Raw genomic sequence first — 57,671 nt, forward strand, 5'->3', positions numbered from 1 at the left:
AGTGTATTAAAACAATTAGTACACTATATACACATAGAAAATGCAGGAAAGGAGGACCTATGATCGTTTTAGACTATCAGGACAGGCGGCCGTTGTACGAACAGGTAACAGAGAAATTCCGGACGCTGATCTATCAGGGCGCACTGCCGGCTGATTCCAGACTTCCATCTGTACGGCAGCTGGCAATAGAACTGTCGATCAACCCAAACACGATCCAGAGAGCGTATATGACGCTGGAGCAGGAAGGACTGATTTATCCGGTGAAAGGCAAGGGGAATTTCGTGGCAGACACACAGAAGATACAGGAAAAATACAAAGAAGATTTTCACAGCGAATTTCTCGAACTGGTAAAGCGAGGCTGTCGAAGTGGATTTGAAGAAAAGGAACTGCTTACATTAGTACAGAGAGGGTACAAGGAGGAACAGAAATGATAGAGATCAGAGAGTGCAGCAAGGCATTTGGAGCACTTCAGGCGGTCAATAACGTTTCCATGGATATTGGAGAGAGGGAAGTGTTCGGACTGGTTGGAAGCAATGGCGCAGGAAAAAGTACCCTGCTTCGAATGGTAGCAGGAATCCTGAAGCCAGATAAAGGCAGCATCACCGTTGACGATATGGAAGTCTATGACAATGAAACTGCGAAAGAGCTGTTTTTTTACATATCTGATGACTGCTATTTTCCGACAAATTTTACACCGGCAGATATGGCGGCTTTTTACAGGCTTCATTATCCGAAGTTTGAGATCCAGCGTTTTTCCAAACTGATGCGGCAGTTCCGGCTTGATGAGAAACAGCGGATCAGCAGTTTTTCGAAAGGAATGAAGAAGCTGCTCATGGTACTTCTGGGAATCAGTGCAGGAACGAAATATCTTCTCTGCGATGAAACTTTTGACGGACTGGATCCGGTGGTGCGGCAGGGTGTCAAGAGCCTTTTTGCAGCAGAGATCCTGAGCCGGGAATTCACACCGGTCCTCGCATCACATAACTTGAGGGAACTCGAGGATATCTGTGACCATGTGGGGCTTTTGCATAAGGGCGGCATGATCCTCAGTAAAGATCTGGAAGACATGAAATTCCATATCCACAAGATCCAGTGTGTATTACAGGATAAGAAATTGGAAGACGCACTCAGGAAAGAACTGGATGTCCTCAAAATCGATCATCAGGGATCCCTCACGCTTATCACTGCAAGGGGGACAAGGACAGAGATCATGCACAGAATCCAGGAAAAAAATCCACTGTTCTGCGAGGTACTTCCACTGAGTCTGGAAGAAATTTTTATCAGTGAAACGGAGGTGGCTGGTTATGAGATCCAGAATCTTTTCTTCTAAATATATCAAAACGGTATCCAAAGGACAGGCATGGATACCGGCGTTTCTGACACTTGGATTTATCCTGGCATTTCCGGTGATAGGACTGGAGAAACTGGGATCCTGGAGAAATCTGGGATATACGCAGGATCAGATCACACTTTTGTATTATCGTTTGTGGAAGGATGGATTTGTCCTGACAGGAATGGCTGTTGCGATGGCGGCAGGATTTATGAATGCAGTAAATGGATTCCTGTATCTGTATTCCAGAAAGAAAACGGATTTTTATCACAGTCTTCCAATGAAACGGTCAGAACTTTTTGCAGAAAAGGCAGTAATGGGACTGATCTACTATCTGGTGCCATATATCGTTATAGAATTTCTGACAGTCTGTGTTGGGGCAGCGAGGGGGCTTTTCAGCCTGGAACTTATGGGAATGGCAGTAAAAATGCTGTGCCTTCACCTGCTCGTTTATCTGATGATCTACTTCAGCGTTGTACTGGTCTTATGTATAACGGGAAATATGCTGATGGGAATCCTGACTTTGGGTGGAATGTATCTGTACGGGATCGCACTGGAACTTGTCCTGGCGGCATGCGGACTTACTTTTCTGGATACTTTTATAGATAAGAGATATGGGATCATGGCATTTCTTTTGAAGGATGCTTCGCCTGCGGCATTTGCGTTCAGTCTGGCAGATGCCTACTCAGCCGGACACGCGGCGAAATATCTTGTGGCACTTGTGATCCTTATCGTTGTACTGGCAGTTTTTTCCTGGATCGCCTATGAAAAAAGACCTTCTGAGGCAGCAGGAAGATCCATGGTATACAGATGGGTAGCAGTACTGGTGAAATTCATGGTCGTGATCCCGACAGGACTGGCAGTGGGCTGGATCTTTTATCCGCAGGCAGATGGAGGGACAAAACTGATCTGGTGGGTGTTCGGCCTGATCCTGGGAACGGTACTTTCACATGGTATGATAGAAATTATCTACCATATGAGCTTCCAGAAATTTTTTGCAAAAAAAATGCAGCTTGTACTGGCAGGAGTGCTTGTGTTCGGATGTGCGATGATCTATCAGAAAGACCTTCTTTATTTTGACAGTTATCTTCCGAAACAGGAGGAGCTTGCATCTGTGAATATCAGTAACGGATATGATCAGGATTATTATGCTCATATAGAGAAAGCAGCAGATGGAGAATTTTATGATCTGACAGATAATTATAACTGGTACGATCCGGCAAATGCTCTGACAGGGGCAGACGGGATCGGAGACGAGACATACGAGGCTCTTGAAAATATCGTGAAAGACAGCCTGAATGTTGATAAAGCAAAAAAGAGATCTTATTTTATCTCTGTGAAATATACATTGAAATCCGGGCGTGTTGTATGCAGAGGTTACTGGGCTGATGTGAAGAATCTGAGAACTCTCATGAAAGGATTGTACGCAGAAGAAAATCTCAAAGAGAAAAAATACGAATTTCTGGATCTGGATGAAAAATATCTGACGACCATAGGAATGACAGATGCATGTGGAATGGGGTACAGTATCTTCCAGAATGATGACAGACAGAAACAGGAACTTCTCGATGCACTGAAAAAAGACATCGAGTCCGCATCAGCAGAAGATATGATGGAAGAAATAATAATCCAGCTTGGCTTTAATTATGCACTTCCGGTCAGAAGTAATATCAACAGTCTTGTGCCGGGCAAGAACAATGAAGAAGTTACGTATGTGGACTGGAACCTTGGAGTTCCACCTTCTTTCAAAAATACACTTGCAATTCTTAAGAAAACAGGATATCCTCTGACAATAGAAGAACTGGATATCAACAAGATCTCACTGACTTATTATGAAGAGGAAAACATTTCCGAACAGGAAGAGTTTTTTTATACGAAACCAGAGGAAATAAAAGCAATCCAGAATGCACTGGTCCTGGAACGGAACGCATATGCGGGCGGTGATACGGAGACAGTTTCCAATGTAGCTGTTGCCGTTTACATGGAACAGGGGGAGATGATGAATTCCCTGTTTCTAAAGAGAGCAGATGTACCAGATTTCGTACTGGACAAAATGCAGGAACTTGGAATCAGCCCGGAGTTTTCTGATAACAGTGACGATGACGGAGATACAATGACAACCTACCAGAAGACCATAAACAGTTCGGGCAGGTGGCTCGCCTGGTTTGGAAAGTGAGACAGAATGAGGAGTGATTATGGCAAAAGCAGTAAGACTGGATAAATTTCTTGCGGATGCAGGGAAGGGAACCAGAAGTGAAGTAAAGAAATTTATACAGAAAGGTCAGGTTCAGGTCAACGGAACACCGGCGAAGAAACCGGAGCTTAAAGTCGATCAGGACAAAGACGTAGTCGTGCTTGCAGGTGAGACGGTTGGTGCGGCACCGGAGTTTGTCTATTATCTTCTGAATAAGCCGGCGGGCTGCGTCAGTGCAACAGAAGACAGAAACGACAGAACTGTCATGGAATATGTACCATCTGACAGGAAGGGACTTTTTCCGGTAGGCCGTCTTGACAAGGATACAGAAGGACTTCTCCTGATCACCGACGACGGAATGCTGGCGCACGAACTGCTTGCCCCGGGAAAACATGTGGACAAGACCTATTTTGTCAGAGTAGAGGGGAATGTGACACCGGAAGCAGTCGCGAAACTTGAAGAAGGCGTGGATATCGGAGAAGCGAAACTGACCATGCCGGCAAAAGCAGAAATCGTAGGCGGAAGCTTTGAAGAGACAGACGGATCTTTCGGACAGACAGCACGTGTCCGCAGAGAAAATCTCCCGGAAGTCTACACAGAACTCCATCTGACGATCCACGAGGGCAAATTCCACCAGGTCAAACGGATGATGGAAGCAGTCGGAACACCGGTCATCTACCTCAAAAGGATCTCCATGGGAACTCTCACCCTCCCGGATGATCTCAAAAAAGGCGAATGCCGTCCGCTGACAGAGAAAGAAGTAACAGAACTGAAAGAAAGCGTAAAACGTTAAAGAATCAGTAAAATTCATAAGAAAAAGTGCGAAAACCCTCTTTACACGGAGGGTTTTCTTATGCTATACTCTAGAAGTTGCAATGTGCGTAAAGACGCACAAATAAAAAGTCACGTACAGAGATTCCGATGGATGGTGCCCTTACGGTGTGAGGTTGGGTCCGGATAGAAAGTGATCTGTGCGGAAGAATTTAACCAAAAAGGAGAAAAATCATGAGCGTTATTTCAATGAAACAGCTTTTGGAAGCAGGTGTTCATTTTGGACATCAGACAAGAAGATGGAACCCTAAAATGGCTCCGTACATCTACACAGAAAGAAATGGTATCTATATCATCGACCTTCAGCAGTCTGTAGGTATGGTTGACGATGCTTACAATGCAGTAGCTGATATCGTAGCTAACGGCGGAAACATCCTTTTCGTTGGTACTAAGAAACAGGCTCAGGACGCTATCAAAGTTGAAGCAGAGCGTTGCGGACAGTACTATGTAAACGAGAGATGGCTTGGTGGTATGCTTACAAACTTCAAGACAATCCAGAGCCGTATCGCAAGACTGAAACAGATCGAAGCTATGGAAGCTGACGGAACTTTCGAAGTACTTCCAAAGAAAGAAGTTATTGAATTAAGAAAAGAACTTGCTAAACTGCAGAAGAACCTTGGCGGTATCAAAGAGATGAAACGTCTCCCAGATGCAATCTTCATCGTTGACCCTAAGAAAGAGAGAATCTGCGTTCAGGAAGCTCATACATTAGGTATTCCGCTTATCGGTATCTGCGATACTAACTGTGATCCGGAAGAACTTGACTATGTAATCCCGGGTAACGATGATGCTATCCGTGCCGTAAAACTGATCGTTTCCAAAATGGCAGACGCTGTTATCGAAGCAAATCAGGGAACAACAGAAGCTGAAGAAGCAGAAGTTGAGGAAGCTACAGAGGAATAATTAATTTAATAATTCCAGGAGGAAAATACAATGGCTATTACAGCAGCTCAGGTAAAAGAATTAAGAGAAATGACTGGCGCCGGAATGATGGATTGTAAGAAAGCTCTTACAGCTACAGAAGGTGACATGGATAAAGCAGTAGAATTCCTGCGTGAAAAAGGTCTTGCTACAGCTCAGAAGAAAGCAAGCCGTGTTGCAGCAGAAGGTCTTTGCAAGACTCTCGTTGCTGATGATGCTAAGAGCGCAGTTGTTGTAGAAGTTAACTCTGAGACAGACTTCGTTGCTAAGAACGAGAAATTCCAGAGCTATGTTGCAGATGTTGCAGCACAGGCACTTACTACTTCCGCAGCAGATATCGATGCTTTCCTTGCAGAAGCATGGGCACTTGACACAACCAAGACTGTAAAAGAAGCTCTTGCAGCTCAGGTTGCAGTTATCGGTGAGAACATGAACATCAGAAGATTCGCTCAGGTGAAAGAAGAGAACGGTTTCGTTGCTTCCTACACACATATGGGCGGAAAGATCGGCGTTCTTGTAGACGTTGAGACAGATGTTGTTAACGATGCAGTTAAAGAAATGGCAAGAAACGTAGCGATGCAGATCGCAGCTCTGAAACCGCAGTACACATGCGATAGCGAAGTAAGTGCTGAGTACATCGAGCATGAGAAAGAGATCCTTCTTGCTCAGATCCAGAACGATCCTAAGGAATCCCAGAAACCGGAGAAGGTTATCCAGGGTATGATCACTGGACGTATCAAGAAAGAACTCAAAGAAATCTGCCTTCTTGACCAGACATACGTTAAAGCAGAAGACGGAAAACAGTCCGTTGCTAAATACGTAGAAGAAGTTGCTAAAGCAAACGGCGCTAAGATCACAATCAAAGGTTTCGTTCGTTTCGAAACAGGCGAAGGTATCGAAAAGCGCCAGGACGACTTCGCAGCTGAGGTTGCAGCACAGGCTGGTATGTAATCTGTAAAGATTAGATATCTATCATAATTCAACTACTAAGAGGCCCTGAAAGCCTTATAGCACTCATTTGGGAGTGGTTATAAGGTTTTCGGGGCTTCTTTTTGTCTGAGGAGAGTATCCCGGATTGTAATAACTGTCAATAGAGTCCACGCAAATGTCGATGGAAAATGACCTAAACTATAGTAATTACATACAAAGTCCACGAAATTACAGGAGCTGTATGACTTAAATAACAATAAGTATAAATCAAGCCTACGAAAACTTCTTAAATTGTATGACTCATATTATAATAAGTATAAGCTGGACCATTGAAAGCTTTAAAATTGGATGCTCAAAACATGAGTAAGCACAATTTGAGTCAATAATAGGAGTAAAATCAGATGACTTGAATGCCCGGTTGTTGGAAAATAAGTCGATGAATAGTAAATAATTATTTTAATAATACTTGTGATTTTTGTATGTTTCTAAAAATGAAGGTAGTATAATAAATACAAAATAGGATAATATAAGTGAATATTTTGTTCAGCGATTACTAATATTATGTATTATAGAGGACTGAAATATGGAAACAAAACATATAAGTGATGTACCAGAATTAATGAAACAGTGGAATTGGCAAAAAAATACTGAGATGGGTATTGTTCCGGAAAATATTTCAATTGCTTCAAAGAAAAAAGTTTTCTGGAAATGTCATATTTGTGGCGGTGAATGGGAAACAGCACCTCAGTATAGAAAAAGAAATGGGTGTCCATATTGTGCAAATTTTAAAGCACTTCCAGGTTTTAATGATCTTCAGACTCTTTTTCCAGATATTGCGGCAGAATGGGATATGCAAAAAAATAATTCTTTACGGCCACAAAATGTTACAAAAGGTTCAGGAAAAAAAGTATGGTGGATTTGTCCAAAAGGTCACTCTTATGATATGCCTATAATTTGTAGGGTAGAAGGGCAAAAATGTCCTTATTGTAATAATCGGAGAGTGCTCTTTGGGTTTAATGATTTAGAAACATTAAACCCTGCAATTTCTCAAACTTGGCATCCCATTTTGAATAATGGACTTACACCCAAAGAGGTGACTCCAGGCTCAAAAAAACAGGTGTGGTGGAAATGTGAAAAAGGACATGAATGGAGTGAGTCTGTAGTACAACGTTGCAGGAGTAAGGGATGCCCTGTTTGTCAAAATCGTAGAATTATCAAAGGAATAAATGATTTGGCAACACTTCGTCCAGAGTTAAAAATGGAATGGGATAATGAGAAAAATGTTAGAAGTCCAGAAGAATATTCTTGTGGATCGAGAGCAGTAGTATGGTGGAAGTGTAAAAAAGGACATAGATGGAAAGCTGCGATATCAGACAGGAATAGAGGAAATAGCTGTCCTAAATGTGCTGAAGAGCGTAGAGTATCTTTTCCAGAAAAAGCAGTTTTGTATTATGTTGAAAAAGTTTTTACAGATGTGAAAGCCAACTATAAACCGGAATGGCTAGGATTGCAGGAATTAGATATTTATATACCTGAGTATAAAATTGCTATTGAATATGATGGGATATATGGCCATTCTAAATTAAGCGGTAATAAACGTGATGAAAAAAAGAATATTATATGTCAAGAAAATAGCATAATACTTATACGTGTACGAGAACCAGGGTGTATGCAGCTTAATACTGATTCTATCAATTATATAATGGAGTCGCCCAAAGATATTGAGAAAGCGATTCAGTTTGTATTACAGAAATTAAATGAACTTACAAATGTAAATACTTTAGAGATACAATCAGACATTAATATTCTTAGAGACAGTACAGAAATCTATTCGTTGATTGAGTATACTGAGAAAGAAAATTCGTTAAAAAATAAAGCACCAGAGATTGCGGCACTATGGCATCCTGTTCGAAATGGAACATTACTGCCGGAATCTGTATCTGTTGCGTCTTCAAAAAAAGTATGGTGGTATGGGAAATGTGGACATGAATGGCAAGGCTCTGTAGCTTATGAAGTATTAAGTGGAAAATGCCCATATTGTACAGGAAAGAGGATTTTAAAAGGATTTAATGATCTTGCATCACAAAGACCGGAAATTGCACAGCAATGGGATTATAGAAAAAACGTTGAACATAAACCGGAAAATGTAACTGTTGGAAGTGGGAAAAGTGTATGGTGGATTTGTGAAAAGGGGCATGAATGGAAGGCTGCGATTTGCAGTAGAACAAGGAAGGATAAAAAATGTGGATGTCCAATTTGCAGTAACCATAAATTATTGACGGGTTATAATGATGTCAGATCTAATGAAGAGTTATTAAAAAATTGGGATTATGAGAGAAATGAAGTGTCTCCGAAAAACGTTTGTATAGGTACTGCGAAACAATTTTATTGGAAATGTCATGAATGTGGCTATCAGTGGAAAGATAAAGTAATTAGTCAACGAAGTGGAAAAGGATGTCCTTGTTGTAACAAAAAGAAGCGCGTTAAGGCAGTACAAAAGACGTATATAAGAAAAGCCGGAGGTTCACTTGCAGAACTTTATCCACAATTACTTTCTGAATGGGATTGGGATGCAAATAATGACCTTAATCCTTATGAAATTGTTCCTGGATATGGTAAGCATATTTGGTGGAACTGTTCAGTGTGTGGAAATAAATGGAAAGCCACTGGAATTATGCGAACTAGAAGAAATTCTACGGGATGTCCGGTATGCGCTAGAAAGAAACAAGCGAAATCCAGACAGAAAACGTTTTTACAAAGTGGAGTAAAGACTTTGAATCAAACAAATCCAGAGCTTGTAGTTGAGTGGAATTATGAGAAAAATGGAGATTTAAATCCTGAATTTATTACAGCTGGTTCTGGGAAAAGTGTTTGGTGGAAATGTAAAAATTGTGGATATGAATGGCAGGCAGAAGTAGTTGAGAGAGTACGAGGACGAAGAAAATGTAAACGGTGTAAAAATAACACAGAATTAAAGAAAGATTGAGAGATAATCAGATATATAAATACTGCGGATGTGCAAAGTAAAAATTTAATATAGATATATTGAATTTTAGGAAAAACAATGCTACTATAAAGCCAAAGCATATTTCTCTACAAATTCAAGGCTTTTTTGCCGTCTGATTTTCTATATTCACTTCAGAAATCCATGCTTTTAAATCCAATTAAAAAGAAAAGCAGGGGTTTGGAGTGCACTAAATAATAGTACGACACGTTCTTGATGCTCCTGCAAAAAACAGGAGGTAATGCCTATGGCAAAAAGAAAGAACCATGAAACTGTTACAACGAAGAAAAAACAAATGAGCGGGAAGATGTTGCGGGCAAACAAGAAGTATAAAGATACAGTTTTTCGGATGCTGTTTTCTGATCGTGAAAATCTACTGTCACTTTACAATGCGATTAATGGAACTACATATGAAAATCCAGAGGCACTGGAAATTGTAACGCTTGAGAATGCTATTTATATGGGGATGAAAAATGATCTGGCATTTATTGTAGACACGAATTTGTTTTTATATGAACATCAGTCAACCTATAATCCGAATATGCCGTTGAGAGATTTATTGTACATATCCAGTGAGTATCAGAAATTGGTGGATCACAGATCATTGTATCCTTCGATTTTACAGAAGATACCGGCACCAAATTTTATTGTGTTTTATAATGGAACAAGAAAGAAGGAAGATCGGTGGGAAAATCTGCTGTCTGAAGCATTTGAACATTTGGAGGGAAAACCAAATCTGGAGCTGAGAGTAGTTACGCTGAATATCAATGAAAATCATAACCGAGAGTTAATGGAACAGTGCAAAATATTAAGAGAAGAAGAGGAAGAAAAGAAACTTCGAGAAGCAGAATATGAGGCTGGATATGACAGTGGAAGGCAGGACGGGTTAACAGAGGGAGAACTGCGAAAGGCGAAGGAAACTGCGGCAGAGCTTGCAAAGCTGGGAATGGCAAGCACGCAGATTGCAGATGTACTTAAAACAGAGGAAGCAGTTATTTTTCAATGGCTTGAGGAATGCGCAAAATAATTTGATTGCGGATGTTTCTATCCTACACTTGCAGTCTATAACGCAGGTGCGGCACTGTATCGAATTTTCTTCAAAAAATCCGGTCAGCTACATTGGCACCTGAATCATGAAACTGGATGTCAGCCTGCAGAAAAAGATCCTCCGGAGCGCAGTTCCAAACGGAGTGGAGATCCAAACAGGGAAAATGGAAGACATTCAAAGTAATATAAAAAGTATAAGAAAAATACCTTGAAACCTGAGATTCAGAGTGCTAACATAATGGAAAGTACCTGGGACTTTATGAGGTCAGGGTATTTTTTATTTTAGTAAAAAAGGAAGAAAAACAAATGAAAGTTCTGGAAATCATATCGCCGGTACTGGTGATGATCATTCTTGGTATTTTATGCCGGAAATGGAAACTGCTGAACAAAAACGGCATCGACAACATGAAAGCATTGGTCACAAACATCATGCTTCCGGTAGCAATTTTTCATGCACTGGCGACATCAGATTATGGAGCAGAAACGGCGAAACTGGTCGGGATTATGTTTATCATGCTTGTGGTATCTTTCAGCATCGGATTTCTTATGAAACCGCTCATGACCGAAAATTACCGTAAGTATCTGCCATTTATGGTCAGTGTGTATGAGGGCGGTTCGATGGCATATCCTCTGTACACAAGTCTCTGCGGACAGGAAAACCTGTCACAGATCGCAGTTCTTGATATTGCGGGACTGCTTTTTGGATTCAGTATTTATATGGGAATGCTTGGACAGACCGAGAACGGTGAGAAGATCAATGTAAAAAATCTTGCAGTAAGCGCAGTAAAAACACCGGCATTTATCGCGAGTGTTCTGGGAATCATTGCGGGATTGACAGGCGTGATCAAACTTCTGCTTGCAAGCCCGGCAGGCGGGATTTATACAAGCGTGGAAAGTATTCTGACCACAGCTCTGACAGCGATCATCCTGATCGTGGTAGGTTTCAGCATGGAACTGACACCGGAACTTTTTGGACCGTGTATCCGGACGATCGTGATGCGTATTGCTTTGCAGGCAGTTATGATCGTGGGTGTTCTCCTGGCGGTACATAGTTTTATCGGAAGTAATACACTGCTGGATCTTGCGGTGATCACCTATATGTCTGCACCGGCTACGTTCAGTATGCAGACTTTCCTCAAGAGAGAAGATGGAAGTGCGTATGTATCCACGACAAATTCACTGTATTGCATTGTGTCGATCGTGGTGTATATGATTCTTGCGTTTTTTACATATTAAAATAGAGAATACTTATAAACAAGTGCCATACGGAGCAAGAAAACCGTATGGCACTTGTTATATATATTGTATATAGTGAAAAAATAAGCTGAATATTACCGGCAAATGGAAGGAATCGCAATACCGAACTCAGGCAGAATGGGGCATGCCGGAAGCAGGAAGAGGATTCTTGGAAGAAATCTGAAGAGAGGCATAAGCCTGTGCGACATCTGTGGCAGTCATGTGTTCCAGTTTTTGAAGAAAGGCAGAGGAATCCTTTTGACTGGAGCTGAGATAGAGTAACTGATGAAATAAATCAAATGTCATAGCGATCCTCCTTTTTGAATGATGGTGAATAAGCAATCGTGTATAAAGTGAAATCTAACGTTTCTATAATAATAACGCTTATAACATAAGAAAAAAATAGAAATAACACCATATATATGGTAAAATAACGCCAGAATAAATTAAACTGGAGTGAGAAAATGTTACTGGAAGATCTGATTATCACAGACACAAGCAAAGAAAATGTGTTTGAATTACAGGAAAATTATCCATGCTGCAGCAGAGATATGGTCATAACAGCGGGGAACAGCCGGGTTGTTCCCTGGCACTGGCATGAGGAACTGGAGATTCTTTATGTCCGAGAAGGGGAAATAGATTACTGGACAGCAGGAAACTGCATCCGTCTCAGGAAATCAGATGGTATTTTTATTAACACAAACGTGATGCATCAGGTGATTTTTCCGCAGGAAATGGAGGATGCCAGAAGCCAGGTCTTTATGTTCCGACCGGAATTTCTGGCAGAAGAAGGCAGCCTTTTACATAAAAAATATATCTGCCCTGTTTTGTATGATCACAAATTTCAGGCGGCGGTGTTGCGTCGAGAAAGTGAAATGCAGAGAAAAGTGCTGGAAGATATGCTGGAAATGGATCGAATCCAGGACAAAAAGGCATTCGGATATGAGATGGCATTTCGCAATAAGATAGCAGAGATGTGGATAGATTTTATCCACATGTTAGGCGTGGAACCGGAAACTGCCAAACTTCGTACTTCAGAAAAAGAAGAACGTCTCAAAGAAATGCTGGCCTTTATTCATAAAGAATACAGAAATGAAATTTCCCTGAGCGATATTGCAGACGCTGCGAAAGTAAGCAAAAGAGAAGCACTTCGATGTTTTCAGGAAGAAATCCATATTTCACCGGGTGCTTATCTCAAAGACTACCGCCTGCAGATGGCGTGTACCATGCTGAGAAATACCTCTGAGACGATCACGACAGTTTCTCAGAACTGCGGCTTTCATTCTGCCAGCTATTTCGGCAAAGTTTTCCGCAGCCAGATGGGATGTACACCGTATGAATTTAAGAATAAGACCGGAACCGGAAACAGAGAGGGAATTTCTGAAAAAAATTAGTTTCCGGAAGATATTGTAGAACGTAATATGAAATTTGTGTCAGTTCTGTTATCAGAAACTACCACATTTATGTAGAGAACTGTACTGTCAGGGGCAACAAAAAAGAGGCTGCCGCCTGGAAATGTCCAGTGCAACAGCCTCTTTTCTTCGTAGGAATTTATCTGTGTAAAAAGGGGACGATTAAGAAGTTTAACATTTGGTGAAGTACATGGAGATACCCTGTCCGCCGCCAATGCACATACTGATCATGGCATCCTTCTTATCTGTTCTCATTAATTCATAGAGAACTTTTACGGTAAGCACACATCCGGTCGCACCGATTGGATGTCCAATGGAAATACCACCACCATAGATGTTTACTTTGTCTTTGTCAAGACCAAGGTCTCTTCTTACGGCATAAGCCTGGCTTGCAAATGCTTCGTTGATTTCAAACATATCAATATCTTTCAGATTGATGTCGAGTTTTGATGCCAGCTTTTCACTGGAGAATTTTGGGGAGTAACCCATCAGTTCAGCATCGAAACCTGCTACTGCAAAATCAACAATTTTCAGTTTAGGAGTAACACCAAGTTCTTTTGCCTTGTCAGCAGACATAATTACAACTGCAGCTGCACCATCGTTAAGACTTGAAGAGTTGCCGGCGGTAACAGTGCCACCTTTTACGAAACAAGGACGGAGTTTTGCCAGCTTTTCAAGAGTCTGACCTTCTCTTGGACCTTCATCTGTATCAAAAACAGTCACATTACCTTTTCGGTCTTTTAATTCAACCGGGAGAATTTCATCTTTGAATTTTCCCGCTTTGATAGCTGCCACAGCACGCTGATGACTTTCAAGAGCGAATTCGTCCTGTTCTTCTCTGGTTACATTATATTTTGATGCCACGTTTTCTGCGGTCACACCATTATGTTTTCCATCCAATGGCCAGGTCAGAATATCAATGACTCCATCCTCGAATGTTTTGTGACCCATACGTGCGCCCCAGCGGGCATCTTTTACATAATACGGAAGCTGAGAAATATTCTCTGCACCTCCGGCAACTACAACATCAGCCTGTCCAGTCTGGATTTCCATAACAGCATCTGCAATGGACTGAAGGGAAGAACCACACTGTCTGTTTACAGAATAAGCAGTTGTTTCTTTTGGCATGCCGGCTTTCAGACTGATCGCTCTTGCTACAAATCCATTTTCTGCAATCTGTCCTACCTGTCCGATGATAACCTCATCAACATCTGACGGCTGGATTCCTGCGCGGTTAACTGCTTCTTTTACAACCATAGCTCCCATGTCAATAGCAGAAATACTTTTCAGGCTGCCACCGTAACTTCCTACAGGGAGACGTACACCACTTACAATTACTACATCTTTCATTTTGAGTTCCTCCATATTTTTTATGACATAAATCAGCTGAAATTTTGACTTGCTCAAACGATCATTCCACCACCGACATTGATAACTTCTGAGGTGATATAGGCAGCCTCATCAGATGCAAGAAAGGCAACCATATTTCCTACGTCAGAAGGTTTACCTGCATATCCCATAGGGATTCTCTGCATCATGCTGTCCCATGCGGCTCCATCATTTACTTCTTTCAGTTTAAGAGTCATATCGGTTTCAATGAATCCAGGGCAGATGGCATTGCATGTGATGCCTTTGCGGGCACTTTCTCGTGCGGCGGTTTTAGTGAGACCTACAACGCCTGCTTTGGCAGCGGCGTAATTAGCCTGTCCGATATTTCCAAGCCAGCTTCCGGAAGAAATATTGATAATACGTCCGCTTCCCTGAGCACGCATGTGTTTCAGAGCTTCCTGGGTACCAAAGAATACGCCTGTAAGATCGACATCAATTACCATCTGCCAGTTTTCTACAGGCATTTTGTGAAGCATGCCATCACGGTTGATACCTGCATTGTTTACCATAATATCCAGCGTTCCATAAGTGTCAATGGCGTATTTTACCAGTGCATGTACTTCTTCCTGTTTGGAAACGTTTACAGCAAAAGCCGAAGCTGTCCCCCCTTTTGCAACGATTTCCGCAACTGTATCATCAGCAGGTGCCATATCAGCGACAACTACTTTTGCACCTTCTTCTGCGAGTTTCATGGCAATTCCTTTTCCCAGACCACGTCCGGAACCTGTTACAATTGCTACTTTGTCTTTTAATCTCATGATATAATCCTCCTAAATGATTTTTTTATGTTAAAAATTTTAATGGTTACGAATGATATCTTTCAGTCCGTAGGGTATTGCTTCAGAGAAAATTGCCGGATTCATTTCTTTCAGATTTTCACTGATGATTGGTTTGAATTCCATCAGATCAAGAACCTGGGTCTGAAGGTCAATGCCAGGGGCAATTTCTGTAAGCACAAGTCCTTCTGGTCTGAGTTCAAATACAGCACGTTCTGTGATATAATGCATTTTCTGATGTTTTTCTCTGGCTATTTTTCCATTATAGGAAATCTGTTGTACTTTATTTACAAATTTGATAAGACTGCCTTCTTTATTGATATGAAGCTGACCATTCTCAAACGAGCAGTCGAGACCCTTCCCTGTAAAAGAAGAGCAGAAGACAACATGTTTGGCATTGGTTGTTATATCGATAAAACCACCGGCTCCGGTAGGATTTGGACCGAGTCTGGTTGCATTGACATTTCCGTCCGGGTCAATTTCACCGGCACCCATGTAGGTGACATCTACGCCGGCACCATTATAGTAGTCAAACTGGTCATCGTGTCTTAAGAGTGCAAAATTGTTTTTGGCGATACCAAAATCAATACCACCCATAGGAATACCACCGTAAATACCTGATTCTACAGTGACAGTTACATCGTCGCCAACACCTTCTTCGGAGATGATCGGGCCGACAACATCATTGGGAATACCAGTTCCTACATTCAGTACATCGTTAACCTGAAGTTCCATGAGAGCACGTCGTCCAATGACTTTGCGGAGGTTCATAGGAAGTGCATCAGAATCGGAAACAGGAACTTTGATGTCTCCACAGTAGGCAGGATCAAATGCAAAACTGTGTGTCTGACGATGATCCTCTTCTGGATTCGGACACATAACAACTGCGTCAATAAAGATTCCCGGAACAGTAACTCGCTTGCAGTGAAGAGTACCGGATTTTACTTTATATTTTGCCTGGGCGATAACTTTGCCGCCGAATTTCTTACAGGCCATAACAGCGGAAAATACTTCCAGCTGCATTGCTTCTTCATCTGTGGTGAGGTTTCCCATTTCATCTACATAAGTTCCCCGGATAATACAGTAATCAAGTGGAATTGGCTTATAGCGCATGTATTCTTCACCATCAATTGTGACAACATCTACAATATCGGGTGCGTCTTTTGTAATGGCATTCATTTTTCCACCATCAATACGCGGATCAATAAAAGTTCCAAGACCTACTTTGGTGATTTTTCCAGGTTCACCTCCTGCCATACTGCGGTACAGCTGAGCGAACTGTCCCTGAGGGATACAGTAGGCAAGGATTTTATTTTCTGAGATAAGTTTCATCATACGTGGCTGCAGACCCCAGTGTCCTCCGATGATACGGTACAGCATTTCTTCATGTGAGAAATGCTGTATACCTCTGTCACGGTCGCTCTGTCCACAGGAGTGAACCAGTGTCAGATGGTTGGGACTTCCTGTTTCAAGGAAACGCTTTTCGATAGCTTTCAGAATAGTTTCAGATGCAGAAACCAGGGTCATGCCTATTGTTGCAATGGTACTGTCATCTTTTATCATAGCTGCGGCTTCTTCGCCGGTTACAAATTTTGGCTTTTTCATAATGTCCTCCTGTCATAGTGGTGCTTCAGAACATTTTCCGAATAGCACGTTTGTCTATCTTACCGTTAGGGGTAAGGGGAATTTCATCAGTAATGAGAATTCGCTTTGGAATTTTGTATTTTGCAATTTTTTTGTGCAGAAGTGCCTGGATTTTAGGTTCGTCCAGATCACTTCCGGGACCAAGTTTTACAAGAGCCGCTGCGACTTCGCCGTAAACATCGTCCGGAATACCTACAACAGCTGCCTCATTTACTCCTTTTAACTTATAAATTTCATTTTCTACATCAAAGCTGCAGATTTTTTCACCTCCTCGGTTAATCATATCTTTTTTGCGATCCACTACGAACAGATAACCTTTTTCATTAAAATATCCTAGATCTCCGGTTCCAAGCCATCCATCCTTCAGGGAAGGAGTATCTGTTTTATAGTAGGAAGTAAGTACCACATTGCCATGAATCCATATTTCTCCAATCTGACCGTCTTTCAGTGGGGCGCCATTGTCATCGCGTATTTCAAAAACAGTTCCGGGAACCGGAAAACCGGAAGAACCGATATAAGGACTGGTACTCGCATCACCAGGAAAAATAGTGGCTGGAGAGGTTGTTTCTGTCAGTCCATATACTGTATGAAAAACAGAATGAGGAAGCCAGTTGTGTATGGCGGTGAGTTTTTCTTTCGGCATGTTACTGCTTCCGCATGCAAACTGTTTCAGCGTCGGAAGAGATGGAAATAAATCTTTTTCTTCCAGAAGCATGGAAAAGACTGTAGGTGATGCGTGAAGAAAAGTAATATTATGCTCTTTTACACACTGAAGCACCCGCCTGGCATTAAATATTTTGTGTAAATATAAGGTTCCTCCGCAATGTATGAACAGACCGAGTAGTGCAACCATTCCTGTAACGTGATAAATAGGTATGGGAATCACTGAAATGTCGTCAGCTGTGATGTTTAGGATTTTCTGATAAGTAGCTACTGCATTCATAATATTGTAGTTTTTGATCACAACGCCCTTGCTTTGAGAAGTTGTTCCCGATGTGAACATGATGATTGCGTCATCAAAGGAATCATGGCAGACCGGACTTTCAGTTTCAGGAGAATGATAAGTAGCCAGTCCATAGCCTTTTTCAATATCAGAACAGGCGATGCGTCGAATTCCCTGAGTTTCAAAATCTTCAAACCATTTATAGAAATCCTGATCGCAGATGATACAGCTCACATCAGCTTTTTCTACTAACGAGGATACTTCTTGCTTTTTGTATTTACTTGGGAGTGGAATAGTGACAGCGCCAAGTTTTAACAAAGCAAGAAACGATACACAGAATTCCAGACAGTTATACATCATCAGAGCAACGTGACTATTCCTGTGAATATTCTGCTTTTGGTACAGATAAGAAGCAAAAGCGTCTGTCTTTGCCAGCAGATCTGTATAGGTACAGGAACGGTCATAATTGTCTACAATCGCTGTTTTGTCTGGAAACGACTGCGCTGTCTTACATAAAGCATCATACAGTGTTGTGGGAAGGCTGGTATAACATAGAATATCTGAACCAGGATTTAATGGTTCTAATTGAAAATCGACCAACCCTTTCCATTTGTCTGTTCCAGAAAGCATTTGATTAACCTCCTTTTAAGAAAACGGTTTCGCTTATGTGAACATGATAATGTAAAAATAATGGAAAGTCAATATGGAAAACATGCACAAAATAACCAAAAAATATTTGGTAAACAGGACGAATACGATAAAAAAGTATAAAAACTATTGATTTTTGAACAATAGAACTGTATACTCTGGTTATCAAAACAAGAAACCGTTTTCTAAACAAAATTTTAGAAAAATGGAATCTTACTAAGAAAACGTTATCTTAAATAAAGGAGGTATTAGGATGGCAAAATGGACAGTGCGGGCTATTCAGGTAGGAAGTATTGATCTGGATCGTTCAGCTATGACACATTTTAAAGGAAAAGGTGAACGTATTACAGTTCCGATCTGGTGTGCAGGGGCGACAGATGGAATACATAAGGTGATTGTAGATACGGGAATTCGTGATCTCGAAGAATACAGAAAAGCGGAACCTGGAGTAAAACAGACACCAGATCAGGTTACAACAGCTGCAATTAAGAGAGTCATGGGATGGGAACCTGATGACATTGATATTGTTATCAACACACATCTTCACTGTGACCATAGCGGAAGTAACAGAGAATTTAAAAATGCTAAGTTCTACGTTCAGAAAAAAGAGTGGGAAGCTGCATTTAATCCTCTTGTGCCGGAGGCGCCTTTCTACGATAAACTTTGCTACGACAAGAATGCAGTTAATTATTTCCAGTGGAATTTCCTTGAGGGAGATACAGAAATCCTGCCAGGACTGAGAGTGATTACAACGCCAGGACATACAAGAGGACATCAGTCAGTAATGTTTGACACAAAGGACGGAGTTGTATGTGTTTCAGGTGATATCTGTAATGTGGCAGAAAATGTAAATGGTAATCTGGAGCCGAATATCGTGGTAATGGTTCCGGAAACATATGAAAGCTTTGAACGCATCCGACAGTTTGCACATTATATTCTGCCAGGACATGAACCGGCTATTGAGGATGGTTCTGACAAGTTTATAGCTGTTTTATAAGAATATCTATTAGGGGAAAATAAAACTATACAAAACTATATAATAAGGAGAAAACAATATGAAAAAAAGAGCATTGGCAATCGTTATGGCAGGTTTAATGGCAGTATCTATGAGCAGCGTATGTGCATATGCAAAAGACGAAGAAAAAGAAGCGAAAACAGAAGGATTCTACATTGGTCTGTCAAATGGTTACTGGGGAAATACCTGGCGTGCACAGATGGTAGAGGATTTTGAAAACAAGGCAGAAGAATATAAAGAAGAAGGTATTATTTCTGATTATATGATCTCCAACTCAAACAGTGACGCAACAGAGCAGCTGAACCAGATAAATGCAATGATCGATTCAGGAGTTGATGCAATTCTTATTGATGCGGTATCTCCTACAACAATTAAATCCGCAGTTGAGAAAGCAAAAGCAAAAGGAATTCTCGTAGTGATTGCAAATGACCCGGCAGCTTATGAAGATACGATCTGTGTCTGTGGAGATAATTATACATGGCAGAAGATCCAGGCAATGTGGCTGATGGAACAGATCGAAGGAAAAGGCGATATCGTAAAGATTACTGGTGTATCTGGTAATGCGGCAGATACTATTCGTGAGCAGGCTAATGATGATATTCTGGCAGAATATCCAGATGTAAATGTTCTTACTTCCGCACCTGGAAACTGGTCACAGACAGATGCACAGTCCGTTATGACGACATTTTTATCAAGCTACGACAGTATTGATGCGATTCTTGAACAGGACGTAATGGCAGAAGGTGTTATCAAAGCATATGAAAATGCCGGTAAAGATATCCCGGTTATGACAGGAGATTACACAAAATCCTTCTTTGCAAAATGGGCAGAAATGGAAGATCTTAATACAATTGGTGTTCCGTATGCACCAGGTAATGCAACTGTAGCACTTGAGGTAGCTGTGAGATTGCTTCAGGGAAAAGAAATCGATGAGGCTAATTTAGTTGCAAATCCAATGGATGAAAATCTGATTAATACAGTCATGGTAGCCCCGCCGTACGTTGTTACCAAGGAAGCACAGCCGGACGCTACGTGGATGGAAGGACTGGAAAATACAGAAGCTATTTCACTGGATGAAGCAATGGAACTGTTAAAAGATTCAGCTGATACGGCTGCATTAGACGGTTATATGTCAGACGAAGCTGTCGACAAATTATTCAAATAAAGAAACCGTATTCAGGGACTGGCGGTAGTTGATGCCTCCGCCAGTCCTGTTTTTAATATAGACAGGATACAGGAGGAGGCAATATGGGGCTTATTTTTCAAAATATATCAAAAAAATATGGTGCTGTTGTAGCAATAAAACACGCTGAAATGGAAATTGAAAATGGAGAAGTCAGGGCTATTTTAGGTGGAAATGGATCTGGAAAGTCGACACTGGCAAAAGCTCTGGGTGGACTGATAAGTAAAAATTCCGGAGAAATTATTTTTGACGGACAATCGATTGATTTCAAATCACCGAAAGAAGCGAAAAAAAATCATGTAATAATGACAAGCCAGGAACTGAGTCTGTTCGGAAATCTGACGGTAGAAGAAAATATCTGCATATGTGACGTACCTTTAAAAGGCATTTTTACAGATAAAAAAAGAATTAAAGAAAAGTCGCTGGAAATTTTAAAGGTGATGAAATTAGAAAACATTGCGACAAAAAAAGTAGAAGATCTTGCACCAAACCAGCAGTATATGGTAGAACTTGCCAAAGCACTGGTTCAGGAACCAAAACTTCTTATTATTGATGAGATCACGTCAGCTTTATACAGAGAAGATGTAGAAATCGTTGATGATATTATAAAAGATCTGAAGAAAAAGGGATGTATGGTTTTATTTATTTCGCATCGTATGTCAGAATTATATGCTATGTGTGACAGTGTCACGATTATGAAAAACGGAGAGACCCTCGGTACTTATCCGATGCAGGAAAAAACGGAAAGTGAGTTACTTTCTCTGATGGTAGGATCAAAAGTAGAGACTGGCAGACAACATAAAAACCGTCAGGCAAAGAGTGAAAAAGATATATTGATCAAAGCACCACACATAAAAATTCCTTCCTATGGAACAGAGGAAAGTCTGGAGATCAGAAAGGGAGAGATTATAGGTGTTGCAGGACTGCAGGGACATGGTCAGACCGATCTTGTCAATTCGCTGTATGGTAACCTGGGAGAAATAAAAATCATCATCGATGGCAAAGAGGTTTCTATTCATAATTCCAGACAGGCAGTTTCAAATGGATTTGCATTTATTTCCGGCGACAGGGAACGGGATGGAACATTCCAGGAGCGTAATCTGGCTGAGAATCTTGCAGCAGTGAAAGAACTGGTCAAGCATGAAAAAATCGGTGATTCCAGGTCTGTTCTGGACAGCTTTAATGTTAAATACGATAATCCGGGACAGCTGATTACTGCATTGAGCGGTGGTAACCAGCAGAAAGTTGTTGTAGGACGGTGGTTAAGCACAAAGCCGCGGCTTCTTCTGGCAAATGACCCTACAAAAGGTATTGATGTTAAAGCAAGAACAGATCTTCATAAAGAGTTTGTGAAACTTGCAGAAGAGGGAAATGCGGTAATCATGATTTCCAGTGATGATGATGAGCTGGTAAATGTTACATCTATGGCAGAATGTTCAAGGGTTATTGTTATGTATGAAGGGCATATTTCTGCAATTCTTGAGGGCGATGCTATTACAAGAGAGAACATTTCGGCGGCATCTATGCCGATTGAAGAAAAACAAATGCAGGCATAATTGAAAGGAGGATAAAATCAGATGAACAAAGTAAAGAAACTGATGTCATGGAATGCATTTCCGGCATTATTATTGTTTGTAATATTTCTTGGGATTAATGGAGTAATGACAGGTGGACTGAGTGTATCTTTTTTTCGATCCTTCATTTCCACTAATGCAGGTGCGATTTGTGTGGCAATCGGTGTAACTGCTACGATTCTTGTTGCAGGTACTGATATTTCTCTTGGTTCGATCGTGTCGCTGGTAAATGTGGTTATTGTTACTGCTTTTGAGAAAGGATTTTCTGTACCGCAGGCTGCATTGCTGGGGCTGTTGACTGCAGTTCTGTGTGGAATGTTCAATGGTTTTGTTGTAGGCATCATGAGAGTTAATCCGCTGCTGGCAACATTTGCAACATCAATTGCATTTGCAGGAATTGCATTATGGATTTTGCCATATCCTGGTGGCTATATTGATTTCACTTTTGGTGACTGGTATCTGGGAAATATGTTTGGTATTATTCCGACGCCGGTAGTATTGATAGCCATTCTTGTACTTATATGGATATTTGTAATGAAATTACCTGTGGGATTGCATATTTATGCGTTGGGTAAAGATGTAAAGAAGGCGTATGCATCAGGAATAAATGTTGCTGCGTTAAGATTTTTTGTGCATACATTTGCCGGTCTGGCGGCAGGAGTTGCCGGTATTTGTATAAGTGCCAATATATGTGCCGGAAGTCCGACAGTAGGATCTGCCATGAGTATGAATTCTATCGCAGCGGCAGTTATCGGCGGTGTTTCTCTGAATGGAGGAATCGGAGGAATATGGAGTGGTATTTTCGGCGCCTCTTTCCTGAGTATTCTGATTTCTATTGTCGTATCTGCAAATTTAAGTTCTATAGTACAGAGCTTTATACAGGGACTGATCCTGCTGATTGGAGTTACAGTGTCTATTGCAGCATCAGATAAAGAAATCAAAACAAAAATAAAGAGAGCTATAGGAGGAAAGAGATGAAAACACTGAAAAAGCTTAACAATCCATATCTTCCGGCAATTATAGGAACGGTTGCTCTTTTAATTCTTGGACAGTGTCTGAGCAAAGGTTTTCTGTCTATGAATAATATTTCAAGTATTTTGATGACAACGTCAATTCTTACACTTGCGTCAATTGGCCAGGCAGCGGTAATCATATCAGGTGACAGTGGGCTTGACATGTCTGTTGGTGCAATCATGTCTATGACAGCTCTCTTTGGTCCAATGATAAATGTAGGATCTGGCGTAGCCTCATTTATTTTAATGATTCCTGCTGTTATGCTTATGGGAGCTGTTGTCGGCGCAATTAATGGCACCGGAGTTCAAATGTTAAAGGTTGTTCCGCTGGTTATGACGCTGATTATGTCAAATGTTGTAGATGGCTTTTCAATCATGGTTACAAAAGGGCAGCCATCTGTTATGGTAGGAAAGGAATTACAGGGAATCTCAAAAACATTAGTAGGTCCACTGAGAATCCTGCCAACAGTAGTGCTCATTGTTTTGATCTTACTGGAAGTTCTGTTCCTGAGAAGAAGCCGCTATGGAAGAAGTCTGTTTCTGGCAGGTAATAATAGAAATGCGGCAAATCTCTGTGGTATCAACAGTAAAAAGATAATTATCCTGGCGTATGTGTTTGGTGGAGCTATGGCGGGATTTGCAGGGCTTATGCTGGTTGGATATGCAGGAACGGCACAGATGAATATGGCAAGCAGCTATACAATGCTTTCTGTTGCAGCAGTAGTTATTGGTGGAACCAAACTGACAGGTGGAAAAGGTACATTCATTGGAGGTGCTCTTGGTGCTTTGGTGCTGGTACTTATTACAAATATTCTTCAGGCATTAAATATGGCCGCAGGATTAAGATCTCTGATCCAGGGAATTATTCTGATCGTGATTCTGATGATGAACAGCAGAGCACCTAAGCTTCGACAGTAATGATAAATATTATTACCAGAATATCTATTGCGAAAAGAAAGTGCATGATGTAAAATTGAAGAGAAAAGGAGAAAATGCATGAAGAATGGAAAGTATGGCATTTCAGATGTTGCAGAGATGTTAGGCGTTTCAAAATCAACAGTTTCTCGCGTAATCAATGGAAATGAAGGTGTCGGTCCGGAACTTCGTAAAAAAGTGATGGACTTTATCAATGAAATAGGATATCAGCCAAATACGATAGCCCAGAGTTTAAGTAAGGGACGGATGAACATAGTGGCATTGATACTGGGAGATATTCGAAATCCGTTTTATGCAGATTTGACATTTAATATTCAGAGGATTCTTAACGACAATGGTTATATGGTAATGGTTCTGAACAGTGAATATAACATTGATAGAGAACTGGAATTTTTGAAATTAACAGAGCAATTTAATTTTGCAGGTTTGATTTTGATAACGGCACAGGAAAAAGCAATAGAAGAGAGACTGAAAAATATGGAAATGCCAAAGGTGCTTGTTAATCGTATTCTACCATATTATACAGGAGATTCGGTGTTAATTGATAATTTTCAGGCAGGATATCAGGCAACTATGCATCTGATTGAACTGGGACACCGTCACATAGGCTTTATCAAAGGACCGGGGGTATCTTCTGCATCCAGTCAGCGCTTTGCAGGTTACCGACAGGTACTTGAGAATTATGGCTTTTCTTTTGATGAGAAATGTGTGTTTGAGAGCGATCTGAAATTAGAAACAGGACGGGCGCTGGCACAGCAATTTTTAGAAATAAAAGAGCGTCCAAGTGCGATGGTTGTGGTAAACGATATGACTGCAATCGGTTTTATGGATGGCTGCAGGAAAGCGGGAATCCGTATTCCTGAAGAGTTGTCAATCATAAGTTTTGATGATATTGCAATGGCGTCAATGTATGGTATCGAACTGACGACGATAAGCCAGCATGTAGATGAAATGGGTGAAAAAGCAGCACATTTGATGTTGAAACAGTTAAATGACAAAGATGCGAAAACAGAGCGTATTATTATGGAGCCAACTTTGATTGTAAGAAAAACAACCTGTGAATGTTCTGAGATTTGAAAAGTTTGCCAGTTGGAGAGATTCACTGGCGGCAGTTTGCAAATTCTATATGGAAAGTGGTGGAAATAAGTGCATAGAATGAAACGGGTAGAGGATTCCCGTACGGAGAATACATTTCTGATCATGAATAAACATATCAACTGTTATGGACGTCTCTTTGGTGGAGTGCTGATGCAGTGGATTGATGAGATGGCGGGGATTGTAGCTCGCCGTCATGCCGGTACGATTGTTACAACAGCCTGTGTAGATAACCTGAATTTTAAAGCAGGTGCTTATCTGGGAGATGTGGTTGTGCTGATCGGAAAACTGACCTATGTAGGCAGGACCTCTATGGAAGTACGAATTGATACTTATGTGGAGGAGTCGGATGGAACACGCAGGATGATTAACAGAGCTTATGAAGTTATGGTGGCATTGGATGAGGACGACAACAAAGTGGACGTACCGGGTCTTATCGTAGAGACAGAGTCTGAAAAGGCAGAATGGGAAGGCGGAGAAAAACGATATACACTACGGAAGGAAAGGCGAAGAGAAGGATACTGATGTTAATGAAGCCTGAGGCTATCTATCATATTATGGCAGATAGCCTCAGGCTTGTTCTTGCATTTTTACATATTAAAATAGAGAATATAGAATATAGCAATTATAAGTAAGTGTCATACAGAGCAGTAGAAAATCGTATGGCACTTTTATTGTATCTCAAGTAAGCAACGTGAGTGTGTTCAATGATTGACAGCAAAAGCAGGGTTTGCTACACTAAAAACATATTGGCAGAATTGCAGAAGTCAGAGGAAGATACAATGAATTATAGAAGTGTAAAAATATCAGAAGATGCGAGAATTTCAAAGCAGTCTGTGCTCGCAGGGGATGTGACGATTGGGAGAGACAGCTGTGTGTTTTATTTTGCGGTGATCCGTGGCGACGAGGCTCCGGTTGTGATTGGAGATGAGTCGAATATTCAGGAGAATTGTACAATTCATGTAAGCCGTAACATGCCGGTTCATATTGGAAATAATGTCACTGTAGGGCACAATGCAGTGATCCATGGCTGTACGATCGGAGACAGAAGCCTGATCGGGATGGGGGCAGTGATCCTTGATGGTGCAAAGATCGGAAACGACTGTATCATTGGAGCCGGAAGCCTTGTGACAAAGAATACCGTGATACCGGATGGCTCCCTTGTGATGGGCAGTCCGGCAAAGATTAAACGAAATCTTGCCTGGGAAGAAAAATTGAGAAACCTTGAAAATAGCAAAAGATATGTGAATGTCTCCAGAGAGATGCAGGAACAGGGAGTATTATAAGAAACTATTATAATTTACAGAGAGTGAGGAAAAATGCATGTCCTGTACAATAAGAAAAGCCACACCGCAGGATCTTCCGAGAATCCGGGAGATCTACGAGATGGCAAGACAGTTTATGAGAAAAAACGGTAACCATTCACAGTGGGGTAAAGGTGACGAACCGGAAGCTCTGATCGAGGAAGATATCCGCCAGGGAAATCTGTATGTACTGGAGGAAGCGAGTATTCATGCAGTATTTGCCTTTATTATAGGAGAAGATCCGACCTATCTGGAGATAGAAGAAGGAAACTGGAAGTCAGAGGAACCTTATGCTGCCGTGCATCGGGTAGCCAGCGACGGAACCGTGCAGGGTGTCATCGGTCATGTCATGGATTACTGTAGCGCACAGGTACCACATCTTCGGATCGACACACATAAGGATAACAAAGTAATGCAGCACGTACTGGAAAAATACGGTTTCGTAAGCTGTGGCATCGTGCATGTCCGGGATGGAAGCCCGCGCATTGCATATGAACTGCTCCCGTAATATGTCATAATATGTTAAAAAAACGTTATTTGCGTTACAGGTAGTATCCCGCGAGGTGTTTTGCCATGAATATGGCAAAATCCCATCACCGAAGGTGATTTGGAATGGATTTTGACCAAGTTACTGTGAACGGAGTGAACAGTAACCCTTTGAGCATATCTGCTCGAATAATTCATAAAAACACTTGTTCCTATAAAACAAATATATTATAATAAAAAAGAACAATATGTTCGTAGAAATAAAATCAATCCGTCAGTATATAGAAAGTCAGGGTGAGAAAAATAAACCGGGTAGTAAAAATAAGAATCTATCCAAATAAAGAACAGATATCTCAGATAGAGAAAACAATCGGCTGCTGCCGTTTCCTTTATAATCAGAGGCTTGCGGATAAGATCAGTTATTACCAGAAAGAAAAAAAGATGCTGAAAAATACACCGGCCGGATATAAAAAAGAACATCCATGGCTGAAAGAAGCAGATTCTCTTGCACTGGCAAATGTGCAGAGGAACCTGGAAGGAGCCTTCCGGAAATTTTTTCGGGAACCGAAAGTGGGATTCCCAAATTACAAATCAAAAAAATTCCCGGAAATCTTATACAATAAATATGATAAATGGAAATATCTGCCTGCAGGAAAAGTCTCTGAAACTACCAAAGATGACACCCATAAAAATAAAACTTCACCGTTCGATACCGGAAGGGTGGAAACTAAAATCAGTGACTGTAAGCAGGGAACCAACCGGAAAATATTTTGCAAGTCTGTTGTTCGACTGTGAAAACCAAACAGCGGAGAAAAGACAGGCAGAAAAATTTCTGGGGATTGATTTTGCCATGCATGGGCTGTGTGTGTTTTCTACCGGTGAAAGAGCTGGATATCCGATGTTCTACCGGAGTGCTGAGAAAAAGCTTGCCCGGGAACAGAGGAAACTTTCCAGATGCGAAAAGGGCAGCAGGAACTATCAAAAACAGAGGAAAAGGGTTGCATTATGTCATGAAAGGATAAAGAACCAGAGGAAAGATTTCCATCATAAGCTCAGTCATGACCTTGCGGAGAAGTATGATGCGGTATGTGTGGAAGATCTGAACCTGAAAGGGATAGCCGGAGGTCTGCACTTTGGAAAAAGGATACAGGATAACGGATATGGGCAGTTCCTTTCGATGCTTGGATATAAGCTGGAAGAACGTGGGAAATATCTTATAAAAGTAGACCGTTATTTTGCATCCAGTAAGATATGCAGCGTATGTGGGAATAAGAAGAAAGAACTGGTTTTGTCAGAACGGACATACATATGTGAATGTGGAAACCGGATGGACCGGGATGTGAATGCAGCTGTCAATATCCTGGAAGAAGGAAAAAAGATATATAAAAAGTGTGCGTAGCGGCACATAGAAAAATCTGTAACCAGATAAAAAAGAACCGCGGGACACGCGGGGATAGCCTGTTTTAGCTTTGCCCTGAAGGGTGATCGAGCAGGAAGCCTCCACTTCAAAATCTGTAAGATTTAAGTGGTGGGAGCATGTCACAGGAACATAATGTCAGAGGCGGCATGACCGCCGGTAATTTTTACAAATTGTTTTATGGGGAAGTTGAGGTGGAAAAATGGAACAGCAACAGCATATGTTCACGAATCGCATGATCCGGAATCTACTTATTCCGGTCGTGCTGGAACAGTTGTTGAACTCGATCATGGGAACTGCGGATACCATGATGGTGAGTAATGTCGGTTCGGCGGCAATCTCGGCGGTATCGCTGGTGGATTCCATCAATGTGCTCGTCATTCAGGCATTTTCCGCACTGGCAGCAGGCGGTGCGATCGTCTGTGCACAGTATATCGGGCAGAGAAACAAAGAAAAAGCAAATGAATCTGCAAGACAGGTGTTGTTTATCATCACAGCCATTTCAGTAGCGGTGAGTCTGATCTGCCTTGTTTTCCAGAAACCACTTCTGAGACTGATCTTTGGCTCAGTCGAAGCGGAAGTTATGAGGGCATCAGAAATTTATTTCTTTTATACAGCCCTGTCCTTCCCGTTTATCGCGGCGTATGATTCAGCAGCATCTATTTTCCGTGCGCAGGACAATACCAGAGGTCCTATGACCATTTCCATGATCTCCAATGTGATGAATATCGCCGGAAATGCCATTATGATCTGGGTTTTCCACATGGGAGTAGCAGGTGCGGCACTTTCTACACTGATCTCCCGTATTTTCTGTGCGGTAGTAGTACTGATCCAGCTTCGAAAAGAAAGGGAAGGTCAGGAGATCGTAGTACGTGATTATTTCAAGATCCGTCCGAACTGGTCCATGATAAAAAGAATCCTCGGAATCGGAATCCCATCCGGTGTTGAAAACAGTATGTTCCAGCTGGGTAAACTGGCAATCCAGTCCACGGTATCTACTCTGGGAACAGCAGCGATCGCAGCACAGGCGATGACGAACATTCTGGAAAACCTGAATGGTATCGCAGCAATCGGTGTGGGGGTAGGTCTGATGACGATTGTCGGTCAGTGTCTCGGCGCAGGAAGAAAAGACGAGGCAGTCTACTACATAAAGAAGCTCTGCGTAATTGCAGAAATCGTAGTACTGACAAGCTGCCTGATCGTATTTGCACTGACAAAACCAGTCACGATCCTTGGAGGCATGGAAAAAGAAAGTGCAGATATGTGTTTCCATATGGTGATGTGGATCACGATCATGAAACCGCTTGTATGGACCATGGCATTTGTTCCGGGGTATGGGCTCCGTGCGGCAGGAGATGTGAAATTTTCCATGATCACATCCTGCTGTACGATGTGGGCATGCAGATTCTGCCTCTGTGTATTTCTGATCAGAGTCATGGGCTTCGGACCGATGGGAGTCTGGATCGGAATGTTTGCAGACTGGACTGTCCGCAGTATTATTTTTACCTGGAGATTCCACAGTCGCAAATGGCTGCAGCATAAAGTAATATAGAGAGTATAATTTAAAAAGTCTGGCTTTCACGATAGAACATGAGATGAAGGCCAGGCTTTTTTATAATGTTTCGCATCGAATGCATAATTCTTATAAATATCCATTTTGCTAATGGTGGATTTTGTGGTAGAATAGAGAGAAAATGAATAGTTATACATGGAAAGGAATCATTATTATGGAAAAAGGTACAATTTTTAAATTTCATAATGACCTTGATACAGACCAGATCATTGCATCCCAGTATCTGCTTCTGCCGAACCTGGATGAGATGAAAGGTCATGCATTTGAATCATTAGATCCTGATTTTGCAAAGAAAGTAAAACCAGGAGATTTCGTAGTAGGCGGCGAGAACTTCGGCTGTGGTTCTTCCAGAGAGCAGGCACCGGGCGTCCTCAAAGCACTTGGTGTACAGGCAGTCATCGCCAAATCCTTCGCAAGAATTTTCTTCAGAAATGCGATCAACATCGGGCTTCCGGCAATCGTCTGTAAAGATCTTCCGGATGATGTACAGACCGGAGATACCATGGAACTTCATATGTCCGACGGTACAGCAGTTGCAAACGGCAAGACATATACCTGTACCAAACTTCCGGAATATATGCAGGGAATTCTGAATCAGGGCGGTCTGATCGCTTCACTGAACAAGGAGGAGAAATAACCATGGGAATGACAATTGCAGAAAAAATCATCGCAGCAGCAGCCGGTGTAGACAGCGTCAAACCTGGCGATATCCATACGGTACAGCTTGACCGTCTGATGAGCAATGACGGAACTACTCATCTGACTGTAGATATGTACAAAAACAAGCTGAACCATCCGCACATTGCAGATACAAAGAAACTCGTTTTCATCGTTGACCACAACGTACCGTCTGACTGCCCGAAGACAGCAGCATCCCAGAAGAAGATGAGAGACTTTGCAAAAGAAAACAACATTGATTTCTGGGAAGGCAAGGGTGTCTGCCACCAGGTTATGATCGAGAATTATGTTCGCCCGGGTGAACTGATCTTTGGCGCAGACAGCCATACCTGTTCTTATGGTGCACTTGGCGCATTCGGTACCGGTGTCGGATGCACAGACTTCCTCTATGGAATGGTGACAGGAACTTCCTGGGTACTGGTTCCGGAATCTGTAAAATTCAACCTCATCGGTAAGCTTCCGGAAGGTGTGACTGCCCGTGACCTGATCCTTACCATCATTGGTGAAGTAGGTGCAAACGGATGCAACTATCAGGTAATGGAATTCACCGGAGAAGGTGCTAAGACTTTAAGCATCAGTGACCGTATGACTCTCTGCAACATGGCAGTAGAGGCAGGTGCAAAGACCGGTATCTTTGAAGCAGACGAAAAAGCCATGGAATACCTCAAAGAACATGGACGTGAGCCAAAAGCTGTATTCCACAGTGATCCGGATGCAGAATACGTAAGAGAATATACTTTTGACCTCAGCAAAGTCCGCCCGGTAGTCGCAAAACCGGATTTTGTAGACAATGTTGTTCCGGCAGAAGAAGCATGTGGAATCGAGATCAACGAAGCATTCCTTGGCTCCTGCAACAACGGACGTATCGAAGATCTGCGCGTAGGTGCCGAGATCATCAAAGGAAAGAAAGTATCTGACAAGGTACGTTTCCTCGTTGTTCCGGCAAGCCAGACAATTTACCGTCAGGCATTAAAAGAAGGCCTGATCGACATTTTCATGGAAGCAGGTGCGATTGTTATGAACCCGAACTGCAGTGTATGCTGGGGAAGCTGTCAGGGTGTTATCGGTGAAAACGAAGTCCTGATCAGTACAGGAACGCGTAACTTCAAAGGACGTGCAGGACATCCAAGTTCCAAAGTATATCTTGGATCCGCAGCGACTGTTACAGCATCTGCAATCGCAGGAAAAATCGCACTGCCATCTGAAATCTGATAAAGTACAACAGAAACACCTACAATATATTCAGTGAGGAATACATAGATTATGGAAAAGTTTACAGGTAAAGTATGGGTACTTGGCGATGACATTGATACCGATATCATCATCCCGACCGAGTATCTGGCACTCAAAACAATCGACGATATGAAACAGTATGGATTCAGCCCGCTCCGTCCGGAACTGGCTGGACAGATCCAGAAAGGCGACATCATTGTTGCCGGCAAAAACTTCGGCTGCGGTTCTTCCAGAGAGCAGGCACCGGAGATCATCAAAGCACTGGGCGTTCAGTGCGTCATTGCAAAATCTTTTGCAAGAATTTTCTTCAGAAACTCCATCAACAACGGACTTCTGCTGATCGAGCAGCCGGATCTTCACGATGATATCAAAGAGGGAGATACCGTGACCGTTGTGATGAATGAACATGTTGACTATGATGGAAAACAGTACCCGATCGCTTCTCTGCCGGAGAACCTGATGAGCATCATCCAGGCCGGCGGACTTGTAAAAGCCATGCGTAAACTGAATGGACTGGACTAAGGAGGAGAAGCAGATGGGCGAAACAGTTATCGAAAAGATTATCAGAAACAATGTGGGTCATGCCGTAAAACCTGGCGATATCGTAACAGTCAATGTAGACAGAGTGATGATCCATGATATTTTTATTCCGTTTGTTGCGGATAAATTTGAAGAAATGGGATTCAAGAAATTATGGGATCCGGATAAGGTAGTTCTGATCTATGATCACCTTGTTCCGGCAAGCCAGCTTGATGATACCAGACATTTCCATACAGGAGATGCTTTTGCAGAGAAATACGGAATGAAAAACGTACACAGAAGCGACGGAATCTGCCATCAGCTGATGACAGAGGCAGGCTATGTAAAACCTGGTAATATCGTATTTGGTACAGACAGCCATACAACCACTTACGGATGTGTCGGCGCATTTTCTTCCGGTATCGGATATACAGAGATGGCAAGTATCCTCGGAACAGGAACCATGTGGATCAAAGTTCCGGAGACTATCAAAGTTGTGATCGAAGGAGAACTTCCGGAGAATGTTATGTCCAAAGACGTGATCCTTCGTCTGATCGGTGATCTCGGCGCAGACGGTGCAACTTATCGTGCGCTGGAATTCACAGGAAGCGCAGTGAAGAAAATGTCTGTTGCAAGCCGTATGACCATGTCAAACATGGCGATCGAAGCCGGTGCAAAATGTGCACTCTTCACACCAGATGAGAAGACCGCAGAGTACTGTGAGATCGAGCTGAACGATTTCCAGAAGAGTCTTGTTGGAGACGAGGACGCAAAATATCTCAAGACCGTAACTTACCGTGCAGAGGACCTTGTTCCGGTTATGGCATGCCCGTCACAGGTAGACAAGATCCGTGATGTCAGCACCCTGGAAGGAACAGAGATCGACCAGGTATTCATCGGCTCCTGTACAAATGGCCGTCTGGAGGATCTCGCAGCAGCAGCGGAAGTCCTCAAGGGCAAAAAAGTTGCTGACTATGTAAAATTGATCGTGACACCGGCAAGCCGCAAGATCTACAGACAGGCGATCGAGCTTGGTATTCTGGACACTCTGGCAGAAGCAGGTGCAATGATCACACATCCGGGATGCGGACTGTGCTGTGGACGTGCAGGCGGTATCCTGACAGACGGAGAGAGTGTTGTGGCGACAAACAACCGTAACTTCCTTGGCCGTATGGGAACTTCCAAGGTAGAAATCTATCTGGCATCTCCAAAGACGGCAGCAGCATGTGCGATCGCAGGTAAGATCGTCAGCCCGAAATAAAACATCAAAAAACGCCAAAAAAAGTCAAGAGGGAAGAATATTTTTTCCCTCTTGACTTTTTTATGATTTAGCACTATAGTATAACGCAGTAACAGCAATAACGAGGAGAAGTTTGCAGGAAAGAGGCGCATGCCCACCGAAGGAGTAAAACTCTCAGGTATCCGTAATATCGGACACAAACTGCAAATGGATCGTTTCTCTGGAGACGCCTGTTTTATTACAGGGGCCGAAGGTGCAAGCGACGCGCAAGCGTCTTGAATCTCTCAGGCAAAAGGACAGAGGATGCTATGACCTAATTACATCCTGAATTCTATTTTTTGATTTTTATCTATTTTTTATTGTCTGATATTATTAGATTCTTACCAGTCTATCTGAGAACGATTCTTTATCTTTATCCCCTTTTTATGATGCTGAAAAATACATACAGAAGGAGAACTTTTTGAGATGTGGGAAGCAATCAACAATTTCTTAGTTGCAGTGGATGACAAAGTCTGGGGCGTGCCGCTTATGGTACTGATCATAGCCGGTGGTGTTCTTCTTACCAGCAGACTTGGGCTGCTTCAGGTACGCCGCCTTCCATTGGCACTGAAATGGATGTTTAAGAATGAAGAAGAGGGAGACGGTGAGATCTCCAGTTTTGCAGCTCTGTGTACAGCATTGAGTGCAACAATCGGTACCGGTAATATCGTAGGTGTTGCAACAGCAGTCTGTGCCGGAGGTCCGGGAGCACTTTTCTGGATGATCGTGGCAGCATTCTTCGGAATGGCAACCAAATATTCTGAAGGTCTTCTGGCGGTAAAATACCGTGTGGTTGCAGAAGACGGACACAGTCTTGGCGGACCATTCTACTATATTGAGAAAGGTATGGGACCGAAATGGAAATGGCTTGGTAAGATCTTTGCATTCTTTGGTGTCTGTGTAGGTCTTTTTGGTATCGGTACATTCAGCCAGGTAAATGGTATTTCAAGTGCTGTACAGAACTTCTTTGATCCGGACAAGACAAACTGCATCAATATCCCATTCCTGGGACAGTATTCCGTAGCAGTTGTTGTTTCTTCTCTGATCCTTGCATTTTGCGTAGCAGCGATCCTGATCGGAGGAGTAAAACGAATTGCAGCAGTCAGCCAGATCATCGTGCCGTTTATGGCAGTAATTTATATCATCTTTAGCGTTGCCCTGATCATCTGCAACATTACAGAGATCCCGAATGCAATCGTAACTGTTGTTACAGCGGCATTTAATCCTAAAGCAGTGACAGGTGGTGTTGTTGGTTCTATGATCGTAGCAATGCAGAAAGGTGTTGCACGAGGAATCTTTTCCAACGAAGCAGGTCTTGGTAGCGCTCCGATCGCGGCAGCAGCAGCGCAGACAAAAGAGCCGGTACGTCAGGGTCTTGTCAGCATGACAGGTACTTTTATTGATACGATCCTGATCTGTACCATGACAGGACTTTCCATCGTCCTGACAGGTGCATGGCAGGTAGAGGGAATCGAGGGTGTACAGGTTACTACCTATGCATTCCAGCATGGACTTCCGCTTCCGGCCAAGTTCACAGCGTTTGTACTGATGCTCTGCCTCGTATTCTTCGCATTTACAACAATCCTTGGATGGGATTATTACAGTGAACGTTGTCTCGAATACCTGACAAACGGACACAAGACGAAGATCATCGTATACCGCTGGTTATATATTTTTGCAGTATTCATCGGACCATACATGACAGTAAGTGCTGTATGGACTATCGCAGATATCTTCAATGGTCTGATGGCAATCCCGAATATGATCGCACTGTTCGCACTGAGCGGAGTCGTTGCGAAAGAAACCAAAGCATTCTTCAAAGCAGAGAAGCATAAAATGTAAATAAAATTTTGGAAACGCATAATTCCTTCTGTTCTTCATACACTAGACAGTGATGATGAGAACAGGAGGAATTTTTTTGAAGAAAAAAACAAAAACTCTGCTGACCGCGCTGGCGGTGCCGCTGGGAGTTGGGGCGGTTTCGGGATTTCTTACGCAGGGAAGCATGGATACGTTTGAAAAATTAAAACAGCCGCCTCTGACACCGCCGGGCTGGGTATTTCCTGTGGTATGGACAGGACTGTTTGCCATGATGGGAACAGCATCTTACCTTGTGGCAATTTCGCCGAAAACAGAAAAGAGAAACAGAGCACTGTTCTTGTATGGAGTGCAGCTTGCAGTAAATTTCCTGTGGCCGGTATTTTTCTTTAATGCAGGATGGTATTTCTTTGCATTTGTATGGCTTGTGCTTCTGTGGTATCTGGTGTACCTCTGCACGAAAGGATTTTCGGATATCTCCAGGAACGCAGGATACCTGATGATCCCGTATCTTGTATGGCTGACTTTTGCAGGTTATCTGAATTTCTTTATCTTTCTTTTAAATTAAGCGGAAGCACTGTCTGAAAATGGCAGTGTTTTTGTGTTTTACGGAAAAACATCTGATTTTCATACAAAAACAACACTTGACAAAGCGATGGCAATCCTGTAGTATAGATTAGGAATATGATTAACGTTAAAGATTACAGTAACCATTTTTCCAACTGCCGTAATGAATGGAAGTGACAGGATCCGTCACGAGAAATTCTGCGACAGCTTTTTTTATGCAACAGGACTGTGGGTTCTGCTGTATATGGATGAGGGATATAAACAAAAAGGGAAGTAATGCTTACAAGGAGGATAAGGCATGAACTATGATGTAATCATTATCGGCGCTGGTCCTGGAGGAATTTTTGCAGCGTATGAATTAATGAAAGAAAAGCCGGACTGCAAAGTGGCAGTTTTTGAAGAGGGATACTCCCTTGAGAAGAGAAAATGCCCGATCGACGGCAAGAAGATAAAGAACTGTATCAACTGTAAGAGATGTTCCATCATGTGCGGTTTTGGCGGTGCAGGTGCATTCTCTGATGGAAAATATAACATCACCAACGATTTCGGTGGAACTCTGTATGAGCATATCGGTAAGAGCCAGGCAATCGAGCTGATGAAATATGTTGATGATATCAACATGGAATACGGTGGTCAGGGAACTAAGCTTTATTCCACAGCAGGAACTAAGTTTAAGAAACTCTGCCTGCAGAACAAACTGAACCTTCTGGATGCATCTGTACGTCATCTGGGAACGGATATCAATTATATCGTTCTTGAGAACCTGTACAATGCAATGAAAGATCATGTAGATTTCTACTTCGACACACCGGTACAGAAACTGGAGATCCTGGAAGACGGTTACCGTGTGATCTGCGAAAAAGGAACTTACGACTGTAAGAAATGTATCGTTTCCGTAGGACGAAGCGGAAGCAAATGGATGGAGACTGTCTGTAAAGATCTGAACATCCCGACCAAATCCAACCGTGTGGATATCGGTGTCCGCGTGGAACTTCCGGCAGTTATCTTTTCACATCTGACAGATGAACTGTATGAGAGCAAGATCGTCTACCGTACAGAGAAATTCGAAGATAACGTCCGTACTTTCTGCATGAACCCGAACGGAATCGTAGTAAACGAAAATACCAACGGCATCATCACTGTAAACGGACATAGCTATGAGGGTGATGAGAAAAAGACCGATAACACCAACTTCGCACTTCTTGTTTCCAAACATTTCTCCGAGCCATTTAAGGACAGCAATGGATACGGCGAAAGCATCGCAAGACTTTCCAACATGCTTGGCGGCGGTGTTATCGTACAGCGTTTCGGCGACCTTGTCCGCGGACGTAGAAGTACCGTGAAACGTGTTGAGGAAGGCCTCGTAACACCGACTCTCACAGCAACACCTGGAGACTTAAGCCTCGTACTTCCGAAACGTATCCTGGACGGCATTATCGAAATGATCTACGCCCTGGACAAAGTAGCTCCGGGAACTGCAAACGATGATACCCTTCTGTACGGCGTGGAAGTTAAATTCTACAACATGGAAGTTGAGATCGACGACAACCTCGAAAGCTGCCACAAAGGTCTGTACGTGATCGGAGACGGAAGTGGCGTCACCCACTCCCTGTCCCACGCATCCGCAAGTGGTATTTACGTAGCAAGACATATTGTAGAGCAGAACTGATAATTATAATATACTAAGAAGCCCCCACAAAACGTGAGAAAACGATTTGTGGGGGCTTTTTATGTGAATAATTTTGACTATTTCATATCTGCCAGTGAAATAAACGGAAGTTCCGCATATTCATACTTATTCTTGATAGAAGCTGCATCTGCTTCTGAAATAGAAGTAAATTCATCTGCATTATACTCAGTTGAAGCTGTTGTGCTGAAGAACCACGGATTCTGCGGATTTCTTTCTTCATCATAGACCACGGATTCTTTTAAGTTCAGCTGTCCGTCAGTATAAGTATAATAATGGTACAGGGACAGAAAAGCACTGCCGGAAGCTTCATTGGCTATAGTGTTGTCTTTGCACAGATAATATCTGTCGCGTTCACCGCTGGTAGTGACCAGAGAAAGCCTTCCGTTAACAAGGGTGTACATATCAAAAAACATTCCCTCATAACTGTCAGTGCCATCGTCAATGGCACCTATAAACAGTTCTGCGGTACCATTATTATCAATATCCTGAAGAAAATATCCGAGTTTATTGATATCTGAATAATATCCTGCCAGATAACAGAGATTATTTTCCTGAAACTGGCTGATATTCCATGCGGCAGAAGCACCGTCATAATATTTCTGCACGATTTCTTTATATTCCGGATAATCAGCAAGGGTTTCGGTGTCCGCAGCATAAACAGAGGTAAGACCGCCTATTGTAAGTACCATGGATGCAGATAAAAGACCGCAGATTAGTTTCTTCTTTTTCATTTTGAATCCTCCTTAGAGAGTAGTATTTATATTAAGTATACTTCTATTATATATTATGCACAAGCAAATTTGTGTCTGGATACTCAAGTTACCGTGAACGGAGTGATAATACAGTTACTGTTCACTCCGTTCACAGTAACTTGGTCAAAATGCATTCCAAATTACCTTCGGTGATGGCATTTTGCCCTGTATGTCTCGGGATTTTGCCATATTCATGTCAAAACGCCTCGCGGGATACTACCTGTGAATAGTAACATAATACATCTATTTCAGTATATTCAACCCATTTAGCATAATATCCTCCGTATAGCGTGCGAGTTCCTCCGGGCTCTGGCGGGTGCCATTTCGGATCCAGTTTTCGATGATGCCGATACAGCCGGAGAGGACGTAGGAAGAGTAGATCTCGCTCAGCCTGGGATCTGCATTGGCAAAAATCTCGTCCCAGTCATTCACGCAGCGTTCCCGGATAATCTCCTTGATCCGATTCATAAAATTCTGTTCCTGGTTATTGACCAGAACAAGTTTTACGAAATCGGAGTTTTTTTCCAGAAATTTATACAGGTCACAGATCAGAGGGAAAGGTTTACCCTTCATATCCTGTGGCTGGTGGGCGTTGGTGATTTCGATAAATTCATCCAGTATATCATTTTCCAGGTGCTCCAGAAGATCCTGGATATCCCTGTAATGCAGATAAAAGGTTCCCAATTCTATGTCAGGAACAGCAGTCACAGATGCATTGTCACCGTTCCACACCTCGTCAGATATCCAGAAGATCATGCTGTTTGTCCTTCCGGTGACATTTATCGTACTGCTTCTGACAACGAATTCATGGTTTGAACCAGTACTTTTTATGATCACAATTGGTATCGCAATCATGCTGAACAGAGGAACAAACCTGCTGTTTGGAGAGATTTCTTTCGTTACCAATGCAGCGGGAAGTGTTCTGCAGCTTGCAGTTTCCATGGACTGTTCCATCTTCCTTCTTCACAGATTTGCCGAAAACAGAGCAGAAGGCAAGGATGTCCAGGACGCTATGGTGGCGGCAGTAAAACAGTCCACAGGATCAGTACTTTCCAGTGGCCTTACAACAGTGACCGGTTTTGCGGCACTGATCCTGATGCGGTTCAAAATCGGACCGGATATGGGGTGGGTCATGGCAAAAGCAATCGTATTCAGTCTTCTCTGTGTACTCTGTTTCCTGCCGGCACTGGCGATCAGCACTTATAAACTGATCGATAAGACTCAGCATAAGGCCTTTTTTCCGGATTTTCATAAGTTTGCCGGTGCTGTTATGAAACTCCGCATACCTGCATTTCTTATTGCAGTGGTGATTGCGGTTCCGTGCTTCATTGCACAGGGGGGACTCTTTCCTCTATGGCGGCAGCCGTATTTACAGCACGGATGCCACTCAGATGGGACGCGACCTCCTGAGCGTTGAAGAGGAATATGGCGCGTCCAACCCTCTCGTCATCATGGTGCCGAAAGGGGATACAAGCAAAGAAAGTGCATTGGGTGAAGAATTAAAAGACAATGAAAATGTGACTTCTGTCATTTCCTATGTAGACAGTGTAGGTTCAACGATCCCGGACGGCTTTGTTCCGTCGGATTCACTTTCACAGCTTTATTCAGAGAATTACAGCCGTTTTGTAGTGACTATAAGCACTGAGGAATCCGAAGAGGGATGGACAGAAAAACTGAACGAAGTTTATAAGATCTGCGAGAAATATTATGGCGATGAGGCCAGGATCGCAGGCGACCTGGCAAGTACCAGGGATCTGAAAGAAACGATCACAGAGGATAACAGTAGGGTCAATACCCTGGCGATCGCGTTTGTATTTGCAATCCTTCTGTTTAACTTCAAGTCGATCACACTTCCGGTGATCCTGACACTGGTGATCGAGCTGTCCATCTGGATCAACCTCGCGATTCCGTATGTGCAGGGAACGACGCTTCATTGCTTCAGGCGGCGACAAAAGATCTTCCGGAAGTTGCAAAAGGAATGAAACAGCTGAATGCAGGATTTACGAAACTTACAAAGAATGACTCCAGCCTTCTTGAAGGTGCAAATCAGTTATCGGTCGCATCTCTTTCCTTAAGAAACGGTGCCTCCAGCCTGGTATCCGGAGCAAGCCAGCTTACCGGAGGAATCGGAAGTGCAGCCAGTGGAATCCAAAGATAAGACATCTGACATTGACCAGCAGATCGATGATGAGATTGATGAAATGTTTGACAAGATCTCAGGAAGCGATTACACACCGGTATCCTTCGTCTCAGCAGACAATAAGGACATAGGACTGGTACAGTTCGCAATCCGCACAGACGATATCAAAAAATAAAAAGAACAAAAGACATAAAAAGAGGGAAGTCCCCCGTCGCAACTGCAGAAAGTGCAGGCGGCGGGGGATTTCCCTTTTTAAGTTATAAATGCAGGGGCATTATTTAACTGAGATTACATAAGACTTCTCAAATGTTTTGGCAGGATCAAGTATATTGATGCCCGGTTTATCGGACAGTTCTCCGTTATATTCTATATTATCGCAGCGTCCCATCCATGGTTCCAGGCAGACAAACGGAGCACCGACAGCGGACCAGATACCGAAGTTTGGGAATCCCTCGCAGCTGATCTCTACATAAGGAGTTCCATCCGGAAGGGCGATACCGGCTTTAGTGATCTGACCGTTGTCAAAGACCAGAGCATCGTGGTCAAACATGTGCTCATCGATCGTGCAGGAATTATTTTCAAGAGGAAGGGTGTAGGTCTTGTCAGGAATGGCAGTACCGTACTCTGGGTCAAGCAGGCAGTAGGTCAGTTCTTTTTCTCCATTGAAGGTAAGGTGATACTGACTCTGAATGGTATCAGGAAGTACAGGCACATTAAATGCAGGATGAGCACCGATCGTGAAATACATGGTTTCCTGATCTTTGTTTACGACTTTCCATGAAACAGTCAGGTCACGACCATTGAGCGTATGTGTGATAGAAAGCTGGAAAGCATATGGCCAGATCTTCTGAGTTTCTGCGGTGGATTCCAGCAGATGAGTAACGGATGTATCGGTTTTGTCCGTGCAGGTGAATTCCATATCGCGGGCAAATCCGTGCTGACCGGATGTGTAGGAGTTACCGTTTATCAGACAGTGATCTTCATAATAGCGTCCAACATTCGGGAAAAGCACCGGAGCATGGCGTTTCCAGTAGGCCGGATCAGCATTCCAGAGTACCTGACGGTCGTTTGTTTTATCGTAGATTTCTGACAGCTCAGCACCGTGATCGGCGATCTTTACACGGAGCTGGTCATTTTCAAGTGTGTGGATCATACAAAAAACCTCCATAATGTTTGATTTGAGATTAAGTATAACAGAAAATCTGAGGGTTGGAAAGAATGCATAAGAATATTGCAGATTTGGATTGAATAACTGTCAATTGTATAGTAAAGTGAAGGTAAGAAGGGAGGTATCAGAATATGAAAAAATTCAAAAAAAGATTATTTGGCATAATTACATTTATGATGCTGGCACTGGCAGTTCCAGTGGTATTTCCGGGAAGTTATGGTGTGAAGGAAGTACAGGCGGCAGTGAAAGTAACAGCACCGAAACTGCTTTCAGCAAAGCCTTATGGCACAAACAAAATCGTGCTGAAATGGAGCACGGTAAAAGGCGTAAACGGTTATCGTGTTTACAGAAAGACGGACGGAGGAAAATGGCAGGCAGTGCGTAATTTTTCTGGATATCAGACAACAACTTATCAGGATGTACGTGTAACTACGGGCGTTCAGTATACGTACACAGTTCGTGCATACAGGAGAATTAATGGAAGCCTTGTGTGGAGTGGATATGACAGAAACGGTCTGACGACAATTGCAGGACTCAATAGTATGAAACTTAATAAGACAAGTATGACGTTGTATGTGGGAAAATATGATACTCTCAAGATCAATGGAACGAAACTGGTTCCACAGTGGAAATCCAGTGATACAAAGACTGCCTGGGTATACCGAAATGGCAGGGTTCTTGCGAAAAAAGCAGGTAAAGCAACGATAACGGCAACTCTTGGAGGAAAGAAATTTAACTGTACAGTAACGGTAAAAAATACTCCTGTATCCAATAAATGGACCAAGAATTACACAAAACTCAAAAAATATATCCAGCAGAATGGTGAGATCAATGATGATGGAAATTATGAAGTGGAACAGGATTTTTCGAATTCGGCGGTCCTTGTAGCCTATAACAGAAAAGATGATCTGATAGAAGCTACATATATTGAATTTCTCGACACCACGGGAAAAAATTACCGTGGGATCACGATGAGCTTTAACTGCCAGAGAACAGATATTGCACAGGCTGTATTTGCTTATATTAAAGGTGAAAAAGCATATGTGACATATTCAAATCTGAATCCGTCCAGACATACTGCAAATACAGGATATGTATTCAAATATGCAACAAACGATAAAACAGCAAATGACTTTTTCCAGAAGCAGTCAAATGCTGTTCTGAAAAGAACGATGGGGGCATTTGATGTATTCCTCGCGAATGTGCAGATGACAGCGAAGGATCTTGGCTTTACTTCTTATTCATAAGAGAGAGGATCGTGGATATCCGGAAGAGTGTTTAACATTCTTCCGGATTTTTCTGGAAAAAACAGTGTTTAATTTTAATGTAAAATATGGTATAGTTACTTGCATAGTATCAGTTTGATACTGACGACAGAGGGGGGAGAAACGGTGATACAGACCGGAGTACATAAGAAGAATGAACTGGATTACTTCTTTGTAGAAGAATCCTATGGGGGAAATCAGGATCTTTTTCCAGAGATATCAATGAGAGACGGAGGATGTGGAGCAGTGGCAGCTTGTGAGAGCTGTATTTATTTTGCCCGAAGAGCGGATAAGAAGAAACTTTATCCGCATAAACTCGAAGAGATCACATGGGAAGAGTACCATGATTTTGCATATATCATGAAGCATTATCTCTGTCCAAGGCCGAACGGGATCGATACCCTGGAATTATATATGGAAGGTTTTGGAGAATATCTGAAGGATGTACATGAGGAGAATCTTATGATGGAGGCTTTTCATGGGACACATGCTTATGAAGAAGCAAGAGAGGCTGTCATGAGGCAGATCGACAGCGACAGCCCGATCCCATATCTGATGCTGAAACACCAGAACAAGAACGGACATCTGGAGGATTACATATGGCACTGGTTTATCCTTGCAGGTTATGAAGAAACAGAGGATGATCTTATGGTGAAGGCAGTTTCCTATGGGGAATACAAATGGTTTTCTCTGAAGGAACTCTGGGACACCGGATATGACAAAAAGGGTGGCATGATTTTGTATCACATAAAGTAACAGACGGGGAGGATGCATTTTTTGGAAGCAAGAGAAATATTGACCCGATTCAAAAAAAACGAGATCACTTTAGAAGAGGCAGAACATTACTTTCGAAAAGAACCATTTGAGAAAATGGGAGGCTATGCGAAGCTGGATTCTCACAGAGAGGTTCGCTCCGGATTCCCGGAAGTGATCTTTTGCAGCGGCAAGGCAGATGAGCATTTTGTCCATATTTTTCAGAAGTTATATGAGGACAACGGAGAAGTTTTTGGAACGAGAGCGTCCAGACATCAGTATGAGCTGGTGAAAGATCTTCTTCCGGGTGTGGAATACGATGATCTGTCACACATCATCAAGATCGAAAAGAAGCACAAAGAGCACATCGGCAAGATCGCAGTCTGTACCGCAGGTACAGCCGATATCCCGGTTGCAGAGGAAGCTGCACAGACTGCAGAATACTTCGGAACTCACGTAGAGCGTATCTTTGATGTGGGTGTGAGTGGGATCCACAGACTTTTTTCCGGACTGGAAGTGATCCAGGAGGCAAACTGTGTGGTTGCAGTTGCTGGAATGGAGGGAGCGCTTGCGAGTGTTCTCGGAGGTCTGGTGGATAAGCCGGTGATCGCAGTCCCGACTTCTGTGGGATACGGAGCGAGCATGCATGGACTTTCCGCACTTCTGACGATGATCAATTCTTGCGCGAACGGGATTGCGGTGGTAAATATCGACAATGGCTACGGGGCAGGTTACATTGCAACGCAGATCAACCGCCTTGCAGTCAGAGAAAATCAGGAACAGTAACTAATGGGAGATATTATGGGAAAAACTTTATATTTGGAATGTTATTCCGGAATCAGCGGTGACATGACCGTGGCGGCACTTCTGGATCTTGGTGCAGATCAGAAGCATCTGGAAGCGGCATTATCAGGTCTTCCGGTTCAGGGATTCCGTACAGAAGTTTCAAGGGTTGTGAAGTCTGGGCTCGATGCCTGTGATTTCTCCGTGATTCTGGATCAGGATAATCACGATCATGATATGGAATATCTGCATGGACACTCTGATGAGGAACATTCACATGTCCATAAACACGGACATGAACATCGTGGAATGAAGGAGATCAGGGAGATCATCGAAGGTTCTTCGATCAGCACCAGAGCGAAACAGACGGCTCTCAGGATTTTTGAGATTCTGGCAGAAGCGGAATCAAAAGCTCACGGCGTACCGGTGGAGGAAGTGCATTTCCACGAGGTTGGAGCAGTGGATTCCATCGTGGACATTGTATCGATCGCAGTCTGCCTGGATGATCTGGATGTCACAGATGTGGTTGTGCCGGTACTTTATGACGGAACAGGTTTTATCCGCTGTCAGCACGGTCAGATCCCGGTTCCGGTTCCGGCTGTTGTAAATGTGGCACAGGCAAATCATCTCAAACTTAAGATCACAGATATCGAAGGAGAACTGGTCACTCCGACAGGAGCAGCAGTCGTAGCGGCAGTCCGGACTTCTGAGAAACTTCCGGAAGATTTTGAGATCCTTGCGACAGGGCTCGGAGCAGGCAAACGCCAGTATCGCTGCCCGGGAATCCTAAGAGCAATGTTGATACGGTCGGTTGAGGCAGAAAAACAGGAGTCAGATCATATCTGGCGGCTGGAAACAGACATTGACGACTGCAGCGGCGAAGCAATGGGACATGTGATGCAGATCCTTCTGGAGAATGGTGCGAGAGAAGTTCATTATACACCGGTCTTTATGAAGAAAAACAGACCGGCATATGAGCTGGTGGTCCTCTGCAAAAAAGACAAGATCTCCAGAATGGAGGAGATCCTTTTTACAGAGACAACGACGATCGGCATCAGACGGAGCGAACTGGAACGGACGATCCTGAAACGCCGTGCAGAGAAGATTCGGACTTCCATAGGCGAGGCACAGGTAAAGATCTGTACACTTCCGAATGGAAAAGAGAGATGCTATCCTGAATATGACAGTGCATCAGCACTTGCAGGGAAGGCGGGTATCAGTTTCAGGGAAGCATATGATACAATAGTAAACTGCTGGAAGACAGAAAGGTGAGGCAACAGTGATGAAGACAGGACTGGTTTTGGAAGGTGGAGCAATGCGCGGCATTTATACAGCCGGCGTTTTGGATGTATTTATGGAGCAGGGGCTGCATTTTGACGGAGTGATCGGAGTGTCTGCCGGGGCACTCCATGGCTGTTCTTTCGTTTCGGGACAGAAGGGCAGAAGCATCCGTTATTTTAAGAAATACAGGAATGATAAGCATTTTATGAGTATGTGGAACCTGGTCCATACAGGGGAAGTGGTTGGAAAACAGTTATGCTATCATGATATTCCGGAAAGACTTGATCCGTATGATTATGAGGCATTTCTGAAATCAGATACAGAGTTTTATGCGACCTGCTCCAATGTAGAGACAGGGAAGGCAGAATACATAAAGATCACAGATATGCTGAACCAGATTGATGTCCTGCGCGCATCCGCATCTATGCCATATGTGTCGAAACTTGTAGATTATCAGGGAATGAAGCTTCTGGACGGCGGCTGTACAGACAGTATTCCGTTGGAAGCATTTCGCAGGATGGGTTTTGAGAAAAATGTTGTAATCCTCACACAGCACAAAGGCTATGTAAAGAAGCCACAGAATGCAAAGATGGCAGAGCTGAGATACCATAAATACCCGGAATTTGCCGAGGCACTCAAAGAGCGTCATAGTGTCTACAATCAGTCATTAAAGGAGATCCACCGTCTGGAAGAGGCGGGAGAAGTTTTTGTGATCCAGCCATCTGAAAAGCTTGAGATCAGCCGTATGGAGACAGATCTCGATGTGATCCAGAGTGTCTACGAGAGGGGAATGATGGATGCCAGAGTCCGTATGAAGGCACTGAAAGAATGGATGGAAGAAGCAAAAAGGTAAGAGAGCTTTTTTCGGAGGATTTAAAATTCTGACAATTAAAGATAAAAGCCAGTTGCAAAAAGGACTGGGATTCAGTATAATAAAACACATAAGTGTGACACTGAAACAGTGAAAAGGAAAGTACAAGGGTGTACAGACATAAGAATGTCTGTGCGCCCTTTTGTTTTATCTGAACAGTCAGAAGTTCCTTCACACAAAAAACGACAAGGGAGGACGAGAGATGTATAGTGCAGTTGAAAACATGATCAATCAGATCGACACCTGGGTATGGGGCTGGTGGATGATCCTTCTGCTCCTAGGAACCCACATTTTTATGACGATCCGTACAGGAGTCATCCAGAGAAAGATCGGCACCGCGATCCGCTTATCTGTGACAAAAGATCCTGACGGAGAAGGCGAGGTCAGCCAGTTTGGCGCACTGACGACAGCCCTGGCATCCACGATCGGAACAGGAAACATCATCGGTGTGGGAACCGCGATCGCACTGGGAGGTCCGGGTGCAGTCCTGTGGTGCTGGCTTACCGGCGTTTTTGGGATCGCAACGAAGTACAGTGAATCTCTGATCGCTGTAAAATACCGTGTAAAAACGAAGGACGGACGTATGCAGGGCGGTGCGATGTATGCGCTGGAACGTGGACTGAATATGAAGTGGCTTGGAATGATCTTTGCTGTCTTTGGCGGCTTTGCATCTTTTGGGATCGGCTGTGCCACGCAGGTCAATGCGATCGCGACGGTCTGTCAGGAAAACTTGAGTATTCCACCGTTTGTAGTTGGAATCGTCGTTGCAGTACTGACAGCACTTGTTATTTTTGGCGGGATCAAATCTATCGCAAATGTATGTGAGAAACTGGTTCCGTTCATGGCAGCTTTTTATGTACTTGGCTGTTTTGTGATCCTGTGTATCAATTATGATTTTATTATCCCGGCAGTGACAACGATCTGTAAACTGGCATTTACACCGGGAGCTGCAGCAGGCGGCCTGGTTGGCCGTGGTATCATGATGGCAATGCAGTATGGAATCGCACGAGGACTTTTTTCCAATGAATCCGGTATGGGTTCTGCTCCGATCGCAGCAGCAGCGGCACAGACACGAAATCCGGTGCGTCAGGCCCTTGTATCCAGCACAGGTACTTTCTGGGATACCGTTGTCGTATGTCTGATGACAGGACTGGTGCTTGTCACAAGCATCATGAAAAATCCGGCGATTGACATGGGAGAGATCACAAACGGAGGTGTCCTGACAACACTGGCATTCCAGCAGATTCCGGTCCTTGGTCCGGTGATCCTTGTAATTGGAATTATTTCTTTTGCGTATTCTACGGTTCTTGGATGGGCATACTACGGAGAACGCTGCGTAGAATATTTTGCAGGAAAAAAAGGCCTGATCCCGTACAGAGTCCTTTACATCGCAGTGGCAGTGATCGCACCGGTCATTTCTCTGAACCTGGTATGGACGATCGCGGATATCCTGAATGCGCTGATGGCACTTCCAAACCTTGTGGCGGTCCTGCTCCTTTCGAATGTGATCGTGGCAGAGACCAGGAAATACATCAACAATCTGGATGCCAAAGACGATACAGAAATAGAAATCATTGACCGCTGAAATCGGATAAGCTAAAATACATACAGCGGCCCGGCAGTACTTATGGCAGCCGGGCTGCTGTTTATTTTTTACAGAGAAAATACAGAGGAAAAATACATGTCAGAACAAAATAATATGAAGATCATAGCAAGGATCCACAATGATTTCCCGACAAAGTTTGGAATCCCACATCAGAGCAACCGGCTGAGTGCATTAAAGGCAACGATCGTGTTTGAGCCGGAATACCGGGTAACGGAGGCATTCCGTGGTCTGGAAGATTACGATTATATCTGGCTCATCTGGCAGTTTTCGGAGGCAGTACGCGAGAACTGGTCTCCGACAGTACGCCCGCCAAGACTTGGAGGAAATACAAGAATGGGCGTGTTTGCGACCAGATCCCCATTCCGCCCCAACAGTCTGGGACTCTCATCAGTCCGCCTGGAAGAGATTGAATATCATTCGGATCTTGGTACGGTCCTGCACATCTCAGGGGCGGATCTGATGGATGGAACGCCGATCTACGATATCAAACCGTACCTTCCCTATGTGGACAGCCATCCGGAAGCAAAAGGCGGCTTCACAGACCATATCGAAGAACATATCCTTAAAGTGAAATTTCCAGAAGAACTGCTGCAAAAGATCCCGGAATCACAGAGGGAGGCACTGATAGAAGTGCTCGCCAATGACCCGCGTCCGAGATACCAGAAGAACCCGGAGAGAGTCTACGGGATCGCCTATGGAGAGAACGATGTGCACTTCAAAGTCAGAGAAGAAATACTTTACGTTTGTGATGTGATAAAATTAAAATGAAAAATCCTTTGACAAACAAAGGAATCTATGGTACTATGCTCTTAGATAGTTAGCATGAGCTAACCAAAAGAAACTGAAAACATAAAGCGGACGCAATGAGCCGCTTTCTTTTAAAATATGAAGTTAGTTTAGAATAACAAAATAAGAGGTGAGAATATGAGTATTGTGATCGTAGGTGGAAATGAAAGAATGGTATGTCAGTATGAAGATATCTGCAAAGGATTCGGATGTAAAGCGAAAGTTTTTGCCAAAGAAAAAGGTGCCATGAAGAAAAAGATCGGCGCGCCGGATCTTATGATCCTGTTTACCAGTACGGTGTCTCATAAGATGGTAAACTGTGCAGTTGAAGAAGCAAAAAGAAAATCTATCCCGGTATGTAGATGCCACACCAGCAGTGCATCTGCTCTTGAAAGTATTCTCCGTGAGTACTGTGCATAATAATTTTTTCAGGATTTTTCGTCAATATTCGTAAGAAATACTTGCAAAACTTTCTGTTTTTCAATACAATATAAAACAGCTTTTAGCACTTTTTAGTTTTAGAGGAACACAGAAGGGTGAGAATTATTATGAAAAAAGTTGTGAAATTTGGAGGAAGCTCCCTTGCGAACGCAGAACAGTTCAAAAAAGTAGGGGATATCATCAGAAGCGAGGAGAGCAGACGTTATGTGGTTCCGTCTGCACCGGGTAAGAGATACTCGGGAGACACCAAGGTAACAGATCTTTTGTATGCATGCTATGACAAGGCCGCAGCAGGTGCTGACTTTACAGGTATCCTCAACGAGATCAAAGAACGTTTTTATGAGATCATCAAGGGTCTGAAGATTGAGCTTTCCCTCGAGGAAGAGTTCCGTCAGATCGAAGCTGATTTCAAAGCACAGGCAGGCGCAGAGTACGCAGCATCCCGAGGAGAGTTTCTGAATGGTAAAGTGATGGCTGCATATCTCGGATATGAATTCGTAGATGCCGCAACTGTGATCCGTTTTGACAAGAACGGAAACTTTGATGCAGACAAGACAGACAAACTTCTTGCAAAACGTCTTCAGAAATGCGAAAAGGCAGTTATTCCGGGATTCTATGGTGGTATGGAAGACGGAACTGTCAAGACTTTCTCCAGAGGTGGATCTGATGTTACAGGTTCTCTTGTAGCCAAAGCGATCCATGCAGACATCTACGAGAACTGGACAGATGTTTCCGGTTTCCTGGTAACAGATCCGAGGATCGTGGATAATCCGGCAGTGATCGAGACCATCACATACCGTGAGCTGAGAGAGCTTTCCTACATGGGTGCAACTGTTCTTCATGAGGATGCGATCTTCCCTGTCCGTAAAGAGGGAATCCCGATCAACATCCGTAACACCAACCGTCCGGAGGATAAAGGAACCTTTATCGTAGAGAGCACATGCCGTAAACCGAAATATGTGATCACAGGTATCGCAGGTAAGAAGGGATTCTGCTCTATCAATATTGAGAAATCCATGATGAACAGCGAAGTTGGTTTCGGAAGAAAAGTTCTCCAGGTATTTGAAGACCAGGGAATCAGCTTTGAGCATGTACCGTCCGGTATTGATACCATGACGATCTATGTTCATCAGGACGAATTTGAAGAAAAAGAACAGCAGGTGATCGCCGGAATCCACAGAGCAGTACAGCCTGATTTCGTGGAGATGGAATCTGACCTTGCGCTGATCGCAGTCGTAGGCCGTGGCATGAAGTCCCAGAGAGGAACTGCAGCGCGTGTATTTGCAGCTCTGGCACATGCACATGTCAATGTAAAGATGATCGACCAGGGATCCAGTGAGCTGAATATCATCATCGGTGTTGAAAACAGAGATTTTGAGACAGCATTGAAGGCAATTTACGACATTTTTGTTCTGACACAGATCTAATAAATAAAAAGATCCGGGAAACCGGGTCTTTTTGCACTTGAGTCAGAACACGAGGAGGAATTATATGATTACAAGACAGATTAAATTAAACGCGACAGAAGATGTACAGGAATTTGTGAACGAGGCAGCAAAATGCAGCTTTGATATTGATATTTCTTATAACCGTATCATCATTGATGCCAAGTCTCTTCTGGGAATCCTGAGCATGGACCTTACACGGGAACTGACAGTCAGATGTTATGGAGAGAGCCAGAAATTCAATAAAGTTATGGACAAATTTGCAGTAGCATAACTGTATCAGAAGTTTGGCAGGAGCGGGCACATATTCAGAGAAAGGATATGTGCCTTTTTGAATGTATGGGAAGCAGGAGAGAAAGCAGGATGGAAAAACCGGTAATCCGTATTTCAGTTCGAAATCTGGTAGAATTTATTTTGAGAAGCGGTGATCTGACAAGCAGGAGCGGAACGGCAGCAGACAAAGAAGCCATGCTCAAGGGCAGCCGCTTTCACCGAAAGATCCAGAAACAGATGGGCAGCACCTATCAGGCAGAAGTTCCGCTCAAAAAAGAAAGTGAATATGAAGATCTGATCCTGTGTGTAGAGGGAAGAGCTGACGGTATTTTTGCAGAGAACGAAACTGTTTGTATCGATGAGATCAAAGGAATTTACAAAAGCCTTGACAGTCTGGAAGAACCGGTGCAGGTCCATCGTGCACAGGCACTCTGTTATGGCTGGATCTATATGGAAGCCCATGATCTGGAAAGGATTGATATCCAGATGACATATGGTCAGCTTGATACGGAGGAAATCCGGAGATTCCGGGAAACGATCGCCAGAGAAAAACTGGAGAAATGGTATCAGGATCTGACAGATGAGTACTATAAATGGGTCTCTTATCAGCTCGCCTGGCGAAAAGAGAGAAATGCATCCATGGAAACTCTGGAATTCCCGTTTCCATACCGCAAAGGGCAGAGAGAAATGGTTGCCGGAGTTTACCATGCGATCTCAGAAGAGGCGCAGATTTTTATCCAGGCTCCGACCGGGATCGGTAAGACGATGTCTGCAATCTTTCCGGCAGTCCGTGCTGTGGGACAGGGAAAAGGCGAGACGGTCTTTTATCTGACGGCCAGGACGATCACGCGGACTGTGGCAGAGGATGCATTTTCAATTCTCCGCGGGAAAGGTCTGCACTTCAAATCTATCACGATCACAGCAAAAGAAAAAATGTGCTTCTGTGATGAGATGGACTGTGACCCGCAGAAATGTCCTTATGCGAAGGGGCATTATGACAGGATAAACGATGCCGTCTATGAACTGTGGACGAAAGAAGAAGCTTTTGACCGTGAGACGATTCTTGCACAGGCAGAGAAATACAGTGTCTGTCCATTTGAGATAACACTTGACCTGGCAGTGTGGATGGACGGGATCGTCTGTGATTATAATTATGTGTTTGATCCAAATGTTTATCTGAAACGGTTTTTCGGGGAAAATATAAAAGGAAAATATCTCTTCCTGATCGATGAAGCACACAATCTGGTGGACCGTGGAAGAGAAATGTACAGTGCTTCCCTGTGCAAAGAAGAGATAGAAAGCACCCGCAGATTCGTAAGAGCACACAGTAGCAGACTGTATCGTATGCTTGGCAAAGCTGCAAAACAACTGGAAGTACTGAAGGAAGAAAGCAGTTCCTCCTGGCAGGTGCTGGAAAATGCGGGGACACTTCCTGTGACGCTTCTGAGTATTCAGGGAGAGATGGACAAACTTTTGGAAGAACCGCCGTCACAGGAATTCGTGGATGGAATCCTGGAATTTTATTTTGCGGTACGGGATTTCCTGAACATTGCAGAACTGGTGGATGAAAATTATGTGACGTATGTTTCGACGGATGAAGACGGAAAGTTCCGTATGAAACTGTTTTGTGTAAATCCGGCGGCAAATCTGCAGAGATGCCTGGACCGTGGAGTCAGCACGGTATTTTTTTCGGCAACACTTCTGCCGCTTGCTTACTACAGGAAGATGCTGAGTACCAGAAATGAAAATTTCGGCATGTATGTAAATTCTCCTTTTGAGGAAGAAAAAAGATGCCTTCTCCTGTGCCGCGATGTCAGCAGCAGATACACCAGAAGAGGGTATGAAGAATACCGCAGGATTGCAGAATACATTGCGCGGATGTCCTGGAAGAAAAAAGGAAATTATATGATCTTTTTTCCGTCCTATAAACTGATGGAAGATGTGTTTGAAGTTTATCAGGAGGAATTTTCGGCTGACTGGGTGGACTGCATCTGTCAGCAGGCTTCAATGAATGAACGGGAGCGGGAAGAATTCCTCAGAGAATTTCAGGCGCAGGGTGAAAAAACACTTCTTGGCTTCTGCGTCATGGGAGGGATTTTTTCGGAAGGGATCGATCTGATCGGTGACAGGCTGATCGGCGTGGCAGTTGTCGGAACAGGGATTCCACAGATCGGTTGCGAAAGAGAGATCCTGAAAGAATATTATGACGAGAAAGGGGAGCCAGGCTTTGATTATGCCTATCGTTATCCTGGCATGAACAAGGTGCTCCAGGCGGCAGGCCGCGTGATCAGGACCCGGGAAGATATCGGCGTGATCCTGCTTATGGATGAACGTTTCATGAACCGGGAATATCGGATGCTTTTTCCGCGTGAGTGGTCGTCTGTAAAAACGTGCACGATCGGGACGGTGGAGGCATCGCTTAAGGATTTCTGGGAGCAGGTTTCAGAAATGGAAAGCTGTGGAAACGAAGGGACCGGGCCGGAGCAGGAGGATGGCGCGGATGCTTGACATATGTGTGATTTCAGGTATACTATGAACAATCAGTTTGCAAAAAAGTAATCGTGGGATAGATACAAAAGGAGAAGAAGATGAAGAGACGAACGGTTCTGGCATTGTGTCTGTGTCTGACATTAGCCGGTACACCTGTGGGTGTGGCTGCGGCTTCTGACAGTCTTTTGTCAGTAACAGAAGAAGCACAGATTCAGCCGATCGGGGATGGGTCCGGCAGATACCTTATGAAAAGCGACGGTTTTTACTGCCTCAAAGAAGACGGAAGCAAGGATACAGCGGTATCTGTTCATTATTTTGACAAAATGGAAATAGACGGCACTGTACTGGATGGTTTTTATTATCATGATGCGGACGGATGCTATCTGGCGGCAAGCCCTCATATGGTAAAGATCAGCAAGCTTACCTGTATGGGGACAGATGAAACGGGAGAGCCGGCAGAGTATACGTTTGACGGATACTATATGGTAAACAATCTTGGAAAACTTTCTGCCGCGCCGCAGGTGAGATATATAGATGGACTGACAATGGATGGGACGACCTTTGACGGCTATTATTATTTTGATGAGACAGGACGGATGGTGACGGAGCCGGGAACACATGAACTTGAGATGACTTCGAATGGTCAGATGTTTTCCGGAACGTATTATTTCGGTGGGGCAAATGGTGTTCTTGAGCAGAAAGCAGGGACTACGCCGGATGGATTCCCGGTGGATGAAACAGGCAAAGTGCAGGGGCTTGATGCACTTGGAATTGAAAATCTGGAACCGCAGCTTGAGGCGACGGTATCCGGTTATGATGGAAACTGGAGTGTTTACGTCAAGGATCTGGAAACAGAGGAAGAGTTTGTGATCAATGACGAGCCGATGTATTCAGCAAGTCTTATCAAAGCTTTCGTGATGGCAAAGACGTTTGAGGATATGGATCTTGTTCTGGAGAACGAAGCGAAGCAGATGAAGACCGATGCCGCAAATGCAGCAGTACAGACAAAAATCGATAATCTCCTCACAAACATGATCACAGTCAGTGACAATGAATCCTGTAATGAACTTGGCAGACTGCAGTCGGAAAAACATGATTTCCTTGACGGAGCAGAGAAGGTCAATGAATATCTCAAAAAAGAAGGCTATTCCGAGACGAGTTACCAGAGCACGCTTCATCCGTCTTCTTCAGCAAAGATCAGTCTTGGTGGAAGAAATATGACTTCGGTAAAAGACTGCGGACTTCTTTTGGAGCGGATCTACAGGGGAGAATGCGTGAGTGAAGAAGCGTCTGCACAGATGCTGGACCTTCTGAAACGGCAGGAAAATACCAGCAAGATCCCTGCAGGGATCAAGGCAGAAGTTCCGACAGCAAACAAGACAGGTGAGACAGATGAGGACCAGCATGATATCGCGATCGTGTACGGAGCAAAGACCACATACATTCTCTGTGTGATGTCAGAGGGCTGGAAAAGCGGCGGTGATGCAGTGCAGAACATCCAGAATATTTCCAGTATGGTCTATAATTACCTCAACCTGTAAATCTTTGGTTTCCTGCATGCCTGCGTTGCTTTTTGACAGGAAATCATGTATAATATCGAACTGTAACAAACTGGTCTGATGACCAGTAAATACTGTCTGCTCCAGGACAGGATATGTTACTGTGGAGTGAACAGTAACTTGGAGATTTCGATAAATAGAGTATAATCAGGAGGAATAAATTACATGCGAGTCGATACGGATGACTTTGCCCGACCTTGTGGGTGCGGGAAGAATCACCATATAGAAGTAAAGGAAATTTTAATTGAAGAAGGAGTAGTGGAGAAGCTGGAAGAAGCAATGTCAGACGGGTTTCTCAAGGAATATATTTCACCGCTTCTGATCTGTGACACAAACACATGCAAGGTGACAGAGGAGATCATGGAAGATATCTATGACCGATGTCAGGTACTTGTGCTGGATGCTGAGGGTCTTCATGCAGACCAGCATGCAATCGAAGTAGTAGAGAATAACATGGAAGAGGATATAGACCTGATCCTGGCAGTGGGAACAGGTACGATCCATGACATCAGCCGTTATGTGGCTTTTCAGTACAAAATTCCCTTTATTTCCGTTCCAACAGCGGCAAGCGTGGACGGATTCGTATCTACAGTTGCAGCAATGACCTGGAATGGGCTCAAAAAAACAGTGCCGGCGGCACCGCCTATTGCAGTTTATGCTGATTCAAATATTTTTGCAGCGGCACCGAGACGGCTGAATGCATCCGGTGTATCTGATCTTTTTGGAAAATATATCTGTCTTGCAGACTGGAAGATTGCTCATATGCTGACAGATGAATACATTTGTGATGAGATTATTGAACTGGAAGAAAAAGCACTCAGGACAGTACGCTCCTGTCTGGATGATATTGCACAAGGTGACAGAGAAAGCTGTGAGAAACTGATGTATGCGCTGATTCTGTCCGGGCTGGCGATGCAGATGGTTGGAAATTCCAGACCGGCTTCCTGTGCAGAACATCACCTTTCTCATCTGTGGGAGATAGAAGTGATCAATGGACCGCTGGATGCGCTTCACGGTGAGAAAGTCTCGATTGGAACCCTGATCGTTCTCAGAGAATATAACCGTATTGCCAGAGCAATCCGTGAAGGCAGATGCAGGGTATTATCAGAACGTGAGGATGATACAGAACTTCTTGAAAAAACATTCGGTAAGAAACATCTGCTGGAGGGAATTATCGAAGAAAACACACCGGATCCACTGGAGGAAGTCAGTCCGGCAAGACTGGAATCCTGTCTTTCTGAAATTGCAGATATAATTGAAGAACTTCCGCGAGAAGAGGAACTTGTTCATGCGATGGATAAGGCTGGATGTAAGCAGAGTGTATACGAGATCGGACTCACAGAGGAAATCATACCACAGAGCCTGAAACTGGCTCCTTATGTCAGACGGCGCCTCAGTTTTCTGAGAGTCAGCAGAATGCTCGAAATAGAAGGAGAATGATTATGAGAGTTGGAATGGGATATGATGTACATAAGCTGACAGAAAACAGTGACCTGATCCTCGGGGGAGTCAAGATCCCGTGGGAAAAGGGTCTTCTCGGACATTCTGATGCGGATGTGCTGATCCATGCAGTGATGGATGCTTTGCTTGGGGCTGCGGCTCTTGGAGATATCGGAAAACATTTCCCGGACACAGATCCCAAATACAAAGGGATTTCCAGTGTGAAGCTTCTGATTCATGTGTCAGAGCTTCTTAAGGAACATGGATATGAAGTAGGGAACATTGATGCGACGATCATCGCCCAGAAACCAAAGATGGCACCGCATATTCCGCAGATGCGTAAAAATATGGCGGATGCTCTTGGAATCCCGGAATCAAAGATCAATGTTAAGGCAACTACAGAAGAAGGACTTGGATTTACCGGAAGCGGGGAAGGGATTTCTTCTCAGGCAATCTGCCTGCTCACAGAGATCCAGGACTGATCTTGTTACAAAATAATATCGGAGGAAAGAGACATGAAACTTTTTAATACAATGTCACGAAGAAAAGAAGAATTTGTACCGCTGGAAGAGGGCAAGGTACGCATGTATGTATGCGGACCGACTGTGTACAACCTGATCCATATCGGAAATGCAAGACCGATGATCATTTTTGATACGGTACGCCGTTATCTGGAGTACAAAGGATACGAAGTAAACTATGTATCCAACTTCACAGACGTAGATGACAAGATCATCAAGAAAGCGATCGAGGAAGGCGTAAGCGCAGAGGAAGTTTCACAGCGTTATATCGCAGAGTGCAAGAAGGACATGGCAGGCATGAACGTAAAACCGGCTACCACACATCCGCTTGCAACACAGGAGATTGACGGAATGATCGATATGATCCAGACACTGATCGACAAGGGTTATGCATATCCGGTTGCCGATGGAA

At 43.4% G+C, this 57,671-nt stretch carries 55 protein-coding genes, 1 pseudogene and 1 riboswitch (1 of these 57 only partly in view); of the genes and pseudogenes, 48 read left to right on the forward strand and 8 right to left on the reverse strand.

The window, feature by feature from the left end:
- The first annotated feature begins 59 nt into the window (after positions 1–59).
- The 9 genes from DXC01_RS07845 (at position 60) to DXC01_RS07885 (ending at position 11,493) form a co-directional block, all read left to right on the forward strand.
- Positions 60–431 carry a GntR family transcriptional regulator gene (locus DXC01_RS07845; RefSeq protein ID WP_118698667.1) on the forward strand — a complete coding sequence of 124 codons (372 nt, stop codon included), beginning with the start codon at positions 60–62 and terminating at the stop codon, positions 429–431.
- Positions 428–1,330: an ABC transporter ATP-binding protein gene (locus DXC01_RS07850; protein ID WP_022214350.1), complete on the forward strand. Its 903-nt coding sequence runs from the start codon at positions 428–430 to the stop codon at positions 1,328–1,330. The genes DXC01_RS07845 and DXC01_RS07850 overlap by 4 nt, the downstream gene beginning before the upstream one ends.
- The gene (locus tag DXC01_RS07855) at positions 1,305–3,506 is read left to right on the forward strand and encodes a DUF6449 domain-containing protein (RefSeq protein WP_118698668.1); all 2,202 of its coding nucleotides are present in this window, start codon (positions 1,305–1,307) and stop codon (positions 3,504–3,506) included. Before DXC01_RS07850 ends, DXC01_RS07855 begins: the two co-directional genes overlap by 26 nt.
- A 19-nt stretch (positions 3,507–3,525) precedes the next feature.
- A complete protein-coding gene (locus DXC01_RS07860) occupies positions 3,526–4,317 on the forward strand; it encodes a pseudouridine synthase (RefSeq protein ID WP_118698669.1) in 792 nt (263 codons plus the stop codon).
- 212 nt (positions 4,318–4,529) lie between these two features.
- Positions 4,530–5,258, forward strand: coding sequence for a 30S ribosomal protein S2 (gene rpsB, locus DXC01_RS07865; protein WP_118252664.1), 729 nt, complete (start codon positions 4,530–4,532; stop codon positions 5,256–5,258).
- Positions 5,259–5,288: 30 nt separating this feature from the next.
- Positions 5,289–6,227 carry a translation elongation factor Ts gene (gene tsf, locus DXC01_RS07870; RefSeq protein ID WP_118698670.1) on the forward strand — a complete coding sequence of 313 codons (939 nt, stop codon included), beginning with the start codon at positions 5,289–5,291 and terminating at the stop codon, positions 6,225–6,227.
- A gap of 562 nt (positions 6,228–6,789) precedes the next feature.
- Positions 6,790–9,192, forward strand: coding sequence for a zinc-ribbon domain-containing protein (locus DXC01_RS07875; RefSeq protein ID WP_118698671.1), 2,403 nt, complete (start codon positions 6,790–6,792; stop codon positions 9,190–9,192).
- Positions 9,193–9,457: 265 nt separating this feature from the next.
- Positions 9,458–10,237 carry a hypothetical protein gene (locus DXC01_RS07880; protein WP_243111574.1) on the forward strand — a complete coding sequence of 260 codons (780 nt, stop codon included), beginning with the start codon at positions 9,458–9,460 and terminating at the stop codon, positions 10,235–10,237.
- A gap of 326 nt (positions 10,238–10,563) precedes the next feature.
- Positions 10,564–11,493, forward strand: coding sequence for an AEC family transporter (locus DXC01_RS07885; protein WP_022214344.1), 930 nt, complete (start codon positions 10,564–10,566; stop codon positions 11,491–11,493).
- Positions 11,494–11,622: 129 nt separating this feature from the next.
- On the opposite strand, the gene DXC01_RS20110 is transcribed toward DXC01_RS07885, so the two are convergent.
- A complete protein-coding gene (locus DXC01_RS20110) occupies positions 11,623–11,799 on the reverse strand; it encodes a hypothetical protein (RefSeq protein ID WP_158583625.1) in 177 nt (58 codons plus the stop codon).
- 158 nt (positions 11,800–11,957) lie between these two features.
- On the opposite strand from DXC01_RS20110, the gene DXC01_RS07890 reads away from it, so the two are divergent.
- The gene (locus DXC01_RS07890) at positions 11,958–12,887 is read left to right on the forward strand and encodes an AraC family transcriptional regulator (RefSeq protein ID WP_118698672.1); all 930 of its coding nucleotides are present in this window, start codon (positions 11,958–11,960) and stop codon (positions 12,885–12,887) included.
- A gap of 189 nt (positions 12,888–13,076) precedes the next feature.
- Here DXC01_RS07890 and DXC01_RS07895 read toward each other — a convergent pair whose 3' ends face one another.
- Genes DXC01_RS07895 through DXC01_RS07910 form a run of 4 tightly spaced genes read right to left on the reverse strand, consistent with a single transcriptional unit; the run spans position 13,077 to position 18,287 of the window.
- Positions 13,077–14,255, reverse strand: a complete 1,179-nt coding sequence (locus DXC01_RS07895) for a thiolase family protein (RefSeq protein ID WP_022214341.1) — start codon at positions 14,253–14,255, stop codon at positions 13,077–13,079.
- Positions 14,256–14,308: 53 nt separating this feature from the next.
- Positions 14,309–15,052, reverse strand: coding sequence for a 3-oxoacyl-ACP reductase FabG (fabG, locus tag DXC01_RS07900; protein ID WP_022214340.1), 744 nt, complete (start codon positions 15,050–15,052; stop codon positions 14,309–14,311).
- A gap of 39 nt (positions 15,053–15,091) precedes the next feature.
- Positions 15,092–16,675 carry an acyl CoA:acetate/3-ketoacid CoA transferase gene (locus DXC01_RS07905; protein ID WP_022214339.1) on the reverse strand — a complete coding sequence of 528 codons (1,584 nt, stop codon included), beginning with the start codon at positions 16,673–16,675 and terminating at the stop codon, positions 15,092–15,094.
- Between the two features lie 25 nt (positions 16,676–16,700).
- Positions 16,701–18,287, reverse strand: a complete 1,587-nt coding sequence (locus tag DXC01_RS07910) for a class I adenylate-forming enzyme family protein (RefSeq protein ID WP_022214338.1) — start codon at positions 18,285–18,287, stop codon at positions 16,701–16,703.
- Between the two features lie 271 nt (positions 18,288–18,558).
- On the opposite strand from DXC01_RS07910, the gene DXC01_RS07915 reads away from it, so the two are divergent.
- The 19 genes and pseudogenes from DXC01_RS07915 (at position 18,559) to DXC01_RS08000 (ending at position 37,664) form a co-directional block, all read left to right on the forward strand.
- A complete protein-coding gene (locus DXC01_RS07915; protein WP_022214337.1) occupies positions 18,559–19,302 on the forward strand; it encodes an N-acyl homoserine lactonase family protein in 744 nt (247 codons plus the stop codon).
- A gap of 58 nt (positions 19,303–19,360) precedes the next feature.
- Entirely contained in the window at positions 19,361–20,485 is a 1,125-nt protein-coding gene (locus tag DXC01_RS07920; RefSeq protein ID WP_022214336.1) for an ABC transporter substrate-binding protein, read from the forward strand.
- Positions 20,486–20,568: 83 nt separating this feature from the next.
- Positions 20,569–22,059 (forward strand): sugar ABC transporter ATP-binding protein, encoded by a 1,491-nt coding sequence (locus tag DXC01_RS07925; protein ID WP_022214335.1) that lies wholly within the window; start codon positions 20,569–20,571, stop codon positions 22,057–22,059.
- 21 nt (positions 22,060–22,080) lie between these two features.
- Positions 22,081–23,055, forward strand: a complete 975-nt coding sequence (locus tag DXC01_RS07930) for an ABC transporter permease (RefSeq protein ID WP_022214334.1) — start codon at positions 22,081–22,083, stop codon at positions 23,053–23,055.
- On the forward strand, positions 23,052–24,008 hold the full coding sequence (locus DXC01_RS07935; protein ID WP_022214333.1) for an ABC transporter permease: 957 nt from the start codon (positions 23,052–23,054) through the stop codon (positions 24,006–24,008). Before DXC01_RS07930 ends, DXC01_RS07935 begins: the two co-directional genes overlap by 4 nt.
- Positions 24,009–24,086: 78 nt before the next feature.
- Positions 24,087–25,103, forward strand: coding sequence for a LacI family DNA-binding transcriptional regulator (locus DXC01_RS07940; RefSeq protein WP_022214332.1), 1,017 nt, complete (start codon positions 24,087–24,089; stop codon positions 25,101–25,103).
- A 69-nt stretch (positions 25,104–25,172) separates the two neighbouring features.
- A complete protein-coding gene (locus tag DXC01_RS07945; RefSeq protein WP_334290845.1) occupies positions 25,173–25,646 on the forward strand; it encodes an acyl-CoA thioesterase in 474 nt (157 codons plus the stop codon).
- A gap of 257 nt (positions 25,647–25,903) precedes the next feature.
- On the forward strand, positions 25,904–26,407 hold the full coding sequence (locus DXC01_RS07950; protein WP_022214329.1) for a gamma carbonic anhydrase family protein: 504 nt from the start codon (positions 25,904–25,906) through the stop codon (positions 26,405–26,407).
- Between the two features lie 37 nt (positions 26,408–26,444).
- The gene (locus DXC01_RS07955) at positions 26,445–26,933 is read left to right on the forward strand and encodes a hypothetical protein (RefSeq protein WP_022214328.1); all 489 of its coding nucleotides are present in this window, start codon (positions 26,445–26,447) and stop codon (positions 26,931–26,933) included.
- 272 nt (positions 26,934–27,205) lie between these two features.
- A pseudogene (locus DXC01_RS21235) lies at positions 27,206–27,292 on the forward strand (helix-turn-helix domain-containing protein); the annotation flags it as partial.
- A 136-nt stretch (positions 27,293–27,428) separates the two neighbouring features.
- Complete coding sequence (locus tag DXC01_RS07960; RefSeq protein WP_330417651.1) at positions 27,429–28,310, forward strand: RNA-guided endonuclease InsQ/TnpB family protein; 882 nt, start codon at positions 27,429–27,431, stop codon at positions 28,308–28,310.
- A gap of 220 nt (positions 28,311–28,530) precedes the next feature.
- Entirely contained in the window at positions 28,531–29,880 is a 1,350-nt protein-coding gene (locus DXC01_RS07965) for an MATE family efflux transporter (RefSeq protein ID WP_022214670.1), read from the forward strand.
- 175 nt (positions 29,881–30,055) lie between these two features.
- On the forward strand, positions 30,056–30,538 hold the full coding sequence (locus tag DXC01_RS07970; protein ID WP_022214671.1) for a LeuD/DmdB family oxidoreductase small subunit: 483 nt from the start codon (positions 30,056–30,058) through the stop codon (positions 30,536–30,538).
- A 2-nt stretch (positions 30,539–30,540) separates the two neighbouring features.
- On the forward strand, positions 30,541–31,791 hold the full coding sequence (locus tag DXC01_RS07975) for a 3-isopropylmalate dehydratase large subunit (RefSeq protein WP_022214672.1): 1,251 nt from the start codon (positions 30,541–30,543) through the stop codon (positions 31,789–31,791).
- Between the two features lie 51 nt (positions 31,792–31,842).
- A complete protein-coding gene (locus DXC01_RS07980; protein ID WP_022214673.1) occupies positions 31,843–32,334 on the forward strand; it encodes a LeuD/DmdB family oxidoreductase small subunit in 492 nt (163 codons plus the stop codon).
- A 13-nt stretch (positions 32,335–32,347) separates the two neighbouring features.
- Positions 32,348–33,592: a 3-isopropylmalate dehydratase large subunit gene (locus DXC01_RS07985; RefSeq protein WP_118698673.1), complete on the forward strand. Its 1,245-nt coding sequence runs from the start codon at positions 32,348–32,350 to the stop codon at positions 33,590–33,592.
- Positions 33,593–33,781: 189 nt separating this feature from the next.
- Positions 33,782–33,881, forward strand: a riboswitch (glycine riboswitch).
- Positions 33,882–34,036: 155 nt separating this feature from the next.
- Entirely contained in the window at positions 34,037–35,452 is a 1,416-nt protein-coding gene (locus DXC01_RS07990; protein ID WP_118698674.1) for an alanine/glycine:cation symporter family protein, read from the forward strand.
- A 76-nt stretch (positions 35,453–35,528) separates the two neighbouring features.
- Positions 35,529–35,996 carry a TspO/MBR family protein gene (locus tag DXC01_RS07995; RefSeq protein ID WP_022214676.1) on the forward strand — a complete coding sequence of 156 codons (468 nt, stop codon included), beginning with the start codon at positions 35,529–35,531 and terminating at the stop codon, positions 35,994–35,996.
- A 297-nt stretch (positions 35,997–36,293) separates the two neighbouring features.
- Positions 36,294–37,664 (forward strand): NAD(P)/FAD-dependent oxidoreductase, encoded by a 1,371-nt coding sequence (locus tag DXC01_RS08000; RefSeq protein WP_022214677.1) that lies wholly within the window; start codon positions 36,294–36,296, stop codon positions 37,662–37,664.
- A 77-nt stretch (positions 37,665–37,741) separates the two neighbouring features.
- On the opposite strand, the gene DXC01_RS08005 is transcribed toward DXC01_RS08000, so the two are convergent.
- Together DXC01_RS08005 and DXC01_RS08010 are read right to left on the reverse strand one after the other, a co-directional pair.
- The gene (locus tag DXC01_RS08005; RefSeq protein ID WP_118698675.1) at positions 37,742–38,416 is read right to left on the reverse strand and encodes a hypothetical protein; all 675 of its coding nucleotides are present in this window, start codon (positions 38,414–38,416) and stop codon (positions 37,742–37,744) included.
- 264 nt (positions 38,417–38,680) lie between these two features.
- Positions 38,681–39,169, reverse strand: coding sequence for a TetR-like C-terminal domain-containing protein (locus DXC01_RS08010; RefSeq protein ID WP_199704989.1), 489 nt, complete (start codon positions 39,167–39,169; stop codon positions 38,681–38,683).
- Between DXC01_RS08010 and DXC01_RS20555 the strand changes: the two genes are divergently transcribed.
- From DXC01_RS20555 to DXC01_RS20030, 4 genes are read left to right on the forward strand one after another with little or no spacing between them, the layout of a single operon-like run.
- Positions 39,126–39,854 (forward strand): MMPL family transporter, encoded by a 729-nt coding sequence (locus DXC01_RS20555; RefSeq protein ID WP_243111575.1) that lies wholly within the window; start codon positions 39,126–39,128, stop codon positions 39,852–39,854. The two genes, DXC01_RS08010 and DXC01_RS20555, sit on opposite strands and share 44 nt — an antisense overlap.
- Positions 39,829–40,419 carry an MMPL family transporter gene (locus DXC01_RS20560; RefSeq protein WP_243111576.1) on the forward strand — a complete coding sequence of 197 codons (591 nt, stop codon included), beginning with the start codon at positions 39,829–39,831 and terminating at the stop codon, positions 40,417–40,419. Before DXC01_RS20555 ends, DXC01_RS20560 begins: the two co-directional genes overlap by 26 nt.
- Positions 40,416–40,595, forward strand: a complete 180-nt coding sequence (locus DXC01_RS08020; RefSeq protein ID WP_118698677.1) for a hypothetical protein — start codon at positions 40,416–40,418, stop codon at positions 40,593–40,595. Before DXC01_RS20560 ends, DXC01_RS08020 begins: the two co-directional genes overlap by 4 nt.
- Complete coding sequence (locus DXC01_RS20030) at positions 40,570–40,752, forward strand: hypothetical protein (RefSeq protein ID WP_147399627.1); 183 nt, start codon at positions 40,570–40,572, stop codon at positions 40,750–40,752. The genes DXC01_RS08020 and DXC01_RS20030 overlap by 26 nt, the downstream gene beginning before the upstream one ends.
- Positions 40,753–40,851: 99 nt before the next feature.
- Here the strand turns inward: DXC01_RS20030 and DXC01_RS08025 are convergent, their stop codons facing one another.
- On the reverse strand, positions 40,852–41,730 hold the full coding sequence (locus DXC01_RS08025) for an aldose 1-epimerase family protein (protein WP_199704991.1): 879 nt from the start codon (positions 41,728–41,730) through the stop codon (positions 40,852–40,854).
- 146 nt (positions 41,731–41,876) lie between these two features.
- Here DXC01_RS08025 and DXC01_RS08030 point away from each other — a divergent pair, with 146 nt between their 5' ends.
- The 15 genes from DXC01_RS08030 to cysS form a co-directional block, all read left to right on the forward strand.
- The gene (locus DXC01_RS08030) at positions 41,877–42,992 is read left to right on the forward strand and encodes an Ig-like domain-containing protein (RefSeq protein ID WP_118698678.1); all 1,116 of its coding nucleotides are present in this window, start codon (positions 41,877–41,879) and stop codon (positions 42,990–42,992) included.
- 144 nt (positions 42,993–43,136) lie between these two features.
- On the forward strand, positions 43,137–43,766 hold the full coding sequence (locus DXC01_RS08035) for a hypothetical protein (RefSeq protein ID WP_022214685.1): 630 nt from the start codon (positions 43,137–43,139) through the stop codon (positions 43,764–43,766).
- 21 nt (positions 43,767–43,787) lie between these two features.
- Positions 43,788–44,549: a nickel pincer cofactor biosynthesis protein LarB gene (gene larB, locus DXC01_RS08040; RefSeq protein ID WP_118698679.1), complete on the forward strand. Its 762-nt coding sequence runs from the start codon at positions 43,788–43,790 to the stop codon at positions 44,547–44,549.
- Positions 44,550–44,564: 15 nt separating this feature from the next.
- Entirely contained in the window at positions 44,565–45,818 is a 1,254-nt protein-coding gene (larC, locus tag DXC01_RS08045; protein ID WP_022214687.1) for a nickel pincer cofactor biosynthesis protein LarC, read from the forward strand.
- A 10-nt stretch (positions 45,819–45,828) separates the two neighbouring features.
- Positions 45,829–46,680, forward strand: coding sequence for a patatin-like phospholipase family protein (locus DXC01_RS08050; RefSeq protein ID WP_022214688.1), 852 nt, complete (start codon positions 45,829–45,831; stop codon positions 46,678–46,680).
- A 220-nt stretch (positions 46,681–46,900) separates the two neighbouring features.
- On the forward strand, positions 46,901–48,283 hold the full coding sequence (locus DXC01_RS08055; RefSeq protein ID WP_022214689.1) for an alanine/glycine:cation symporter family protein: 1,383 nt from the start codon (positions 46,901–46,903) through the stop codon (positions 48,281–48,283).
- Between the two features lie 96 nt (positions 48,284–48,379).
- On the forward strand, positions 48,380–49,072 hold the full coding sequence (tsaA, locus tag DXC01_RS08060) for a tRNA (N6-threonylcarbamoyladenosine(37)-N6)-methyltransferase TrmO (RefSeq protein ID WP_118698698.1): 693 nt from the start codon (positions 48,380–48,382) through the stop codon (positions 49,070–49,072).
- 156 nt (positions 49,073–49,228) lie between these two features.
- Entirely contained in the window at positions 49,229–49,510 is a 282-nt protein-coding gene (locus DXC01_RS08065) for a DUF2325 domain-containing protein (RefSeq protein ID WP_022214691.1), read from the forward strand.
- Positions 49,511–49,638: 128 nt separating this feature from the next.
- The gene (locus DXC01_RS08070) at positions 49,639–50,958 is read left to right on the forward strand and encodes an aspartate kinase (RefSeq protein ID WP_118253017.1); all 1,320 of its coding nucleotides are present in this window, start codon (positions 49,639–49,641) and stop codon (positions 50,956–50,958) included.
- A 64-nt stretch (positions 50,959–51,022) separates the two neighbouring features.
- On the forward strand, positions 51,023–51,250 hold the full coding sequence (locus DXC01_RS08075) for an HPr family phosphocarrier protein (protein ID WP_022214693.1): 228 nt from the start codon (positions 51,023–51,025) through the stop codon (positions 51,248–51,250).
- Positions 51,251–51,339: 89 nt separating this feature from the next.
- Entirely contained in the window at positions 51,340–53,757 is a 2,418-nt protein-coding gene (locus tag DXC01_RS08080; protein ID WP_118698680.1) for an ATP-dependent DNA helicase, read from the forward strand.
- Positions 53,758–53,837: 80 nt separating this feature from the next.
- Positions 53,838–55,280 carry a serine hydrolase gene (locus DXC01_RS08085; RefSeq protein ID WP_118253023.1) on the forward strand — a complete coding sequence of 481 codons (1,443 nt, stop codon included), beginning with the start codon at positions 53,838–53,840 and terminating at the stop codon, positions 55,278–55,280.
- A 183-nt stretch (positions 55,281–55,463) separates the two neighbouring features.
- The gene (locus tag DXC01_RS08090) at positions 55,464–56,738 is read left to right on the forward strand and encodes a sn-glycerol-1-phosphate dehydrogenase (protein WP_118698681.1); all 1,275 of its coding nucleotides are present in this window, start codon (positions 55,464–55,466) and stop codon (positions 56,736–56,738) included.
- A 2-nt stretch (positions 56,739–56,740) separates the two neighbouring features.
- The gene (gene ispF, locus DXC01_RS08095; protein ID WP_022214697.1) at positions 56,741–57,220 is read left to right on the forward strand and encodes a 2-C-methyl-D-erythritol 2,4-cyclodiphosphate synthase; all 480 of its coding nucleotides are present in this window, start codon (positions 56,741–56,743) and stop codon (positions 57,218–57,220) included.
- 33 nt (positions 57,221–57,253) lie between these two features.
- Positions 57,254–57,671, forward strand: partial view of a cysteine--tRNA ligase gene (gene cysS / locus DXC01_RS08100; protein ID WP_118698682.1) — the beginning only. 992 nt of this gene lie beyond the right edge of the window; 418 of the gene's 1,410 nt are visible here — the first part of the coding sequence; the start codon lies at positions 57,254–57,256; the stop codon falls past the right edge of the window.

This window comes from Blautia sp. OM07-19 (assembly GCF_003481595.1).
GTDB classification, from domain to species: Bacteria; Bacillota; Clostridia; order Lachnospirales; family Lachnospiraceae; genus Blautia_A; species Blautia_A intestinihominis.

What these genes read in the sequence shown, in the direction of transcription:
- DXC01_RS07845 (WP_118698667.1), top strand. Translation starts at nt 60, where the DNA reads ATGATCGTTTTAGACTATCAGGACAGGCGGCCGTTGTACGAACAGGTA.
- DXC01_RS07850 (WP_022214350.1), top strand. Translation starts at nt 428, where the DNA reads ATGATAGAGATCAGAGAGTGCAGCAAGGCATTTGGAGCACTTCAGGCG.
- DXC01_RS07855 (WP_118698668.1), top strand. Translation starts at nt 1,305, where the DNA reads ATGAGATCCAGAATCTTTTCTTCTAAATATATCAAAACGGTATCCAAA.
- DXC01_RS07860 (WP_118698669.1), top strand. Translation starts at nt 3,526, where the DNA reads ATGGCAAAAGCAGTAAGACTGGATAAATTTCTTGCGGATGCAGGGAAG.
- rpsB (WP_118252664.1), top strand. Translation starts at nt 4,530, where the DNA reads ATGAGCGTTATTTCAATGAAACAGCTTTTGGAAGCAGGTGTTCATTTT.
- tsf (WP_118698670.1), top strand. Translation starts at nt 5,289, where the DNA reads ATGGCTATTACAGCAGCTCAGGTAAAAGAATTAAGAGAAATGACTGGC.
- DXC01_RS07875 (WP_118698671.1), top strand. Translation starts at nt 6,790, where the DNA reads ATGGAAACAAAACATATAAGTGATGTACCAGAATTAATGAAACAGTGG.
- DXC01_RS07880 (WP_243111574.1), top strand. Translation starts at nt 9,458, where the DNA reads ATGGCAAAAAGAAAGAACCATGAAACTGTTACAACGAAGAAAAAACAA.
- DXC01_RS07885 (WP_022214344.1), top strand. Translation starts at nt 10,564, where the DNA reads ATGAAAGTTCTGGAAATCATATCGCCGGTACTGGTGATGATCATTCTT.
- DXC01_RS20110 (WP_158583625.1), bottom strand. Translation starts at nt 11,799, where the DNA reads ATGACATTTGATTTATTTCATCAGTTACTCTATCTCAGCTCCAGTCAA.
- DXC01_RS07890 (WP_118698672.1), top strand. Translation starts at nt 11,958, where the DNA reads ATGTTACTGGAAGATCTGATTATCACAGACACAAGCAAAGAAAATGTG.
- DXC01_RS07895 (WP_022214341.1), bottom strand. Translation starts at nt 14,255, where the DNA reads ATGAAAGATGTAGTAATTGTAAGTGGTGTACGTCTCCCTGTAGGAAGT.
- fabG (WP_022214340.1), bottom strand. Translation starts at nt 15,052, where the DNA reads ATGAGATTAAAAGACAAAGTAGCAATTGTAACAGGTTCCGGACGTGGT.
- DXC01_RS07905 (WP_022214339.1), bottom strand. Translation starts at nt 16,675, where the DNA reads ATGAAAAAGCCAAAATTTGTAACCGGCGAAGAAGCCGCAGCTATGATA.
- DXC01_RS07910 (WP_022214338.1), bottom strand. Translation starts at nt 18,287, where the DNA reads ATGCTTTCTGGAACAGACAAATGGAAAGGGTTGGTCGATTTTCAATTA.
- DXC01_RS07915 (WP_022214337.1), top strand. Translation starts at nt 18,559, where the DNA reads ATGGCAAAATGGACAGTGCGGGCTATTCAGGTAGGAAGTATTGATCTG.
- DXC01_RS07920 (WP_022214336.1), top strand. Translation starts at nt 19,361, where the DNA reads ATGAAAAAAAGAGCATTGGCAATCGTTATGGCAGGTTTAATGGCAGTA.
- DXC01_RS07925 (WP_022214335.1), top strand. Translation starts at nt 20,569, where the DNA reads ATGGGGCTTATTTTTCAAAATATATCAAAAAAATATGGTGCTGTTGTA.
- DXC01_RS07930 (WP_022214334.1), top strand. Translation starts at nt 22,081, where the DNA reads ATGAACAAAGTAAAGAAACTGATGTCATGGAATGCATTTCCGGCATTA.
- DXC01_RS07935 (WP_022214333.1), top strand. Translation starts at nt 23,052, where the DNA reads ATGAAAACACTGAAAAAGCTTAACAATCCATATCTTCCGGCAATTATA.
- DXC01_RS07940 (WP_022214332.1), top strand. Translation starts at nt 24,087, where the DNA reads ATGAAGAATGGAAAGTATGGCATTTCAGATGTTGCAGAGATGTTAGGC.
- DXC01_RS07950 (WP_022214329.1), top strand. Translation starts at nt 25,904, where the DNA reads ATGAATTATAGAAGTGTAAAAATATCAGAAGATGCGAGAATTTCAAAG.
- DXC01_RS07955 (WP_022214328.1), top strand. Translation starts at nt 26,445, where the DNA reads ATGTCCTGTACAATAAGAAAAGCCACACCGCAGGATCTTCCGAGAATC.
- DXC01_RS07960 (WP_330417651.1), top strand. Translation starts at nt 27,429, where the DNA reads ATGTGCAGAGGAACCTGGAAGGAGCCTTCCGGAAATTTTTTCGGGAAC.
- DXC01_RS07965 (WP_022214670.1), top strand. Translation starts at nt 28,531, where the DNA reads ATGGAACAGCAACAGCATATGTTCACGAATCGCATGATCCGGAATCTA.
- DXC01_RS07970 (WP_022214671.1), top strand. Translation starts at nt 30,056, where the DNA reads ATGGAAAAAGGTACAATTTTTAAATTTCATAATGACCTTGATACAGAC.
- DXC01_RS07975 (WP_022214672.1), top strand. Translation starts at nt 30,541, where the DNA reads ATGGGAATGACAATTGCAGAAAAAATCATCGCAGCAGCAGCCGGTGTA.
- DXC01_RS07980 (WP_022214673.1), top strand. Translation starts at nt 31,843, where the DNA reads ATGGAAAAGTTTACAGGTAAAGTATGGGTACTTGGCGATGACATTGAT.
- DXC01_RS07985 (WP_118698673.1), top strand. Translation starts at nt 32,348, where the DNA reads ATGGGCGAAACAGTTATCGAAAAGATTATCAGAAACAATGTGGGTCAT.
- DXC01_RS07990 (WP_118698674.1), top strand. Translation starts at nt 34,037, where the DNA reads ATGTGGGAAGCAATCAACAATTTCTTAGTTGCAGTGGATGACAAAGTC.
- DXC01_RS08000 (WP_022214677.1), top strand. Translation starts at nt 36,294, where the DNA reads ATGAACTATGATGTAATCATTATCGGCGCTGGTCCTGGAGGAATTTTT.
- DXC01_RS08005 (WP_118698675.1), bottom strand. Translation starts at nt 38,416, where the DNA reads ATGAAAAAGAAGAAACTAATCTGCGGTCTTTTATCTGCATCCATGGTA.
- DXC01_RS20555 (WP_243111575.1), top strand. Translation starts at nt 39,126, where the DNA reads ATGTCAGGAACAGCAGTCACAGATGCATTGTCACCGTTCCACACCTCG.
- DXC01_RS20560 (WP_243111576.1), top strand. Translation starts at nt 39,829, where the DNA reads ATGGGACGCGACCTCCTGAGCGTTGAAGAGGAATATGGCGCGTCCAAC.
- DXC01_RS08020 (WP_118698677.1), top strand. Translation starts at nt 40,416, where the DNA reads ATGAAACAGCTGAATGCAGGATTTACGAAACTTACAAAGAATGACTCC.
- DXC01_RS08025 (WP_199704991.1), bottom strand. Translation starts at nt 41,730, where the DNA reads ATGATCCACACACTTGAAAATGACCAGCTCCGTGTAAAGATCGCCGAT.
- DXC01_RS08030 (WP_118698678.1), top strand. Translation starts at nt 41,877, where the DNA reads ATGAAAAAATTCAAAAAAAGATTATTTGGCATAATTACATTTATGATG.
- larC (WP_022214687.1), top strand. Translation starts at nt 44,565, where the DNA reads ATGGGAAAAACTTTATATTTGGAATGTTATTCCGGAATCAGCGGTGAC.
- DXC01_RS08050 (WP_022214688.1), top strand. Translation starts at nt 45,829, where the DNA reads ATGAAGACAGGACTGGTTTTGGAAGGTGGAGCAATGCGCGGCATTTAT.
- DXC01_RS08055 (WP_022214689.1), top strand. Translation starts at nt 46,901, where the DNA reads ATGTATAGTGCAGTTGAAAACATGATCAATCAGATCGACACCTGGGTA.
- tsaA (WP_118698698.1), top strand. Translation starts at nt 48,380, where the DNA reads ATGTCAGAACAAAATAATATGAAGATCATAGCAAGGATCCACAATGAT.
- DXC01_RS08065 (WP_022214691.1), top strand. Translation starts at nt 49,229, where the DNA reads ATGAGTATTGTGATCGTAGGTGGAAATGAAAGAATGGTATGTCAGTAT.
- DXC01_RS08070 (WP_118253017.1), top strand. Translation starts at nt 49,639, where the DNA reads ATGAAAAAAGTTGTGAAATTTGGAGGAAGCTCCCTTGCGAACGCAGAA.
- DXC01_RS08075 (WP_022214693.1), top strand. Translation starts at nt 51,023, where the DNA reads ATGATTACAAGACAGATTAAATTAAACGCGACAGAAGATGTACAGGAA.
- DXC01_RS08080 (WP_118698680.1), top strand. Translation starts at nt 51,340, where the DNA reads ATGGAAAAACCGGTAATCCGTATTTCAGTTCGAAATCTGGTAGAATTT.
- DXC01_RS08085 (WP_118253023.1), top strand. Translation starts at nt 53,838, where the DNA reads ATGAAGAGACGAACGGTTCTGGCATTGTGTCTGTGTCTGACATTAGCC.
- DXC01_RS08090 (WP_118698681.1), top strand. Translation starts at nt 55,464, where the DNA reads ATGCGAGTCGATACGGATGACTTTGCCCGACCTTGTGGGTGCGGGAAG.
- ispF (WP_022214697.1), top strand. Translation starts at nt 56,741, where the DNA reads ATGAGAGTTGGAATGGGATATGATGTACATAAGCTGACAGAAAACAGT.